Source organism: Stenomitos rutilans, from assembly GCF_059505485.1.
Map to the genome: position 1 here is coordinate 1 of NZ_JCACKR010000139.1, position 57,671 is coordinate 57,671.

Sequence of the window (57,671 nt, forward strand, 5' to 3'; positions counted from 1 at the left end):
GCGATCTGGTTTTTCATTCACCACTACAATGCATCCTTACCTCTTTAGCACTACCAAACGTTGAGGGAATTGACGCATCGCCCGATATGTTAGCAGCTTGTAAGCAAAATTGTGCAGCAAGAGGCTTGAATCCTATACTGTACGAAGGTTCTATAGAGAGCTTAGACGTTTCTGGAAAGTTCAGCGCAATTGTAGTAGCTTTAGGTTCATTCATGTTGCTGGGAAACCGAGCAGACGCGATCGCAGCCTTAAAAGCATTTGCCAAGCATTTGGAACCGAATGGACGAATTTTTGTAGATTTGGGACTGCCTATTGATGCTTTCAAAACAGAAAATATTGTGAAACACAGGGAACTGGTCAACTGCTTGGATGGTTCAGTAATCTTGATGCAAACGTCATCTCAAGTCGATTGGATAAAGCAAGTTGAAAATACTCTCATTCGATACGAGAAATGGAAACAAGGAAAGCTGATTGATACAGAACTACAGCATCTTCCCTTGCATTGGTTTGGGCGAGAGGAATTCATCATGTGTCTGCGAGAAAATGGTTACACAAACATCACGCTCTGCGCTAACCATATAGACGGATTGGAACCAAACTCTTATTCTGACCAATTGTGTTTCTCAGCAACGCTTGCATAAAACTGTGCGATAAATCGCTGAGTCGAAATGAAATTGTAAGCTCTTCGTCCGACTAACTTAATCGTTGTGCACGATCGCCCCTCTCCACAAACCAAATTTCTATCAGAAAAACCAGTGCTCAGTAGATTTCTCTGGTACAACCCAACCAGAACAGTGTTTATACTGGCTGGTATCACTGAGAGTTTAGAAATTCTGGTCTTTGCCAACGGTCAATGGGGCAGCATAACTCAACGTTCTGGTGTTTTCTTTAGTTGGTGCGATCGAACAAAGGCACCTATCTAATTGGCACTGAATCGTGACCAGTGGAAGGCTTCTAGTAATGGATCAGATCGTTGATGCAGGATGCGATCGACAATCAGGTGAGCCGTAACAGGTGCTAACAAAATGCCGTTGCGGTAATGCCCCGTTGCTAGAGTCAGGTTGTCATAAGGGCTGGCACCCAATATCGGCAACTCATCGGGTGTGGCAGGGCGAAATCCCCACCAACATTCTTGCATTGGGAACTGTCGTAAGGCTGGATAGAGGCGAAGCGATCGCGCCAACAGCGACTTTACGCTTTCGGGTGTATTGTCGGGCGCAAAGCCAACATCCTCGCTCGTCGCGCCGATGATAATGTACCCATTCTGTCTCGGCACGATGTAGATTTCGCTGCCAAACAACACGGTTTGTAACGGTAATCCTTGCTCCACAGGCACTCGTACTGAGAGCATTTGCCCCTTTCGTGGCATCACTGGAAGCGGCAGTACGTCCTGTGACCAGGCACCCGTTGCCAGCACATAATGTCCTGCTTGTAGGGTGCCACGTGATGTTTGTAGCTCGCTCACTTGCCCACTCTGGTGCAGAATGGCTTGAACGGCAACTCCTTCCTGCACATCAACACCTGCATCCCGAACGGCTACCCACAGGGCTTTGGTCAGCGATCGATTATCGACTTGAGCATCCTTGGGATACCACCAACCGCCGCTTACGTCTGCGCTAAGTCCCGATTGGCGTTGCTGAATAGCAGCACGATCGAGCCAGTGTACGGGAGTCGGGAGTCGGGAGTGGAAGTTTTGAGTTTTGAGTTCGGAAAGAACCTCTGCTTCCCCTGCCGCCCCTGCTTCCTCTGTTTCCCTGCTTCCTCTGTTTCCCTGCCGCCCTCTGCCTTCTGCCCCCTCCTCATACACAGGCGCTAAAATGCCACATGCCCAATAGCCTGTTGGCAGACCTGTCATTGCTTCTAGCTTTTGCGTCCAGTCTGGATAGAGCGATCGGCTGCTTAAGCAAAGCTCCAGCATGGCACCAGGAGGAAGTTGTTCAGCCTGGGGTGCTAGCATACCTGCCGCTGCATAGCTTGCGGCTTGAGCACCATTACGGCTCAGAATGGTCACCAATGCGCCTTGTAACCGCAACTCAAGGGCGATCGCCAAGCCGATCGCGCCTCCACCGATAACAACGACATCTGATGTTGCTGCCATGCTCTGCGCCTTACCAATTTGCAGGAACGGCTGGCTGTGTTTGAGGCGGTAGTGGAGACGTATCTGCGCTAACTCGACCTGGCGCGTTTGAGTTTTCTTGCGTGACGCCTCCGTTAGAAGCGGTTGTTGATTCCGCACTGAAGCCCGTGTTGCGGGTTGCTGGTGCAAGACTGTCATTCTGATTGGGAAAGCTAAGGCGAAACAGCGAAGAGTTGGCAGACTTCAGCCCGACAAGGACAGCAAATAAGATTAAGATGGCAATCACTAAGCGGCTCATAGCATCCTCTCTGGCGTTATGCGTTCCAGGTACACGCTGGTGTTGTCAATTCGATCGTTCGCCAAGTGCCCCACGCTGTAAATTGCAGGGTGGAGTCAGCAGAAGCCACTAGACAGGTTGTTCAGGTGCCCACAATATACGATCGTCCTGACCCCAAAAGCCATCGTACTTTGTCACCGTTACATCACCTAAAACTTCGACTTGGCAAGCCAAACGGCGGCCCTTTTCTAGAGAATGGGGCGGCAGCGAGAGCCGTGCCTTTTCACGCCACTCTGGCTCTGAAACGTTACCTTCAACCTGTACGGTACACGTCCCACACGTCCCAAGCCCGTGACAATTAATCAAGGATGCCGCACCGTTGTAAACGTCTACATTGTTGTACAGCAGAATCTGACGCAGATTGTCACCACTCGCACAGGTAAACGTTTTGCCTTCAGCTTTGACAGTTGGCATCGCAGTTTGCGCCCCTGTATGACGAACTGTTTCCATTGTGGCGCTTTTCTGCGCTAGCAAGCTCTTCCTTAAGCGTGAAGGCGCGATCGTCAGTCGATATTGCAAGCCGCTTTAAGCCATGTTGCTTCCTCTGGGCTAAGCGTTGGCGCTAGTTTGGCAACGATCGCCGCGTGATACTGCTGAAGCCATTCTCGTTGGCGATCGTCGAGGCGATCGCTATTAATCAGCCGTTTGTCAAAAGGGATGTAGGTTAAGGACTCAAATCCATACCAGGAAAGCTGATTGGGATTGGGGCTTTCGTCTGGTTGTAGTACCTTGTCTCCATCAAGCGCTTTGACAACATAGAGATTTTCGAGACGAATACCACCCCAGCCCGGCTTGTAAAAGCCCGGTTCGATGCTTGTCACCATCCCAGGCTCTAACGGTTCGCTGACCCGCTTGCTAATGCCGTTAGGCCCTTCGTGAACATTGAGGAACGCCCCAACGCCGTGTCCTGTACCGTGCCCATAGTCTAGTCCGGCAAACCAGAGGGTCGATCGCGTGATGCCATCCAGTTGCGCTCCGGTCGTACCTTTAGGAAACCGCTGCATGGCGCAGTTAATATGAGCTTTGAGCACTTCGGTATAACACTCTACTTGCTCTGGGGTGGGCGTGCTAACGACAAAGGTACGGGTATCGTCTGTGGTGCCCGATGCATATTGCGCACCAGAATCTAGCAGCAAAAAGTCACCCTCATGCAACACACGTTGAGGATTTGGGGTGCCGTAATGCACGATCGAACTATTTGCCCCTGCCCCTGCGATCGTATTGAAGCTCAGCCCCTGAAAACCAGCCTCTTCTGCATAGAAACGTTCTACCGTTGAGGCCACGTCTGCCTCTGAAAGAGAAGCGCCCCTGCTGAGCTGATCGTCAACCCACTTGAGCGTTCGAGTTTTGGCACGGCTTGCCTTCAGGTTTGCCTGCTGCATCTGCGCCACTTCGATCGCGTTCTTGCGGGCTTTCATGCCCTCGATTGGGGTGGTTGCATCAACCAGCCTGCAGGCGATCGCAGTAGCAGGATCAGTTAGTAGCGCCTGAGTTCCCATTGTGGTGTGGTTGGGGTCGATGAGCACTCGTTGATGGGGAGACTTTGCAACCAGTGCTTTCAGCGTTTCGGCATAGGTTTCATAGGGCAGTAGAGACACCTGCGTTTGCAAAACCGTTTGCAAGTCGGGCGCAATGCGATCGAGATTTGTAAACAGGTAAGCTTCCGTTGCCGTAACAATGGAGTACGCGATGAAAACAGGATTGTAGGGCACATCCCAGCCACGCAAGTTATAAAGCCACGCAATTTGATCCAGCTTCGTTATTGGCAGCAGATCTGCATTGGCTTTTTGCAGGTCTTCTCTGAGACGTGTCAGCTTTTGTGCGATCGTCTCGCCGGTCTGAGCATCGGGTAAGTCAAACAGCTTGGAATCCGCATACACAGGTAACGGTTCTGCACTGACCCACGGCTCTTGAAGACGCACGCGATCGACCAGATTGCCCGTCAGCGGCACCAGTGACACTCCCGACGGTGCCAACTGTTTCTCAAAGCTCCGAAACTGGCTGACGGTAATCGTAAACGGGTCAAAGCCTAGCCGAAAGGTGCTACCGCCTTTCGCAGCTTCTCGTCCCAACGTTTCTAAGGTTTCGTCAAGCGTTTTTTGCTTCTCTAGCCCTAATTTAGAGATCTGCATCAACGCAGAGTCAACCTCCAATTCAGCCTGCTCGTAATAGCGAGAATCGACAAACAACCATGCCCGCTCTTGCCCTACTAGTAAATCGCCCGCCGACCCAGAAAAACCGCTCAACCAGATGCGCCGCCGTTTGGCTTCTGGCAAATATTCATTCAAATGCTCGTCCGCCGCAGGCACAAGGTACCCATCTAGCTGGTGCGTGACCAGGAGCGATCGCAGCGCCACAAACTTTGCATGAGTCGTACTAGACAAAGTATGAGACGTGAGTACATCAGTAGGAGACATAGGCAAAGCATAAGCGTCTAGTTCGATTTATAGCACTTTTAGAATGGAAGCCTAAGGATAGGAAGGTGCAGATTGAATCTCGATCGAAAAGGATTAAACGTGATACTACGGCTACAAAGCCAGACGGCAGCACTCACCACGAACATACGGCCTTCCGCCCTCACCCCTCAGCCTTTATCCTTTATCCCTCATCTCCCCATGTCTCAACTCGGACTGCGAACTCGACTGTTTCTCTCCCATCTGATTGTCATGATTGTGGGGTTAAGTACATTACTCACCGTTGGCAAGCTATATTCCCCCCGGCTTTTTGTGCTGCACCTCGAAAAAATGGAGGAGGGGAGTGGGTCTAATTTGCTGATGTTATTTCGGCAAGAGCTGATGGAAGGCTTTGAATCAGCCTGGAGCCGAGGCGCGCTTTGGTCAATGGCGATCGGGGGTACTGCGGCTGGTGGTCTCAGTTATCTGGTCTCAAAGCGCATCATGCATCCCCTATTTCAGATGGAGCAGGTCACTCAAAAGCTAGCAGCGGGGCATTTAGAAGAACGATTGCCGACTAGCGATATTCCAGAGCTCAACCGCTTAGCGCTCAGTTTTAACCGGATGGCATCAAACCTTGAAGGCGTTGAGCAACGGCGACGTGAACTGGTGAGCGATTTAACCCACGAGCTACGAACACCATTGACGGTTGTAGAAGGGTACTTGGAGGGACTCGCAGATGGCACGATCGAGCCATCCGTGGATACCTACCAACGACTTGCCAGAGAAACGGCTCGCCTCCGTCATCTTGTCAACGACCTTCAGGAACTTTCGCAGGCAGAAGCAGGTTATTTGCCCATTCGGACGCAGACATTTGATGTGCGTCCCTTACTGACCTCACTGGTGCAAAAATTTTCTGACCAATTGCTGGAGGAAGGGCCTGTTTTGCATTTAGACTGCCCCGTTGACCTGCCGCCCGCCTTGGCAGATCCTACACGGGTGGAACAAGTGCTGATTAATCTGTTAGGCAACGCCCTGCGTTATACCTATCAGGGAACCATCACCGTGAGTGCCCGAACGCAGTACAATCACGTCTGGATTGCGGTGGCTGACACAGGTCAGGGCATTGCTGCGCAAGATCTTCCCCACGTGTTTGAGCGGTTTTGGCGATCGGATCGATCACGCGATCGCAACTCTGGTGGCACTGGCATTGGGCTAGCCATTTCTCGCCGCCTGGTCGAACTTCAGGGCGGCACCATCACTGTGCAGAGTCAGTACGGTGAGGGAAGCCGCTTTCAATTCTCGCTACCCCTGGCTTGAAGCTGCCCCTAAAAACTCCAGATACGTACTGCTTAATTCCTTCACCGCCAGTTCATAAAACTGCTTACCATGCTCAGGCGTCGCCAGTGCTGGGTTAGATCCCATCCGTCCATCCGGGTAACGACGGCGAAAGTCGACCGCTCCATAAATCGTGTGCCCTTTGGCGACCGACTCATTTAATGGCGCTTGCTTGATCGCTTCAGGATACACATATTGCGTTAGCGCCACTTCACTGGGCGTGGCATGAGAACCCTCCTGATCGCCATAAAGCTCCTTCGCTAGCCGATAGACCGCACCACACATGTACCAGTTACTTACTTGACACTGCACCTGTTCAGCCATTGGTACGTTCAAATCCACGAGCGTGGCATAGACCTCAGCAAAGGCCGCTTTAAGCGTCGCCACATTGCCCCCATGCCCGTTAATGAAAAAAAAGCGCGTAAAGCCCGCGCGCGCCAGGGAGGTTATGTAGTCTCGAATGAGCAAAATCAGCGTGCTGGGGCGAAGGCTCATACTGCCTGGAAACGCCGTATGGTGTAGCGCCATGCCCACATTGATGGTTGGTGCGACGAGCGCTTGAGTCACCTCGCCAACGCCCCGCGCGATCGCCTCTGCGCAAATAGCATCGGTGCCAATCAACCCGGTAGGGCCATGTTGCTCTGTCGAACCGATCGGTAAAATGATGCCTTTTGACCGTTCCAGATAATCTTCAACTTCAAGCCACGTACTTAAATGCAGCAGCATACGACTCTCCCTGTAGCGCTCAAGCTTTACTCTAGCGAAGTCACACCGCTGTGCGTCGATCGGCCCTATACCCCAAAAATAAATTTTCCTTGCGCGATCGCCCACAGATACAGCCTTTTGTATCGAATCAGTCATCAATCAGCCTCATCCTGCTTAACAATGGCTAGAATAGTTGGTACAATCCGATACTTAAGAGACCTAAAAGTTAGGAAGAGAAAGTTAGAAAGAGACCTAAAGTTAGACAAGCCCGTTGCACGTTTAGTTAGGGAGAATGTAGGCACGATGGCTGGATCTATAGACGTCGATGAATGGTCGATACCCGTCTGTCTACACTGTTTCAAACCCTATCCTCTTCTTCCGTGTGAGTGTCTGTGCTCACGTCCTCATCCGATGCAGACCTCCCCGAAGTTGTTAACGTTTCACTAAATAATGTCCCTATCAGCTATTTCTTTTCTTCAAAGGCAACTCGAAACCCTTTCTCACCACTTACATGAGGTTGATGCATTCTGTTTAGGCTGCAGAAATGGAGGCTGCAATCTAGCGTCAGTGAGCCACTGTTTGCTACCTCTTGGGGAGAAGTAGCGGTATCTCGATCGAATGTTCTTACACTACTTTGGGAGCGTTATGCATCACAGCCTCAACGATGGTCTTAGCAGCAATACCTACCATAGGAACCCTGCATAAAGCCTTTGATGAAACTTACTGCTCAGGAGAAGCAACATGTTACACCGCAAGATTTATCAACTGTGTTGCGACGGTCGCGAAGTCTGGATCTTCTTGCGGGACCAGCAACGGTGGATTGAGCGGGCACGCATCCTCGATATCGAAGGAGACTTAGTGACCCTGCGCTACGAAACTGAAGAAGAAGACGAAACCTGCTCTTGGGAAGAAATGGTTCGTTTGGAGAGCATCGGCGCGGTGACTCAGAAATTAGCGGCTGTGCCCAAAGGCAACGTTGAGCCTGCGGTTTCTGATGATTGTCCCGAAGCCGAGCAGATTCCAAACAATCGGCTTCCAGACGCCAACCCCGACTAAGGGCGGCTGTCGTCGGCATATACCGTTTCATCTGCTTGACGCCATGCAGGGTCAACAAGACAGATGAATACCAATGGTTCTGTGCCGCTATTGCGAATAAATTGCTTGGCACGGGGTGGAATGTAAATCGCATCTCCCGATTCCACCTTCTGATATTCGTCATCAATGTACATTTCTCCCTGCCCACTGAGAATGTAGTAAACCTCAGACGTGGTAAGCGAATGAGGGAACGACGTTTGCCCAACGGGAACAATGGCATGAGCCAGACTATACTGCACTGCGATCGACTGCTTGTCGGGATGCAGCAGTTCACGCAGCAGCGTTCCATCCCCCGCCACAAACTCTGGACAGGTGCTTAGCTTTTGAATCAACACCGCTCGAACCTCCTTCTGTCCCTGCTTGTTTCTATTAGACCCTTATCATTGCAAGGCATCTCGTTTACCATGCCATCCCTCGTTTACCTTGGGGAAACGCTGCCACGTTAATTCACGATCGCGTCCATAATCAGTTGTACGACACTTGAACGACCGTCGAGACCCGGCGGTTAAAGCACTCTGTGTTCTTTGCGCCTCTGCGGTTATTTCTTATGCAATTTAAGCCTTTTTCTAAAGGTCATCCGGGTCAGTCGTATGAGCGGTTAGAAGTATACGCATTCATCAACGGCGCATAGTCTGGACAGCTAATGGCCTCTTCAGTCAACGCTGCCGAAGGACGCACCGTACATTTAAGATGATAGTCACTGGTAAAGAACTGGCAGCCAGCGCACGGAATCCGATGCATTTGTTGACTCCGAGCGATCGTATCGCGCGTAGCGGCCCAGAGACTCCAGCCCAGAAGCCCAACAACCGCCCATGCAGAGAGAAAGCAAATTGGCACCAGTAATGGCTGCAAAGCGTGGACAAATGGCTGCAAAAGTTGAAACACGGCAAGTAGATTAAGAGTGTGAACGCATCGCTAGACTTCTAGTGTGTGATCTTGTTCGTGATCGTGCTCTTTTTTTAGCTTGAAAGTTTTGAAGAAGTGTTACGTTTTTGTTACATCAGGCAGAATTCGCTGAGCAAAAAGGCACCTTAAACAGAGCATCGATCACGCATCCATGCTGTTACCACTTGCACGTTTGCTTTGAGCAGAGGCATTACCCTCGATGAAAGTCTCCATCTCTTCCACGCCTGCCCAGTCTAGACAGATTAAGCAGCAGCTCGCCGCCCCCCAAGAATCGCTCTCTTACGAGCTAGGCAAAGCCGTACAAGAACTGCCTCCGCTTTACACGCGGCTACTGGCAGGCGGCATCAGTGCACTCGTCTTTGGCACCATCGCCTGGGCACATTTGAGTAAGATTGATGAGGTCGCGATCGCCCAGGGGCAACTGATTCCCTTCACTGAAGTGCGTCCCATTCGAGCAGGGGCCGTTGGTAATATTCAGCAAATCAACATCAAAGAAGGCGACCCCATTCGCAAAGGGCAAATCCTAATTAACATGGATGCCGCGCTGCCACAAGCTGAAGTCGATCGCCTAACGGAGTCGTCCAAATTAATTCGTGAAGACCTTGCGCGCCTACAGGCAGAACGAACTGGCAACGCTAGCACGGGCACCCAGGTGCAAGACCAACTGTTGAAAGCCCGTCTGAGTGAATTTGACCAAAAGAAAGCCGCTGCTATAGGCGAGGCACAGCGCCAACTGGCAATCCGTAGTGAAGCACTATCAACCCTATCGCGGTTGCAAGCTAACTTAGTGAACGCTAGAGATGGCCTTAAAAATGCCCAAACCCGTGAACAGGCACTAAGTTCATTGAAAGGCAGCGGTGCCGTTCCCCAACTTGACTACATTCGATCACTGGATGAAGTCACACAAGCCAAAGACAAGGTTGTGTCTCTTGAGAAAGAGCTAACAGCGCAGCAAGACCGCATTCGTCAGGCAGAAGAAGCGTATGCTTCTGCCCAAAATACCGCAACGGGGCTGAACTCACAGCGGCAAAACGATATTCTTACGCAGTTCACCAAACGTAAAGAAGAGCAAGCTTCGATCGACGGGCAACTAGCCCAAGCTCAAAAACAGCGGGAACGTGAAACCATCATGGCTCCGTTTGATGGCACGGTGTACAACGTTAAGGCAACGAAAGGCCCGGTACAGTCTGGTGAAGAACTCCTATCCATTCTTCCAAAAGATGAAAACGTGGTGTTAGAAGTCAAAATTCTCAACCGCGATATTGGCTTCATCCATGAACACATGCCAGTAAAAGTGAAGCTAGCGACCTTTCCCTACCAGGAATTTGGCATCGTCGAAGGCGAAGTGATTAAAGTCAGCCCTAATGCGATCGTCGAGAAAGATGTGGGTCTTGTCTTTCCTACGCGCATTCAATTAAACAAACGGGCGATCGAGGTTCGTGGACAGACCGTTGACTTCACACCCGGTATGGCAGCAACCGCCGAAATCGTCACCCGGAAGAAATCAATCCTGGACTTCCTGATTGAACCCATCACTCGCCGCTTCAGCGAAGCCTTTTCAGTACGCTAAACGCTGGTGTAATAAGTAATCGCTTGCAGTCCTCTTTAGAGACAGAGCGACTACTGGCATGTCAAAACAACCTTAAAGGGAGCGCTCGATTTGAGCGCCCCCTTTGCTTCTAGCGTTTGATCTGAATCCAGCTCACGGGCACCTAAACAGCATTATTTGGAGCACCCGTTACATCGATAAAGTCATAGTCGGTGTATTGACCAATGCTCCGACCATAATTCAGGTTGTTTTCCTTAGAGTAGCCCTCTGTCGCGGCATCAAAGAAGTCAACATACATACAGAGATAGTACCGTCCGTTCCCCTTCCAACCAGACCAAGTAGAATCAGGCACATAAATCGTGGTCGTTGTAAAATAGGCTGCGGGTAGCGTACCTCCAGTCAGTCCGACAGTGCTGTTGAACGAGACACTACTTTGTGCTGCAAGGGGTGCGATGCTGGCAGTCGCAATCACCGTGTCACTCCCATCCAACACGTCATCATTAGAGAAGTAGAACTTAACCAGTGCACGCGTCGAACCTGCCACCTTATTGCCAATATTTTTAATGCTGCCGGTGAATGTAATCGCTTGACCTGGAGTCGTTGAGGTCTGGTTGATGACTAAACCGCCGCCCAGCAAATCTGGTTGTAGAGTATCGCGGATCACGATGCCAGCACTTGCCGTATTGTTTGATTCATTTGATTCGCTGACCTGATTGCCCGAATCAATGATCATCCCAATGTAGTAAGTTTGGTCACCACCCCACCATGAATCACTTTGTGCCAGAAGACTTAGCGTTTGTTGCTGTGTATAGTTTTGACCCGGTGCCAAACTAGTGATGAAAACATCTTTATCGCTGTTTCCAGTATTTGGATCGATCGTGCCTAAAAGCAAGTCACTTGCGGTAATCGTGTTATCGCGTGATAAATAGAACGAGACCTTGAACACAGATGGCGTGATGACAGACGTGCTGTCATTGCGGATAGAGTAGTTGACCCTTACCGCAGAAAGGTAGTTGCTACTGGTACTATCCAAGCTTACCGTTGAAGGCAAGGCTTGCCCGTTCGTTTTTGTGATGGTAAACGTGCTGGACGGGTTTGGCAGCAGGTCAACTTTTTGGGCAGATGCTGCACTCAGACTCAGCGTATAAGCAGACTTTTGGGTAGAAGACGACAAGACACGAATAAAGTACGTGCCAGACGTTAACGAAAGGTTAGAAATCAATTCATCTGCATTGCTCAGATTTGCTGAAGATGCAATGATTTCTGACTGGCTACTAAGCACACCGTTGCCATCTTTGTCTTGGATTACCTGCAAATCTGCATTTGTGTTGCTTCCCAACCCTGTGAGTGAGAGGTTCAGGACACTGGAAGTTGTGAGGTTAAATTTATAGTAACCATTTGGAAGCGCCGCTCCACCAATGCTATCGTCGTAGCTTCCAGTGTTGTTAAGAGTGCCGATATTAAAGGCTGCTCCCATACTGCTGCCAGCTAAAACGTTAGGTGCCTGCCCTGTGATGATCGCGCCAACTCGCCAATTTGCATCACTGATTGCTAGCAACGACAGCCCTGTCGAATAGGTCGTACCATTCATCACCCAAGCTACATTGTCACCCCCTCCATAGTTGCGCCAGAAAATGTCTTGCTTACCATCACCATTCGCATCGCCAACGCCAACAATATTCCAGTTAAGATCCCCAATGGATAAGAATGAAGCGGCTGAAGAGAGAGAGAGACCGTCCATCAGCCAAATCGTGTTCTGACCAGTTCTATAGTTACGCCAGACTAGATCTGGCTTCCCATCGCCATTGAAATCGCCAACGCCATTTATCCGCGAGTTTAAGTCAGTGACGGTAGGGAAAAAAGCCGAGCTTTTGAGGGTTGTACCGTTCATATACCAGGCAGCATTCGCACCCGTCGTATAGTTGCGCCAGACCAAATCAGTTTGGCCATCACCATCAAAGTCACCAGTACCGGCGATTTTCCAGTTGGAGTCACCGACTCCGGTGGTAAAAGCGCCAGAGCGCAATGTGTTATCCGCGTTCATCAGCCAGATAGCATTTTCCCCAGTAGCACTGTTACGCCAGATGTAATCAGAGATGTCATCACCGTTGAAGTCACCTGAGCCTTGAAGTTTCCAGTTGGGGTCACCTACGGAATTGACATTAAAGGTACCCACCAGACTATTGCCATTCATGAGCCAGCCAGCATTTTGACCACTGCTAGCATTACGCCAGAGCAAGTCTGCACGGGCAGCAGGCGTAGATTTCACCTTCAGCGTATAGTTTGTGCTGGTGCTAGAGTCGGCCAGAGACACGCGGATGTAGTAATCACCCGCATTGAGCGAATCTGTTGTAAATGCGTCTGCTAAAGTCCCACCGTTGCTGGACTGCTGTAACGTGCCACCCGCATCAAGAATTGCAATATCGGCGTTGGCGTTTTGAGAGGTCAGCGTCAGGACAACACTGCTACGTTGACTAAGGCGAAGGCGAAAGAAATCTTGTGTGTCAAGTGAGTCAAGTGAGTAGCTTGTATCTGATTGACTATTAGAAAACGTTTGCGCGCTAGTTGTAGCGGTGATTAATCGCTGTGTTGATGTACTGTTATCAAAAATACTAGAATTGTCTGACATTGCTTTACCTTCCACGCTCGCACTATTAGCGTTCCCGGTATTAAATCTTGAATAAACATAGCACTAGTAAATTCATAGAAACTTTGTCCTAGTGCGGTTTTTACTGAGGTTTCCGCACTTCTACTGACTCAATAAATCTCTAACAACCGTTGTTAGAGTTAGTAGAAGAAATGAATTCAGTCCTGCTTTTTCCTGTGACGTTTTTCTAAAATAGAGTCACTGGAAACTGCGATTGATGACCCTTTGTGGCGACGGACAGGCAAGCCTGTAAACCCCTTTCTCATTAGCTATCTCCGTATAGCGACGAAAAACACTTAAAGCCGATCGTTATTTTTAGCAATTAACCGTGAACGATTAGCTAACAGTATGATTCGCTGCATTACGTTCATTTACTGAGGTGAACTGTTTCAGTTGCGCGATGTGATGAGCAGTGGGAGCTAGCAACTTGTCACGATCGCTCTAAAGCGTTTGCGGCTTCTGGATTGCGATCGACGTGCGGTTTAACTGAATATATGGCCTAAGCTGACACAGGCTCAATCCGTAGCCCAAAGTAAGTGAGAATAAGTTCAGTGGTGCCAGTGTTATGAATCTCATGCAGCTCTTCGGCTTCAACGGCAATGCAGACACCGCTTTGCAATTGATAAGGAACCGTATTAATCCAGATGGTGCCTTCACCCGCTTCGACAAAAAACACCTCGCACATATTGGTATGGCTGTGGGCACTGGCAATCTGCCCTGGAGCAAAACGTGCCTGGGAAAAGTTCGTCAAATGCGGTAAGTCGCCCGGACGCAGCATTACCTTTTTTTTGATAGCGAGATTATGAGTAACGGCTTCTTCCGGCAGGGTAGAAAGGGAGGTCATTTTCATCGGTGATGCGATCGCACAAAACTACCCTCTACCCTAGCGTCATACTTACTAACCGCAAGGCTGCTCTTGCAATTCCCTATCCATGACTCAATGACTAAACACCGTTCTCAGCTTAAACTTCTCCTACTGCAAATTCGAGATGATGCGGTAACGTGCCAGGAAGAACTTGATGAATTCGTTCGCTATAGTGAGCTTGAGCCGCATCAGGTTGAGGTGCTCAATACCTTCGAGACACCGATCTTTGAAGCCACTTGCATCGTGGGGTACGATGCCTTACTGGTAGGCGGCTCCAGTGATGCCTCGGTGACACAGCCAGAAAAGTATCCATTTGTAGACCATGCCAAGCGGTTACTGCTCTACTGTTTGGACAAAAGTATTCCCGTTTTTGCTTCCTGCTTTGGCTTTCAAGTGGCTGTTGAAGCACTGGGAGGGCGAGTGATTGTCGATGCGGCAAGCATGGAAATAGGTACTTATCAGCTGCAACTCACTGAAGCCGCTGCGACAGATGTTCTTTTTCATGATGTTCCTGACCGCTTCTGGGTTGTCTCAGGGCATAAAGAACGAGCGCTTTCCCTGCCAGAGGGAGCGGTGTTGCTGGCATCTTCTGAGCTTTGCCCGTATCAAGCTTTTCGGGTAGAAGGTAAGCCTTTTTATGGCTTTCAGTTCCACCCCGAAGTCAATATAGCTGATCTGACCACTCGGATTACACGGTATCAAACTCGCTATTTGGAGAGTGCTGAAGCACTGACACAAGTGCTTCAAGGGCTGCACGAAACGCCGATTGCCAATCAGTTGATTAGGAAGTTTGTCGATCGTATTTTGCTGACGTGAAAAGCGGGAGAGGGTGCAAGAGGTAGAAGAAGCAAGGGAAGCCGAAGGCAGTGGGGTGGGGGAGGTGAGAAGCTAAGACGGCGATCGCTCGGCCCACGGGGTTGCCAGATTGAACAGTAGCTTAAACGCAAAATCCGTGAGTAGCCCAATGAAGCCAATAATGGCGATCGTAAATAGGACTTTGTCCGTTTGCAGATAGCGCTGCGACTGCACTACTCGAAAGCCTAAGCCATTCTCAGACGCGATTAGTTCTGAGATCACGAGATAATTCCATGCACCAGCGACGTTGACGCGTAAGGTATCGATGATGCTGGGCACGATCGCTGGGATAATGACCCTGACCAAAACATCAAAACGATTTGCCCCCAAGGTGTACGCTACGCTTAACAACTCATTGGGGATAAACTTCACAGCATCGGCCACCATAATGGCGTTGAAGAACACAATCCCCAGAAAAATGATCGTCACGCGAGTCGGCTCATCCAATCCCAACCAGAGGATAATGAGCGGTACAAACGCGGCAACAGGCATATAGCGAACTGTCCCCACGATGGGGCTGAAGAGGCTCTCCATGCTGTAGAAGGTGCCCATTGCAATGCCGATCGGGACGCCGAGTGCCGCGGCGGCTAGAAACCCTAGAAAAACACGATAGGAACTCGCAAGCACATCTACCAGCAAGTTCTCTTCAACGAACATGTGAATGCCAGATTGCAATACCGCTGTTGGCGTAGGAAGAAAGATGGGTGTGACCCAGCCTCCATAGCTCAAAACGGCCCAAACAGTCAGCGGTATCACTAACGCTGTGATTGAGATGAGCGTTCCGAGCCAGCGTGGGAAGCCCTGACGAATACTCCAAAACACGGATGGTGTGAGGTATCGTTTACCAGACGCAGGAAGAGATTTGAACACGGCGGTAGTTTGAGTGGGTAATGGAACAACGTAGACTTGAATTGTCGAAGGCGGCTGGTAGACCAACCGTAGCGATCGCCACAATTCTAGACCCAGCACCTTCGTTTAATAGAGAGGGAAAACACCCTTGGCGTGACGTTTCTGCTAGTGCTTGAATGGACTAGCATGCTAAAAATTCCTTTTTTGCGATCGTCCCCTTCACCACAAGACTTGAATACTAATGTGACTCTTACTAGCACATCGCCTACACTCGTCCAATCAGCCCAAACTCCTAAGCTTCAAGTGGAGGGCCTATCCAAAAGCTTTCCACAGAAAGGCAAAGCGGTGATGGCATTGCAGAACGTTAATCTTTACCTGCAACCGCGAGAACTGGTTTGTATTGTTGGAGCATCAGGGTGTGGCAAGTCTACTCTGCTCAACATCATTGCGGGCTTAGTGCTTCCATGCTCCGGCAAAGTTTTGGTGGATGGTGAGGTGGTACCGGGACCGGGAGCCGATCGGGGCATGGTCTTTCAAAGCTACACGTTGTATCCCTGGTTGACCGTCGCCGATAATATTGCCTTTGGGCTAGAGCTCCGTCGCTTACGCAGAGCCGAAATTAAGCAGCGGGTATCTTATTACCTGGATGTGGTGGGTCTGACCAAGTTTGCGAAAGCCTATCCGAAGCAATTGTCGGGCGGGATGAAGCAGCGAGTGGCGATCGCCCGTGCTTTGGCAAACGAACCAGAAGTGCTGTTAATGGACGAACCCTTTGGGGCATTGGATGCTCAGACGAAAGAGCAGATGCAGAAATTTTTGCTAGAGCTATGGGAGCAAACCCACACGACTATCTTGATGATTACCCATGATTTGGAAGAGGCTGTTTTCTTGTCGCAGCGCATCTATGTCATGAGCGCTCATCCGGGACAAATCAAGCAGGACTTTCAAGTACCGTTGCCCGAACATCGTGATCTTGATATGAAGCTTAGTCCTGAATTTATTCAGATCAAACGCACGATTATTCAGACGTTGCATAACGAGCATTAGTCCATTTCTAATACCCTTGCTTTGGAAGAAAACTAGATGGGGCAAGCGAATCCAACATTGCCAGCACTCTTGATAGCAGTAGTACATGACGCTACTTTTGAGATTGGTTGCTATGGCAGACTGACAGATTGTCTTTGCCGCGTGACATGTCTAACAACGCGACAGGACACCGTTAATGATGCATACTACCCTCCTGTAGAATTGGGTTTTTTCTGGTTGCGTGAACATAGAGGTTTATGGCTTGCCTCTGGCATGGTTAACAAAGCGATTTTTCGGGATGCTGAGACGATCGATCGTGTTTTGTATCAGATTATGGAAGAAGCACTTCATCTTGATGAGCAACTAGCAACGTGTGTTGAGTTGGTTGAGACAAGCCAGACGAGTGTTTCCAATGGTGAATATGTCCAATTCTGGTGAAGTAGAGCAGTCTTTTCAGAAAACTAAAAAACAGGGGTTCAAAACCGTCATGACTACCGGAGCGATCGATTCAACTACCAGCCGTTACTTGCATCAAAAAAAGCCATTGTGGAATACTCTTTCCATTCTCTATACGCTGGTTAGTTATGTAGGTGGCATCGCGCTCTTACTGCTGCCAGATGGCTGGCTCAACGCGCTGGGTGTAGTCTTTTTAACGCATAGCCTGCTTTGCTCGGCGTATCTGGCACACGACTTTATGCACAGTGCGCTCTTTGAAAGCAAAGTGTGGAATGTAGCCTTTGGGAACCTGATGCTGTGGTTGAATGGGGGTTGTTATGCCCGGTTTGAGGATTTAGCGCGACTGCATATAGCCCACCACATTAATCGCGTTGATTTTTGCCGCTTTGATTTGGTGACGTTTCTGAACGCCATGCCTGCACCTGTACGATCGCTCCTTTTGGCGCTGGAATGGCTCTACTTTCCCTCACTGGCGTTTTTGCTAAGGATTCGCTCCATCTTTGCGCCCTTTTGGGAACTCGATCGTAGAGATGAACGCTTGCGGAACGTACTGATTTTAATGATCCGAGGTGGGTTGTTTGCGCTGTTAGGCATGGTGTCGCCCAAGGCGCTTCTGCTCTACTTTATGGCTTATATCGGCATGTTGACGGTGCTTCGGTTCGTGGATGCCTTTCATCATACCTACGAGGTGTTTCCGGTGGGAGATACCCTCCCAAAGCGCGATCGTGCTTACGAGCAGGCAAACACATTCTCAAATGTGGTGTCTTTGCACCATTGGTGGCTGAACCTACTGTTGCTGAACTTTGGGTATCACAATGCCCACCATGAATTGATGAAATGCCCCTGGTACAACCTTCATGAACTCGATCGCGAGTTGTTTACAGGGAAAGAGGTGCACTATATGACGCTGCCAGAACTGTTAGGAAATTACCATCGTTACAGAGTTTCGCGGTTCTACTCTGGTCAGGGGCGTGGCGTTGACGAGCAAGGCAATCGCAGCCTGGAAACCTTCTATGGTGCGATCGAGGTATCCTTTCTGGTGTTGCCTGCTTAGAGGTGTGTGTGACCCAACCAAGCTTTCGGCCTGCGTTGCCTGGTGTTGCTTTTGGCATCGCTACGGCGCTTTTGTTTGGTGCCACAACGCCTTTAGCCAAACTGTTCCTCAATGATGTGCAACCGTGGATGCTGGCGGGCTTGCTCTTTCTGGGGGGTGGTTTAGGACTGCTGCCGATCTACCTGATCCGCAACCGCATCCATCCAACAACCGATCGCTTGTATAAGAAGGATTGGCAGTGGTTAGGGGCATCGATTTTGGTGGGTGGGGTGATTGCCCCAGTTCTTCTCACCCTCGGTTTAGTCCACACAACAGCGGCAGCAGCATCCTTGCTGTTGAATTTTGAATGCGTGTTTACAGCGCTGTTAGCCTGGACAGTTTTTGGAGAACGGTGGCGCTGGCAGGTCTTTGTTGGCATGGTCGCGATCGTGGCTGGCGGTGTGGTGCTAGCTCATGCAGAAAATACGGGGATTGGTTTAACCTGGGGGGCGCTGCTCATTCTGGGTACCTGCTTTCACTGGGCACTGGACAACAATTTCACCACCAAAGTTGCGGCCAAAGATCCCTTGCAGGTAGCGCTCCTTAAAAGTGGAGGGGCTGGGGCAATCAATGTGGCAATCGCCCTGCTTGTGGGGCAGTCCTTACCCGCCTTACCAACTCTCTGTAGTGTCTTGGGGGTTGGCTTTCTGACCAATGGGCTGACACTGTTCTGTTTTGTCATGACTTTGCGCTATCTGGGCGCATCACGAGCAGGGACTTATTTTGCGCTTGCACCATTTGCGGGTGCGGCCGTTTCAGCCCTGCTGCTCAGTGAAGGGATTAGCGAAACGCTGGCGATCGCAGCGGTGTTAATGGCAGCGGGCGCTGGGTTATGCGCCAGAATCACAGAGTAGCCGGTATTACTTTTAGCCGTAACGATACTCATTCACGGTGGGCGGTTTGTCGATGAGCCGCTAAAATAGTGAGAGGTTCAACTGCGGCGTTGGTGACTGCCAATAACGTTTTTTGACTATGCTCTGTTCAAACGGGAATCGATCGCCAGACGGCAGTAGACCGGGCTTGTACCCGGAAACTTTAAGTCATGGCATGAGGTACCCACCTGGTTTTTACCAGGTCAAAAACTGAGGTAAGACGGCGTTGCGGGGAGCCTTGATTTTTTAGTAGAAGGGGATGCACATGCATCCCCTTTTATTCATGGAAGCTGATGTTTATGGAAGCTGGTGGAGCCAGCCGTTAACATCGACTGCTAGCTTTTGTCCCAGTTGAAGCAGCGATCGCAGGTCTGCCAACTGCATCGTTGAAGCGCGATCAACTTCAAACTGTCCTGCGTGACTTAACCACTGGCGGCATTCTGGAATCAGCCAAGTTTGCAGCCGTTGGAAGTAAAGCTCCTGCGCCTGCGCCAACGATAGATCTAGCTTCATCTGGTTGCCCAGCGCTAGAAGCCGTTCGAGACGGTGCAGTTCCGCTGGACTGATGGCTGGGTCAAAGTGATACAGCAATTGCCAGAGCGATCGCAGCACCAATCTTTCTAGCGCTTGTCTGGCTTCTGGCTGATTCAGTTGGCAATGAAGATGGTCTGCTTCGGTTGCGATCGTCTCCAGTTCTAACAGCCGATTGGTACCTGCGGATGACGCATCGGCAGTTGGCTCACTCATTTCCTGCTCCAAAGCTCGCAACGAAAGGGACACGCGATGGTCCAGGGCAACGGCTGCTGCCACCTGAAGCTCTTGCGGTACCGCCAACTCATCGCGATGAAACGCCATCAAGACCCCGTAGTTATCTCGATAGACTTGCGTATAAAGCTGATCTAACCGCGTTAGGGTTTCGTGGGTCAGCAGGCGCATGATGCGATGCCGCTCCTCTGCAAAGAGACTTTGGAGACTATACGTTTTGGGAGTGTGAGCTTGATAGTTAAACAGTGCGTTCATTGCCATGATCGTTTGCGCAGCGCTTGCTTGCTTGATCGATTCAAACAACTGGTCTTTTAGCTCTGCATAGTCACGCCGCCCCGAAAAAGGTTGAATGCAGCAGTGAAAATCCCAACCGCCGAGATGGACAACCGCAAAAAGTAAATGAGTGCTTTCACGGGTAATGTCTGAAACAAGTTGAAGTTGACCGACTGCTAAGGTAAGCGATCCCATCCGCTGTAGCTGGTAGTCAAGCTGGTTTGCGGTGTAGCAGTAGACTTGATGCTCTTTAGAGTAGGTGGTAAACAAAGAACTGATTGCGTAGTGAGCCGCCACCTGTTCTATGCTGATTTGGGCCGTTTTCACCAATTGACGATAGACATCAGCCCCATCCTGGAAGCAGTCAACATTGCTAGGTGCCAGCGCCAATCGGCGCACAAACGCTTTTTCTAGCTGAATCCCTGTCACTTCGCCTGCCAGTTCCAAAGCTCTAGCCGCATAACGGAGAATCTGTACACCTTCAGGTCGAGACAGCTCATCAAAGAACCAGCCGCAACTGGTGTACATTAGCAGGGCGTGACGCTGCATTTCTAGCAAATGTAAGGCATCTACTCGCTCCGAAACCGTTAGTTTATGCGTCTGGTGCTGGGTAAAAAAGCGGGTGAGATTGGCAAGGCTACGATCGCGCACGACCTGAATGTACTCATCGCGCGCCAACCAGGGATCGCAAAAGAGCTTTCTGCCAGCCTCTTCATACACCTTCGCTAACTGATCTCGCAGCCAGTCCAGCGCGTCTCGCAAGGGGCGTCGCCACTGTTGGTTCCACAACCCACCGCCACCACAACCACAGTCATGCTGCCAGCGATCAACTCCATGACTGCAACTCCAAGCGGTTACATGCTTTAGCTCTACTTCCCAAGTGGGGGACTGTAGAGAGAGATAGTGAGCAAAGTTAGTCGCCGTCCAGCCGCGATCGACAAACTCATGCCTAAACGCATAGGCAAGACATTTCTCCGTGCCGCCCTTGTGGTGCCCAAAGGTTTCGCCATCGGTTGCGACCGAAATAAGCTGTGAGGGGCGTTGATCCCCACGCACCGCCTGCCCCAACCGTCCAACCAGATTGTAAGAACTGCTCAACGCGCTATCGAAGCCCATGTCGCGGGAAATCGGACCGTCGTAGAAGAAGATATCTATGAAAGGAGTGGGGAGTGGGGAATGGGGAGTGGTGGGGGCTTCCTGATCCTTCAAGAAGCATCGGTACGGACGTGTGGGATCGATTTGTCCACCGCCAACTTCTAGCCACTGGAAGATTGGCTGATCGTTCGTTGGCATGGGACGACAGCGCTGTGCTTGGGAGGGAGCCAGGACGATGAATTTGATGCCCTCAGACACAAGGGCTTCTAGGGTGGCGTAATCAACGGCGGTTTCTGCCAGCCACATGCCTTCGGGATCACGCCCAAAGCGAGAGTGAAAGTCAGCTTTACCCCAGCGGATCTGGGTTAGCTTGTCCCGATCGTTCGCCAGCGGCAGGATGATGTGATTGTAAGCTTGAGCGATCGCATTCCCATGTCCATTCAAGCGAGCGCAACTTTTGCGATCGGCCTCCAGTATCCGCTGATACGTCTCAATATCGTGTCGCTCCAGCCAGTTCATGAGCGTGGGGCCAATGTTAAAGCTGAGAAACTCGTAGTTGTTGACGATCTCAATGACATCACCCTGCTCATTAAGAATGCGGGCAAACGCATTCGGTCGGTAGCACTCGTGGTGAATCCGTTCATTCCAATTGTGAAAGGGAGCAGCACTGGGCTGACGCTCGATCGCGTCCAGATAAGGATTTTCGCGCGGCGGCTGATAAAAATGTCCGTGTACCGTCACGTAAACGCCCTGAGCGGTCTTGAGGAGATCACTGTGGGGTCGATCAATGGCTGCTGTAATGCCAGTCCGGTCATCGCTCCGATGGTCGTCTTGAGTTGAATGATTGCCGTGATGCTCGCTTTGCTCATCAGCGATCGCTCTAGTAGCAGATGCAGCGAAGCGGGGATCGAAGTTTGAAGTCATGTGAGAAAATCCCAAGAGGTTAGGAGTCGCGGCCTAAACGTGCATCATCAACGGGAAACCGTTAGTAAAAGATGCTAACGAATGCCGCAACATGGTTCAGCCTAAAAGACGTTTTTAAGGTTCTTAAGAATGCTTTGCTTGCTAGAACAGTTTGGGGATCACGTCTGGGTAGCGCTGGGTTGAACAGACGCGCAACTCCACTGACGTACAACCGAGCACTAAGAGAAAGGCGATCGACGGTGTGAAGATTGTTCTGAAGGCTGCATACACGCGTACCACCGACAGGATAGAAAACTCTAGCGACGCTAACCTTAGCAAGTGAAGACAAAAAATCTATCTAACCAAAAGAGTAGAAAACCGGGGATCAATTCTATCCCACACTGGACCAGCTTCATCAAATCTATGCTAGGGATTGGGAGGCCTTGTTTGGTACGGGGCAGGCTATGACAAGCAACACAATTTGTCTGGTCAAACCTGATGCTACCTCAGCGCTGTCTAGCCTAGTGTCAAAATTAAGTGCAACTTAGAATTCCTCTTTTCCCAAGTAGTAAAAAAGCTTTTGCACCATAATCGATTCAACCGCAAGTCAGCGTCAGGCTTAACAGTAACTTAAGCTTTCATTACAAGAGTTTGCGGTTCGGATGGCAAAGTACAAACACTGTTACGTGATGTACGCAGTTCTCTTTCCAATCAGCCACGGTCTGATTGGAGATGGTGTGGAGTTTAGGGTTTAGGGCGTGGTGAATCCAAATGAAACTGGCTGTAAGTTCCGCAATTGCGCTTCGTGCTTCAATGTTGAGTCTAAACTAGGGCTGTCATCAATGACTCATACGCATGACTTGCAGCAACGGCTCCAGCTTCTAGCCTCGTTTGTGAGGACGGTCGCGGCAATGCTGTCACCTCAAGATTATCGAGCTTAATTGATGACGCGCCCTAGTGTTTCATTTACCTGTCACCGTTCTGGCTGCATGATCATGTCGTTTAAAAACGTTGTCTTTGTTGGGTTATTGGGTTTTGTGCCCATCTCGATCGCGGCTCAGTTTTTCCATTGGGGATCGCTGGTTGTTTTTATCACCGCAGGGCTAGCCATTGTTCCGCTGGCTGCCTGGATGGGCACAGCAACGGAAGAAATTGCGATCGTGGTCGGTGCCTCACTAGGAGGGTTGCTCAATGCGACTTTTGGTAATGCAACTGAACTCATCATTGCGCTAGTAGCGTTGAGATCAGGGTTGGTCAGCGTGGTCAAAGCCAGCATCACGGGTTCCATCATTAGCAATCTGCTGTTGGTCATGGGCCTATCAATGCTGTTGGGCGGCTTGAAGTACAAAGAGCAAACCTTTCAATCTGTGATCGCAAGAGTTAACGCGTCTTCCATGAATTTGGCAGTCATCGCCATTCTGTTGCCAACGGCTCTGCACATTTCGTCTAAAAGTATTGATGAGCCAACGCTTCAGAGGCTTTCAGTTGCGGTGGCTATCGTTCTGATGGTCGTGTATGGTTTAACGTTACTTTTTTCCATGCGCACGCATACATACCTCTACGATGCGGGGATCGCTCAACAAGAAGCTGATGCAGCCAGCGAACCTACACCGTCAGAGCATCCTCGCAATACAGTCAACACCCGCTTCTGGGTTGTCGTGCTGCTTGCCTGTACCCTCTTGGTTGCCCTTGAGTCAGAGTTACTGGTGCATACGTTGGAAGCGGCCACAGAACGACTGGGACTGACAGCGCTGTTTACAGGAGTCATTTTGCTACCGATCGTCGGTAATGCCGCCGAACACGCGACTGCTGTTACGGTTGCTATGAAAAACAAAATGGATCTGTCTGTGTCAGTTGCAGTGGGATCAAGTATGCAGATTGCGCTATTCGTCGCGCCTATTCTTGTGATTGCAGGTTGGCTAATGGGGCAACCGATGGATCTCGACTTCAACCCCTTTGAACTCGTGGCCGTCGTGGTAGCAGTGCTAATTGCCAATTCTATTAGTTCAGACGGGCGATCGAACTGGCTGGAAGGAACGCTCTTACTGGCAGCCTACGCCGTTTTAGCGCTGGCGTTTTATTTCTATCCAGTGAGTGAAAGCATGCACTAACCAGGCGAAGTTGGCGTTTGGCGGTCAGCGGAGAAGTCTTAAGTTTTGAGTGATAACACAGCTATCAGCGGTCAGCCGTCAGCTTTTAAGCAGACCCTTCGGGAAGCAAGCTAAATCCTTTAGCCTTCCTTCTGCCCTCTTCACGCCTTCCGCAGCGTCCAAAAGGGAACTTTCTGCGTTACTTCTAAGCTGGCTCCTTGAATCCATTTTTGAACAAATAAATAGTCTTTGTTTTGCCAGAGGGGAATAAAAGGCACATCTTGAGCTAGCAGATCTTGTAGTGCCATAAAGAGTTGCTTTCGTGTTTCAGGATTCTGGGTTTTGCGGCTTTGATCGATGAGTTGATTGGCTCGATCGCTGTAGTAAAACGAGCCTTGCAAAAAGCTCGAACCATCGGTACACCCTTCGGCGGCTGACCCTTTAGCACATTCTAAAAACGGTTGAATGTAGTTATCTGCGTCCAGAAAATCGGGAGTCCAATCGAGCAAAAACATCGGATAAATGCCCTTGTCAAGATTCTTATAGGCGCTGGTAGATTCGATGCTTTTAAGGTCAATTTGCATAAGACCGCCTAACCGTTTTTTAGCGGCAGCTTTAAGCGTAATGGCAGCCAGTTGATCATTCGTGAGGTTCGATCGATACCAGAACTCGACCTTCAGTGGCTTTGCTGAAGAGTAGCCAGCCTTAGTCAGAAAGGCAGTGGCTTTGCTCACATTGCTGTCACCGTACTGCGCTTTGAAAACAGGCGTTTGCTCTTCTAATGTGGTGGGGATCAGGCTGTAGAGGGGATCAATCTGTCCCTGAAAAATACGATCTTGCAGGAGAGGCCGATCCATCATGGCCGCGATCGCCTGTCTCACTTCCAGTTGATCGAGCGGTGGCGATTTGAGATTGAGCGTCAGGTAATCAATACCGCTACCTGCTTTCTCAATGATTTGCCAACCATTGGGCGCTGCGCCCTGTTGCAGGTTACGGATGTGATCGATCGCCAAATTCTGATACGCCACATCCACTGCACCCGTGCGAAAGGCGTTGTATAAATTTGATGGGCTGGAGAAAAACTGAATATCTAGTCCCTTATTGGCAGGCGTTGCGCCCCAATATTGCTCAAACGCATCTAGGCGAATGAGGTCGGTGCCGTACTTCACCAATTTGTAAGGCCCTGTGCCAACTAACGTTGCCGGGTTGAACGCTCCCGCTTTAATTTCATACGCCTTGGGAGACACGGCACAGGCACCCGAAAACGCCAGCAGGGACGGAAAAGCGGCAAAGGGCTTTTTTAATTTAATGGTCAACTCATACTCAGCCGCTGGCTCAACCGCTGCGACTAAATCTGATAGCAGAAAAGACGGTGATCCCCCATTTTGAATGAAGCGCTGGAGAGAAAACGCCATTGCTTTGGCATTAAACGGAGTGCCATCATGAAACACAACGCCTTTTCGCAGAGGCACCGTGTAGAGTAACCCATTGGCACTGGCTGTTGGTAAAGCCGACGCCAACTGTGGCTCTAAGTCAGTTGTGCCAAGCTTGTAGGTGTAAAGGCGATCGCTCAGGTTGTACAGCAAACTCCCCGGAAACGTGCCATAAGCATCGGCTGGATCAAGCGTGTTGATCGTTGAGGTGGTGCCGAGCGTAATGCGCCCGCTCCCTGCCGTTGGCGATCGCAACTCAGGCGTAGCGCGCTGACAACTCACTGCCAACAGCCAGCAAAGGCAAAACATGAGGCAACGCTTGAGGAAGGGCGATCGACGTACAGCCATAGGTGGAGTGAATGCATCCCGTTCTACAGGAGTCAGCACCCTATTCTACGGCAGTCTCAAAGCGCTTATGACGTTTTGAATAGTCAGCGATCAGGGTAGAAGTTCTGAGTTCTGAGTTTTGAGTTAAATTTCCGCCTTCCCCTGCTTCCCTAGCTCCCCCACTCCCAACTCCCTCTCTCCTGCCTTCTACCTTTTGCCCTCTGCCTTTTACCTGCTCCCTCTATCATTTGCCACCTTCTGCTACAACGGCTCTACGCTTTGCCTCATAAAAGCGACAGGCAACATTGCCCAGAGCGTATAGAATCGCTGCGTTCCCCACACTACCAACGGCGGCACCCACAACAGGTACCAACTCAACGACGCTAAGCCCAACTTTGACCGCTTCCGAGCTGCCAGTGGACACACCCCAGAGTGTGAGTACCTCACCACGTCGGGTTGGGTCGGTGGGCGAAAAGCCATAAATTGCCGCAACGCGATAGATCATCTCTGCCTGAAGCGCCGCGATCGCCCCAAAGTCAACCGCAAATAGCATCAGCGCCAGTGGAGGAATAAAATTGGTCGCTAAGCCGATGCCTGCTGCTTTCCAGGCAGTATCAGCAATGACTCGCTGAGCTAACGCCGCATCATCATCCAGCGGATAGTCGCGTCTTAAAACCGCGACATCACGTTGAACCGCATCAACATCTACCTGCCCTAGCGCTGCCATGAGCCAGCTTACACCAGGAACTTTGGTCGCAAATTTGATGAATGGGTTTGAGACAATGGGTGTCACGACTTTGCCAACCGTTTCAGTGCCTTGCGCCAAAAAGTCGTGGAGTGAGGTGCCAAAGACTTCTCCCGCAGCCGTTGTCGCTTTATTTAACGTATCTACAAGCGCTTGAGAAGTCCGCTCTGCCCGTTTTGCGAAGGCATCAGCCCCGTTGTTGTCTTGAGTTGCCATAGCCAAACCGTTCCTCAACCATAAAGGCACATTTTCACTGTAGATAGCACATGCCAGGGTTGCGTCTGTCCTGCGGTAGTGAGAACCGACTGCTAAAAGTAGGAATCTTACGGCTTGAAGCGGCGCTTTTAAAGGGATGCCTTAGAAGGTTAGGGCTTATGCAAACCTTGGAGGCTTGAACCAGGCATCATCACCGTTCTGGTGCTAGACCAAGTTCTGCATCGGAATTTCAATGCAGAACTCGGTGCCCTCTCCCTGGGCTGAGAAGCAGGTGAGCGTACCGCCATGTTTTTCCACCACAATTTGATAACTGATCGACAGCCCCAGTCCTGTTCCCTTACCCACAGGCTTCGTGGTGAAAAAGGGATCAAACAGTCGTTGCTGTTGTACCTGAGTCATGCCACAACCGTTGTCAGAAATTTTGATCGCGATCGACTGTCTATCGGCCTGTTCGGTTTGAATGCGGATGCTTGGTTGACGATCGCCCGTAACGGATTCTTCTACAGCGTCGATCGCGTTCGAGAGAATGTTCATAAACACCTGATTGAGTTGCCCAGGGTAACACTCGATCTGGGGCAGTGGCCCGTAACGTTTGATAACCTCGATATCAGTGTGTCCAGCTTTGCCTTTCAGTCGGCTCTGCAAAATCATCAAAGTGCTGTCGATCCCTTCGTGGATATCGACCTGCTTGACCTCGGCTTCGTCCATACGGGAGAAGTTGCGGAGTGCCAGCACAATTTTTTGAATGCGATCGGCTCCCATTTTCATAGAAGCCAATAACTTTGGCAGATCTTCGAGTAAAAAATCCAGGTCGATCGCGTCAGCGGCAGTTTGAATCTCATGCAAAGGCGCTGGATAGTGCTGCTGATACAGTCGGATAAGGTGCAGCAAATCCTGAGTATAAACAGTGGCGTGATTGAGGTTGCCGTAGATAAAGTTGACAGGATTGTTGATTTCGTGAGCAACACCTGCCACGAGCTGACCCAGGCTGGACATCTTTTCACTTTGCACCATCTGGGTTTGGGTTGCTTGCAACTCCCGCAATGCCTGCTCCAGTTCTTGCGCCTTGCTGCGGCTTTGGGTATACAGTTCTGCTTGCGTAAGGGCGATCGCCAATTGCGCGATCACGGCCTCAATCAGTTCGATATCGCTATCTGACCAGCATTGTGCTGTAGCACTGTTGCAGCAAAAGATAGTGCCTAGCAACCCAGATTGCATCCGCACAGGAATCGCCAGCATTGCTTTGTAGCCAAACCGCTGCATAAAGCGCAGCAAGCTTGACTCCGGTAACGTATCGATATTGTCAACCCGCAGGATTTGCAGGTCTAGAAGCTGCACGAGAAGTGGAGATGTGGGGGAAACAGGATAGCGATCGACCAAACTCGGCAAATGCGCGTAGCGAGTTTCTTTAACGACTTCCCAGTAGCTCTCTTCACGGTTGGGGTCGTACCAGGAAAACTGACAGCGATCGGCTTCCGTAAAGTTCTGCACTTCTTGCAAGGTTGTTTCGAGAATCGTGTCAAAGTTTAGAGAATCCCGAATGCGGCCAACCAGACGATTCAGCAGACGTTCGCGATGGGCTTGCTCCCGCATCTGGTGCTCTGATTCACGCAGAGCCGCTTCGGCTTGTTTGCGATCAGTAATATTCCGCACAAACGCGCAGTTGAACTCCTTGCCATTTAACTCAAGGTAGTTAACCGTTACTTCAACCGGATAGATCGTGCCGTCTTTTCGCTGGTTAAGCGTTTCCAGCTTAAATGAACCTTGCTGTTTCAAATGTTGCCAGTGCTCAGCCCATGCTTCAGGTGGAAAAGCTGGATTAAAGTCAAAAACTCGTTTACCTACGATCACTTCACGGGGGTAGTCCAAATCTTTGCAAGCGGCATCATTTACATAAAAGACCACACCACTCGGTTCCACCCACCAGACCGGATCAGCCGCTCGATCGACGGCAAATTGAGTTAAGCGCAGAGCGTCTTCTGACCGTTTACGATCGGTAATGTTGCGCACCAACGCACAGTTGAGTTCTTTACCGTTTAGCTCAATGTAGTTAACAGTGACCTCGACTGGATAGATTGTGCCGTCTCTGCGCTGATTACGCGTTTCAAACGTGAATGATCCGCGTTCTTTTAGCTCGTGCCAGTGCGATGCCCACGCTTCTGGCGGCAGGTCTACAGCAAAGTCGCAAACCCGCTTGCCCAAAATGTCCTCACGAGGATAGCCCAGATCCCGACAGGCCGTATCGTTAACATAACAAATGCTGCCATCAGCTTCTACCCACCAAATCGTATCAGCCGCATGATCGACCGCGAATTGAGTTAGTTTCAAAGAGGCTTCGGCTTGCTTACGATCGGTGATGTCGCGCACCATCGCCATCACTTCGTCTGTTTGGCATGGCACAATGCGAACTTCTTCATACTTCACAACATCATCAATCACCAGCTCTTGCTCATAGATTTGCAGTTCACCCGTGTTAAGCGCTTTCTGGACGTAGTGCATCCTTTGCTGGGCAAGGGCGGGGGGTAGCGAGTTGCTAATCTTTGCCCCAACCGTCAATTGATCGGGATTAAGCACTTTAAAGCTTTCGCTGCTCTGCACATCCAGGTAGGTTTCGTCCCGTCCAATCCGAAACAGCAAATCGGGAACGGCATTAATCAAAGCACGATTGGTCGCTTCACTCTGACGCAGCGTTTCTTCGGCCTGCTGACGATCGGTGGCTTCTTCAATGACAGCCAGCATGCCTGTACAGGTGCCGTGTTCATCACAGAGTGAGATCCGACTCACATCCAGCCAAATGGGTGGTTCTGCATGGGGTAACACCTCCAAACGGTGATACTCCGCCTGCTTTTGCTCCATGAGGGGATGATCGCGATCGTGCAAAAACGAGGCAGGATGGTTTTGCCACTGCATATTGCTGGCAGTTCTGCCCACAATTTCGAGGGGGTGATTGAGTCCTACAGCCTGTGCAAATGCCTGATTGCAGCCTCGAAAAACAGCGTCTTTGTCTTTCCAGGCAATGGCTTGTGGTAAGTGATTGACCACCTGCTGAAGCATAGTGAGGGATGTTCTCAGCGTTGCCTCGCTCAGAGAAGCGGTTGCAGCCTGTGCTTCTGCATCGTGTGATGGTTTCGCAGTCGAAGAGTACATACCTTCAGAGAATGGGGTGGGCTAGGCACGCTCAAGGCGGCGATCGGGTAATCTCACGCTTAGAGACGCACTTAATATGCCCCATTGCGCTAGAGGACTCGCTGTTGTAGCAAGAAAGGCGCCTGATAAGGGGAGGAGGGAAAGAAAGGGGAAAAGAGAGGGCAAGGGAAGTAGGGGGAGCAGGGGAAGCAAGGGGAGAAGAGGGGCAAAAGGCAGAAAGCAGTTGATCAAGCCAATTCTGGCTCCTGACTCCTGAATCAATTCATTAGGATTTACGCAGTCGCCCCCTAATTCCCCAATTCGGGAGGGCTTTGAGTTCTTGCTCTCCCTTTCTTGTATGCCCGCTAGGGCTATAAATTGTGGGCTGGGGGCTAGTTTTGCGAGAATTTGCTTAAGTCCTGTTCATCCTTTATCCCTCATCCCTCACTTCTCCGTCATCATCCACGAGCCATCCCAATCGTCTGCTGGCGGGTTTTTAAGCCAGTATTGGCAGCGGTCTAAATGCAGGTTTGCAGATTTGTCATTTTTATCAATCTCTAGCACCATGCCGAATGAACCCATTGCGAGGGGAAATTTTCGATCGCGGTAGTGTTTCAGTCCAGCGCTGTAATACTCGATAATCTGCTTTGTTGTATCGGGGATTGGCTCTGTCTGAAGGCCAACGAGTTCATAAACGGCAACGGGGCGATTCTTGCCTTTCACTTTGATGTAATCAAGTTCGCGCGTCCAGATGCGATCGGCGCAGGGTTTGAAAGTATTTTCACTGATTACAATATCGGTGCCATACTGCTTGCTGGCGCTTTCTAGCCGCGATCCCAGGTTGACTCCATCCCCGATCGCGGTGAACTCCATGCGCTTGCTAGAACCAATGTTGCCGCTGATGACGCTATCGGAGTTGATGCCAATGCCGATCCTAATCGGTGGTTGATGGTTGGCTGTGCGATCGGCGTTGAAGATGGTCAGGCGGCGACGCATTTCGATCGCGGTTTGCACTGCCATCCAGGCGTGGTCATCCAGCGGTAAGGGAGAGCCAAAGACCGCCATGATGGCATCGCCAATGTACTTGTCAAGGGTGCCTTTATGCTGAAAGACCGCATCGACCATTGATTCAAAGTACTTGTTGAGCATTTCCACGACTGCTTCGGCTTCCAGGCTTTCGGTCAAGGTGGTGTAGCTGCGAATGTCGGAGAAGAGCACCGTGACATCTTTGCGATCGCCGCCCATCTTAGCAGCATCGGGATTCTCTAAAAGCTGTTCCGCTAGCTCCTGAGTCATATAGCGGTACATCGTGCTCTTGAGCCGTTTTTCATCGCTGATGTCTTCCATCACGACCAGCGCTCCAGAAACCTGGGTGCTATCTTTCGCATCGGCGATCGTGTTGATGGACAAATTAACGCTGTGCTGCTCTATGCCTTGATAGGGCTGCAATAGCTGGTCAGGATAATACTGCTGACGGCTTTTTTCGTCTTTAGCCGCTAACCCCAGGTCAAACCATTTGGTGAAATCGCCCTTCTCAATCTTGATCAAATCGCTGACCGTTTTGCCTTCCAGCGTTTCGTCATCATCCAGACCCAAGAGTTTTCTGGCACTTTCATTCGCCGCAATAATGGTGCCGTTTTTATCAGTCGAGATGACTCCATTGCTGAGCGATCGCAGAATATCTCGCTGCATCTGCTCTTGCTGCTTGACCGTCTCGAACAACTTGGCATTTTGCAGCGCGACACCCGCCTGAATGTTAAATGCCTGCATGAACTCCTGGTCGTTGCGGTTAAAGCTTGCCCGCCAACAGTCTGGCGCTTCCGGGTAATGGGCAGGATCGTAGGGAGGATAATCGCCCTGCTTCTTCTTATTGATGAGTTGCGTCACGCCAATGAGTTCGTTATCCGCATTAAAGACAGGCATACAAAGGATGCTGCATGTCCGGTAGCCCGTTCTCTTGTCCGTATCTTTTGAGGTTTGCGAATTGGGATCGTCGTAAAGGTCAAAGGGAATGATTACGGGTTCGCCTGTGGTGGCAACCTGCCCCGCAAAGCCTGCCCCCATTGGAATGCGAAGCTCTTGCAGCACACCGTTAATAGGAATCTGTGTCCAAAGCTGGTTGCGATCGCGGTCTACAAGCCACAGCGTACTGCGATCGGCCTGCATCAATTCCTGAGCCTCGTCCATCACCTTTTTCAGCGTTTCTTGCAGGTCAAGGCTACTCTGACTGAGGGATTTGGTTGCCTTCATCAAGGCTGAGGCGGCGCGCTGCTGCTGAGTGGCCCGATAGAACGATCGCGACGATTCAATAATCAACCGAATGGAGGGCGCAAATTCTTCAAAGACTTCCTCGTCTTTGTGTGTGAAGCCGCTGCGATCGATCTTCTCTTCAAGTAGTGCGTAGGGATCAAGATCTTGCTTGAGCTTGTTAATCAACTGCACAACAGCCACTAGCTTGCCAGACTCATCCAAGAGCGGCATTGCCAGCATGGTGTAGGTGCGATAATGATTTTTCTCGTCAAACTTTCGCGCCGCTTCAGAGCGATGATCGTCGTAAAAGTCGTAGGGAATATTCACGACTTCAAGCTTGGTCGCCACTTCGCCTGCGATTCCCACTGTGGCGGGTAAACGTAACTCTAGGTTGTGCCCCCGTTCGTCTTTGGCGACAATCGCCCACAGTTCGTTTTTATCTTCATCCAAAAGATAAATGGTGGCGCGATCGGCGTTGAGCAACTCGCTCGTCTTAAGCGTGATAGAGCGCAGCATCTCTTCTAAGATGGCGTCAAACCCCTGGGCATCCAGCAAGTTGTCCAACATGGACAGAGTTTGATGCACGACCTGGAGCTTTTGCTCCACATCGGTGACGACTTCCTTAAACTTGTCCTTTGTCAAAGGGGCCAGAAACGCGCCAAAGCTGCCCTTGCTTGTAACCAACGCGCCGCCTGTGGGAGGGTGGTGCCCTGGCTCTAAAAGCTCCAGTGAATGATTGCCACGATGCGCGGAATCTTCTGTCTGTGCTGGCTCCAAGGCACTCGCGCGATCGTGACTCGACGGCTGATCAATCACAACCTCGCTCATGACGACTTCTGACGAAGTTGCGACGATCTCAACTTCTTGATGAGCCACAACATCAATGGTATTGCCATGATTGGGATCGGGCAGATGCGGCGATGTAGCTTTCATAAATACCAACTAAGGATTAGAAATGAAGCCAGTAACTCAGTGGTAATGCGGATCGTATGCGGGCATTTGTGGTTAACGCTTCTAAGGCATCATGCAGCCATGATTAAAGCTGCCAACGTTTGCCGTTGCCAACGTCATCTACACCTAAATCTAGGACGATTCTGGCACTATGATCTGAGAATGTGTGTACACATGCTTACCTTTACGACCTCTGCCCAATGGCTCTCTATTGCCAGAATGCCCACGATTAGTCTACGCTACTCGTCAAATTAAAAAGACTGTACCTATTCTCTATTTTGGCAGCAATCGAAGCAAGCGTTCTTGTGGGAGTGAGAAGTGGGGGATGGGGGATAGGGGATGGGGCTAGCATTGCCTTTTGCCCTCTGCTTCCTTCGGTAATCCTGCCAATGAGGGTAGTGTTCTCATCAGCGAGAGAAGATTCCGATCGCTGTATAGTGGCAATGTAAGCAAACACCCCTCAACGGGAGACAGTTAAAATGCAAGGTCCCGAAGTATTTGATACTGATAAACGTAAGCTGCTATCGGCTCTGAGCCACGGGTCAATCTTTTTTAGTGGTTTAATTGTGTCCGTTGCGATTCCAATTGCCGTCTCACTGATCTCCGACGACCCCGTTGTGAAAGACAATGCCAAAGAAGCCATTAACTTTCACTTCAACGTATGGCTTTATGGCATTATCCTTATCCCACTATCGTTTATTACGCTTGGTTTGGCAGGTGGTATTTGGTGGCTAGTCCATTGGGGTTTAACCATTTGGGCAGTTTCACACAGCCTAAACAAGCCTGACCAGCCCTTTCGTTACCCCTTCATCTTCCGTCTTCTTTGAGTACAGGCATACGTGGTTTGATGCTTGAAGCGCGGTGAGGCGCTTGAAAATAAATAGGCAACTAAGCAGACCCTCATAAATAAATTGCCCCTCAGGTGAAGTACTGAGGGGCAGTGGAGACAGTTAAACGCTTACTGACAGTTTTAAGGGTATGTAAAGCAACTGGACGCTGGCATGTGACGGTTTTTGCAGTGTCCTTCGTTTGAAAGGTATCAAATCGAGACGTATCAGAAACGGTAACCGCCGCCTCGTTAAGACTGGGCACCTTTAAGCTACACGTATCCTCATGCATTTACTCAAGCAGCTCGATCGGGCTGCTTTTTGTTTTTGGCACCAATGGCGCTGACGGCTATATCGACAGCCGCATGCCCCAGCCGATGCCCAGACCGACGAGAGAAAGCAGGACTAAAATCCAAAAAGCCTGTAGCTTACTCAGCCCCAGTGTTTGTAGGTCAATTCTTGCCAAGGCTTCACTAGCCAAAATCGTGGAGATGTGGAGAAACAGTTGAAGCCAGAACAGAATACATACAATTAGCCCAGCAATCACACACACGGCTAGAAAGGCCACGGTATCTGATTGAAACCAGCGGGTAATGAAGCGGTTGAAACTGGTGAGCGGCGAGATAAAGAGGCAAGATGCCACAACAACCCAGGCGATCGCCAGGGTTGCACCCACCAAATTCTCGCGAATAATGACGCGACAGATCGCCAACGGCTCGATCGCTAACGGCAGCAGATGATGCAAAGCGCTAAATGTGCCCTGACATGTTGGCGAAAGCCAGGTAGGATTCGTGAGCGTAGGGCTTGCAACCAACCAACCAAAGCAACCATAGGCAATGAGCAGCAGCGCACAAGAAACCCACGGAACCCTTTTTACCGATTCAGCGTTCATTGGACTGATGCTCCCATCGAGCAAAACTGGCAATCATATTATCAGCTACCAGCGTTAGATTTCAGCCTTGAGGCGATCGTTCCACTAACTTCTCAGGCATCATCGCGTCTTTTGCGCCTAAAAAATTAATCTTGTTATGCACGGCCAAAATTGGAGCGATCGTTAATTTTTCTTTAGAGCGAAAGCTAATGGCTAAGCTATTTAGCTTCTCTAACTAGATACAGAAACTCTAAGCGCTTAGGAATTTGCTACCTAATAACATTCCACTCGTAGGATGTGTATAGCCTTCGGCATAGCTACGCTAAAAGCGCTAGCCGTAACGCATCAAAGGGATTTTTTTCACACAAGCCTCTTAAGGTTGTAAAAGCACTTTTTCTGCAACAAACCTGGTAATACTTGAAGCAGGACAACGATAAAAACTTGTTTAAAACGTTAGTGATGCCGCTATCATACATCATTTATAAATGGCATTTTCATCAGAGTTTTCCATTTTTAGAGCAGGTGTAGTTTTAAAAAATTTAAGATATTTTTTGTTCTAAACACCCCTCGTGATGAACGTTAAAACTTCCATGACACTTCTGCGACGACAGCTTTTTTTTCACCAAGCGAGATTGCTGTTTCTAACCTAAGTAATCAAATAAATACTTTTTAAGGAAAAATCAAAAGCGTCTACCTATGCTGGGCAACTCACTACCCATCTACAACTGAGCTTATCACAAGAAGCAAGGGGAAAAGAGTACCCAACCTGGGTACTGCACGATCGCTGATCTGTTGCGATGATGAATTCAGTTGACAAGCCAAGCATAAAAGCGCTGAAGACTAAACGTTTGAAAGCGACTTTAGCTAAAGGCCGACAACTGAATTCAAGAACTTGCAACACACGAGGATACTAGTATTATGGCTAACGAAATGGATGCAATGGTAAGAACGGCCCAATTTATTGCGGGTAGTGTTCCTGATGGTCAAACGGCTGAGGTTACTGCAAGCGAAACTCGCTCTCGCACGATCGTCGGCCCTGTTGAATTCAAACTGCAAAACCTACGAGTCCGTGGTCTTGGTACTAAGCCTGCGGATCCGAGCAATTCGCCATTCATCATTGCTGAAGATGAGCAGTATGAAGTCGCTGTTGATGTTTTGTTTAACAGAACACCTTTGACCGAACTTCTGATGTGCCTGGGCACTCGAATCATCATTGATTTTGGGCTTGAAGGCTATGGCAAGAATGCACCTGAAGTGGATGTTCAAGCAACCCTAGTCACCGTCAAAGATCAGTACAGCTATCAACTGATTCACAGAGGGATTGCACAACGGGATGGCCTGAAGCCTGGGCTTTATGAAATTGGTGCTGTGGCTACCGTTGGGCCTGTTGAGAACAAGTGCACGACCAAGATTTGGGGACATGGCTATATCAAAGAAGTCTTGCTGGAAGTGTATGCCTCCGGTCAAGAGTAAGGAGTAGTCCCTCTAAGTTCGGTGTAGTGCTGGACGTAACGATCTCCTGACATCGGTTGGGAGTTACCTTACCTGGTAGGACCTTGTGCCTACCAGGTTCCTATTCACATGAGGAACCTGGATGATGGGATCACCACCACATAAAACCAGCGACAACCATAAGCATTGCCGCGATTTAACGCAAATTCGAGGGATTGGCGTGGTCAGAAAGCGTTGGCTTCAGTCGCTGGGTATCGACACGATCGCCGATCTGGCTCAAGCGTCAGCCGATGCTATCGAGGCTCAAGCGAAGCGTGATGGGCGAACCCTCTCTCGTGATGAGCTAGAAGACTGGATTGCTCAAGCACAAAGCCATTCGGTTGAGGTGCCGTTAGAGCAAGCAGAGCCGTCTAATGTCGTCGAAACCATCGTACCTGTGGCTGTCTCCAAACGCCTGGATCAGGAGCGAACAAAGGCAAAGGGCGACGATGCCTTGATGGAGTGGGACACTATTGCCTCGTTTAAAGTGGCGTATCAGGCCCGGCAGAGACACGGAAAAACGGAGCAGCGGCTCATGGTGCATCATCTTGAAGCAGATGCCGTTGAGAGTTGGAGCGATTGGGACACAGAGCAGATGCAACCGTGGATGCGCGATCGCGCCGAAACATCACAACCGCACTCACAGATAGACAGCCCGATCATAGCCAACCCAGTTGAGGCAGAAATCACACAGCTACGGGTGATGCAGCCTTATTACATGAGCCGCCCGATGGTTGCGGATCGAACCAGTCCCATCTTCTCAGACACCATTCAAACAGCAGCACCCTTTGCACTGGAAGTGTCTGTGCACGTTACGGGGCTAACAGACACTGAGCTAGCAGACACTGGGCTAACAGGCGCAAAGCCGGGAAACCAGGTTACGTATCGGGTGCAATGTCTGTCCCGCCATCTAGTGACAGGTGAAACTGGCTGCCTAGCTGATGTAACGGTACAGGTTCCCCTTTCAAACGACTCTAGCTATCAAGTGTTACTGCCGTCGCTACTACTGCAACAACCGGGCACCTATCGTCTGAAAGTCTTAGTCACGCTGCAACACGCTCTACGGCAACACGCTCCGTCAGCCTTAGGACAGTTCAAAGTGCCAATGCTGCAAGTGGTGTAATACCAGTTTTGAGTTTTGAGTTTTAAGTAGCGCTAGCTCCGAAGGAGCCACTTCGTGAATGCGCCGACAAGCTAGAGAGTTTTGAGTAACCGAACCTGCGTAGCATCGCTGTCAAACCCAGGTTCTTGTTCGATCGCCCATCCCTGAAGGAGCGTCCTATGCACCTATGTCATCATTCCCTTTGTTGCTTCGTGCCACCCTACATGGCTGAAAGCCTGCAAGACTCTGAAGATCCGGCTGTGCGTCAGATTGCACTGGCCTCACTGGGCAACGAATATCGTACGGCTCGGCGGTTGTTGAGCACCCAACCACTGTCTGTTTCTTTGATGGGACAGATCGCTGGCAAAGAGCGCTATGTGTACGACATGAGTGGAGCCAGCGATCCCTTACCTGGCAAGTTGCTGCGGCGAGAAGGCGATCGCCCAGCAGACGATGAGGCTGCCAACGAGGCGTATGATTACTCCGGTGATGTCTATGATTTCTACAAAGACGTGTTCGATCGAGACTCGCTGGATGATGCTGGCTTGCCGTTGCGATCGAGTATCCATGCAGGCGATACCTTTGGTGGGCCGATGTCCAACGCATTTTTTAACGGTCAGCAGATGGCCTATGGCGACGGTGACGGAAGTTTATTTACTCGGTTTACCCAGGCGCTCGACGTGGTGGGGCATGAACTCACTCATGGGGTCGTGAGCTTTACCAGCAATCTTGACTACTTTGGTGAGTCGGGCGCACTCAATGAAAGCTTTGCCGATGTCATGGGCAGTTTAATTCTCCAGTGGAAGTATAGCCAGACCGTTGAACAAGCCGACTGGTACATTGGCAAAGATGTGCTTGGCCCCGGTGCAAGCATTCAAGGGGTTCGTACACTCACGGGTGAGAAGGCGTATATCAACGACCCACACTTTGGGACAGACCCTCAACCCAAACACTACCAGGATCGCTATACTGGGTCGCGTGATCGCGGCGGCGTTCACATCAACTCTGGCATCCCGAACCATGCGTTTTATCTGGCGGCAATGACAATCGGTGGCTACGCCTGGGAAAAAACAGGCAAGATTTGGTATATCACATTAAAGAGTGGGCTGAGCGCCACGGCAACTTTCGAGGAAGCGGCCACTGCTACGATCGCGATCGCCGAACAGGTCTATGGAAACGAAAGTGAAGAGCAGAACGCTGTCCGCAGTGCCTGGCAGCAGGTGGGAGTCATCTAAATGCACATTACCTTAGAGCGCAGTGGTGGCTTCACGGGAATGCCACTCACCATCACCGTCGATACCGCTACTCTAGCGCCCGACCAAATAGCCCAACTGCGCCACCTCATCGAAGCGGCAGACTTTTTTCACGTCTCGGCTTCCTCAATGCAGGCGCAACCAGACCGCTTTGAGTACGAAATCACTGTACAGGACGGCGATCGCACCCACACGATCGCTTTTGGAGAAGCGGCGATACCAGAACCGCTTAAGCCCCTGGTGCACTGGTTAATGGATGCTCGACGCAGTAAGGAATCAAATTAAATTGGCTCGGAAGTTACTACCGCTAAGGCGCAAAGAACGCGAAGAGCAGAATGTGACTTTGGTGAGGTGAACTGACTTCAGAAACATGGGTATACTGCAAGACATCGTTACGCAGCATACATTGTCATGGAATTAGCTAATCGTCACCGTCCGCATCGAGCGGTCGTTCGCTGCAAGGCCAAAATGCTCTTGTTAGAAACGATCGATGAACAGTTTGATTGGGATTGTCCCTTTGATGACACGCTGCTTAAAGAGCTAGCAACAGGTCTCTTCCAGTCGCGTCAGTATCAACTATGTTTTGAAAAATGCCTTTCTAAGCAAGAAGCCCAGAGTGTAGAAGACCAGCTTGCAAACGCGTTAGCAGATACCTATCGGAATCTCTTGCAGCGTCATCAAGATCCGATCGTTCAACGTCTCAATGCTCTGCTGTAAGCCGTGATCATGTGAGCCGTGATCGCAGACCTGCTGTCCTTAAAAATGCACTAACGACCCAATGCAAGTGGTGCTAAAATTCGACTTGCATGAGAGCCGTTGAGCGTTAGCTGAGATCTTTGACGGATCTTTGCTCAGAACGCCATTACTTTTTCGCGTTGCCAGACTTACGCGAGGGCTTCTCAGTGCTGCGGGGGATGGCACGATCGTCTCGCGACGCGCGATCGCGGCGGCGGCGATCGCGCCACTCTGCCAGGGTAAGATAGCCGACCCCCCCACTGATGATCACCATCAGCCCAAAGGCAACTAAAACAAGAACGTTAAAAACAGGAGCTTCCACAAGACCAACCTAAAACCCGTTGCGGCCCCAAACGACCATCGAAATCGAGAACGTAAATACCACCAGCAGCGAAACCCAACCCAGCGTCACAATATCCATGAGTGTGTAAAATCAGCGTCGTGAAATGTTTTCTTTGTTGATCATAGTTCAAAGTTGCACGGGGATAAAGGCTGTAAAAGATTTGAGCATAATGGATGATGAGAGCACAAGTCCATCTACAATCGAAAAGCTGCAATCGCAACGCGTAGCTATGTCGATGAACCATCATGAGCAACCTGAGCCTGCGATCGCACTGATCGATCTGGCTGAGCGCATTGAATCGGTCAAAGCGGGTCTTCTGGGCGCAGCCACGAGTGGCCTGGTGTTTGGTGCCCTCACGCTGGTAGAAAGCTGGTTACGAACACCCCACTCTGTATTCTTAACTCCGTCTCTCATCCGTGCAGATGGCTTCGAGATTATCATCAGTGACGCGATCGCAGCGTTCTCTGGGTTCCTTTTTGGCGTGACCTACCGCTATATCATCCGGCAAGACCGCAATCCCCACCTTCGCTCTGGGGCCGTGTTCGCGTTTGGGCTGGTGCGAGGGTTAGCGCTGGTAGAAGGACGGTTGGACGAACCAATGGTGCTCCAGACGTTAGTGAGCTTGGGCCTTGAAAGCCTGTTGCTGTTTGCAAGCGTTCGTTTTGTGCTGGATGGGGCACTCGTCGCTGGCTGGTTGAAACCGTTTGGTTCGTCGTTGCCTGTGACTGCCACAGCACCATTGGTTGAACTGCAACCATCCAGCCTTTACAGCTCAAAGTCTTCAAACTCTAACTGACCAAACAGCAGGGTACGATCGACCGCTGACAGGATTTTGTTCTTGGCGCGATCGGAGGTAAGGCTACGAATCACCAGATCGGCTACATCCGCACGATGAATCGAGCCAGCCACATTAGGATTTTCGGTTAAAACCGCCGTACCTCTGGGTGGCTCTGACTTCAACCCACCGGGACGAATAATCGTATATGTCAAGCCGCTGGCAACGAGATGATTTTCGGCCTGTTCTTTTTCTGCCAGGACAGCACCCAGCGTTTCAAGCGCCTGTGGTGGCAAGGCAGCCGCACTTTCACCCGTGCCGATCGACGACACTAAAAGAAACCGCTTCACACCAGCCTTCACAGCCGCATCAATCAAGTTCTGGTTGCCTTTAAAGTCAGCCCGTTCGCCGTCCGTTGGTTTACCGCCGATCGTGCTAATGACGGTATCAAGGGGTTGTTTAGCAACGAGTGCCGCAAGCGCTTCGGCATCCAGGGCATCGCCAAACACCACCGTTGCGCCCATTGCTTCTAGCTCTGGACGAGCGGTGTTCGATCGCAGCAGGACAACAACCTCGTGCCCCTGGGTGGTCAAGCTTTTCGCAATCTCTCGCCCCACGCCACGACTTGCTCCCGCCAAAAATATTCCTGTCATGAGTGGCTTTTGTCCTTTAGAACCCTACCTTCCCAAAAGTCTACTCCATCCACAAGATCTGAGGGTCTTGAAACCATCAGACAACACACGTCCTGGAAGAGCGATCGATATCGCTCTATCGCAGTAGAACTCGGCTTTTGGGACCGATCGCGTCTGGTGCTTGTGCCGCATCCAGCACCGCGCGCTGAACCTCAAAGGAGCTTCCAGCACTAAAAATCGAGAGTACAGGATCGGTATTGTTACCCGCGCCGCCGGTACTGCCCGTGCTGCCGGTACTGCCCGTGCCGCCGATCGTCGTGCCGCTTCCAGTTGTGCCCGACCCGATCGGCTGCAAACCTGCGGGCACCGTGATGGTCAATTTCACGGGCATAGCATTCACCGGGTAGGAGAACACGGTTGGCTTAGGGGCAATGGAGGGATTTGCCTGAAAGTTGTACTGCGATCGAAAATCAAACACGGTAGGGCTTGAACCGCCATTAGAGTCGCTATAGCGCGGCCCCTGCCCTCGGATGGCAAAGGTTCCTTGATATTGCTGCCCGGTCGCCGGATCAGTCACCGTACCAACATAATTGCCTTGTACGACAAATTCATCCTGAATGTTGCCCCAAAAATTGACTGGCGTATCATTATTAAACCGCTGCGTCGGTTGTAATTGCCCCGATAAGATTGCAGAATCCAGGGTGCCATTGGTTGAAACAACAGGAATGCCCCGAAAATCGACAAAGAAGCTGCCATTAGCACCCATTCTCACCAAATTGGGGTTAATCGCGCTCGCATCAAAGACCAACACCCCATTACGAAAATAGCGTCCCTGGCTGTCCGTATCCACTCGCGTCGTGCCCTGGTTGAAATTCGGATTTTTGTTGGGCGGTGTGATGGTGCCAGAGATAACCCCCGTGCTGTTAATCTGCACTTGAGCGATCGCGCTAGCAGCCCACAACGGCACGATCGCAGCACTACCTACAAGAAGCTGAAACAGTTGGAAGCAAGGCAATTGGAAGCAAGAACGCAATGACATAAGCTTGAACCCAAGAAGAGAGTAAGATTCCAAAAAGGTAAATAACCAAAAAGTTGAATAACCAAAAAGTTGAATAACGCCGACTGCACCCCGCTAAAACTGAAACGTTGTCCTTAACGTGCCAATCAACAACGTATCGTTAGCAGCATTGTGATTGGGATTGAAGACCACTAGCAAGCCTGGGGTAATGGCAATGTTGTCAGTCAGGCGTGCTCGATAAAACAGTTCCAGGTGAATGGCCGTGTCGGTTTGACCACCCGCCCCGCCGCCAGTCGCAAACTTCGGGAAGTTAAAGCCCGTTGGTAGCGAACTGGCCGTAATTTTAGGCGGTTGCCCGACCAAAATGCCACCCAGATTTCCGGCTCCAAAAAGGTCGGGGAAAGCCGAAAACACCATCCAGTTGGTGGTTTGTACCGAGCCAGAAAGGCTGTTGTCGATCGGGGTCGATGTTGTCCAGCCGCCCCAGGTACCCAGTGTCCAACGGGGAGTGACCCGCCACGCCAGCGTTGCACCGATCGCATGGGTCGTTAGAGGCACATCACCCAGCGTAAAAGGAGATACCAACTGCGTATCGCCAATACCTGTGCCAAGTGAGCTATCAAGCGATCGAGAAAAAAGATAATCTAAGCCCACATCAATCGTATTGGTGGGAGCGAGTGAAAGCTGTACCCCTGCAACATAGCGGCCACCGAAAAGCCCTCCCGCATCGCTATCGGTTGCAACAGCAGGCAATTCGGCACTATAGATCCCTTGCAAGCTGACTCTGGGCGCAATTTGCCAATCAAAACCAATGCCACCCGTACCATTGCCGATCGCCAGGATGGGATTGCGCTGCCCAAACAGCGACAGTGCCCCAAACCCGGTGCCCTCAAGGGGATTGATGCCTCGAAACGTGTTGCTAGGGTTCACACCCGCTGTTCCAATAATGACCCCAAAGTTAGGAGTAACCGAAAACCGATACGACAAATCACTCAACACCAATTGATTTTCTTGCCCTGATTCGTAGGCAAGCCGACCCATGTTGGTAAAGAGATCGGGAGCGCTCGATCGCAAGTTGCCCGTCTGCAAACCCGTCAACAGTAAATCACCAGGACGAAACGATGTGACAAACGACAGTTCCACCTGATCAGCAAACGTCGTGTTGAGCTGGCCCGATCGCTCTGGTTGACCATCGCGAGGAAACAAATCAATATTTGTGCGATTGCTGCCTTGAAGGCTAAAAATGGCTTGTCCAAATAAGCGCGTCGTCGTTGAAAATTGCTGCTTTTCCAGCGTTGCCGTCCGTGCTTCCAGCGTTTCTACCCGACCACGCAGGGTTGCCAGCTCTGCCGCGTATTCTTCTTGCAGTTTTTGCAACGTGATGAGATCGTCTTGTTTGACTAAATCTGTGGTGGCTGAGGCGAGCAGTTCATTGACGCGATCGAAACAGGCGTTCAAACCGGCTGCAAACTCATAGCGAGTCAGCGAACGATTCCCTTGAAAGATTTTATCGGGGTATCCCACAAGACAGGCATAGCGTTCAACTAACGACTGCAACGCTTGAAAGGCCCAATCAGTCGGTTCTACATCCGTCAACTGTGAAACCGCTGTCACCTGCGACATGGCGGCATTCCTACCCTCATCCACATCCTCTCTTGGAGCCGTTGCCAAATCCAGACCTGTTTCATTAGGTGCAGCAACTGGGGGTGCAGCAACTGGAGGTGCGGCGACTGGAGGTATAGCAACTGGGGCAAGCGCTGTCAGCAGCGATCGCTGGGGTGGTGAGGCTGCTGCCAGAGGAGCGACGGTTGAGGCCGTTGAAACCTGAGACGAGCGACTGAATTCTGGTAAGCGTGCAGTCGTTTCAGGGGCCTGCTGCAGTTGAGGTAAAGGCTTTGTGCTAACGATAACAGAGTCTACAGGGGATGATGCCTTAAAGGTTGACAAATGTAGAGTGTCAGGAGCGGCAAGGGCGATCGCCTCATCATGTGCTACGGCGATCGTCTCACTGGCCTCTAGTGCCCGGCCTGATACTCTCTGCAATGGCGTGGCTATCGGGGTTTCCGAGAGTACTGCTGGAGGGACTGTTTGCAACAAACTCATTGCAAGAAGACCTAAACCTGTCATTTTTACAACCGCAATAATGAACCAGAAAACCTGAGCATTGTTATTCCTTTAAGCCCGTTTAATGTATCTCAATCCGGATTATTTGCCACACGTTTTTGTCCGTAGAAACCCTGAAATTTACTGTTTTAAGCGACTTTTACGCCCTCTTTAAGCAACGCTTTCTTAACAATTTAGTTAGCCTGAAGTAGGCTATATAGTGGTTACGGTGCCTGATCCTGGTTGAAACCTCCGAGGTTTGTGTAAGTCCTAATCATTAAGCCTTTGGCCTTTCCTCTATGTCTTTGGCTTCCTGGCGATCGCCACTTGCCCGCGCCCTTCACCGCAATCGTGCGTTGGTGTATACTCGTTATTTACAGCTTGCGACCGTTCGAGCCGATCAGCGTCCTGCCAATCGGACGATCGTGTTTCGGGGGTTTCTTGATGGCAGTAACCAGCTACAGTTTGTGACGGATGCTCGCAGTGCCAAGACTGAACAGATCGATCGCTGCGCCTGGGGGGAAGCCTGCTGGTACTTTCCTAAAACGCGCGAACAGTTTCGTCTTGCGGGTGAGTTACTTTTAGTGAAAGCTGATTACCCCGATTCGACGCTGCAAAAAGCTCGACAGGCGATGTGGCAGGCGTTATCTGATGCTGCCCGTACACAGTTTGCCTGGGCATATCCCGGCAAGCCTCAAACAGATAAGGATGGATTTGATGTCGCTGTACCGGACGCAACGACTCCTCTACCCCATTTCTGCTTGTTGCTGCTTGATCCACAGGCGGTAGACCATTTGGAGTTGCGCGGCGATCCCCAAAACCGTTGGTTGCATCGATACGATGGTTCCGGCTGGTCTGCACAGGCGATCAATCCTTAAAATCTGGTTCCTTTTCTCCTCAATTTGAGAGAAGGGGCTGGGTGATGAGGGCTAGGATTGGCAGAAGTAATACCATTTCCATTTAATTGGGCTGCAGATCAAGAAGTGATGGAACAGAGCTTCTTAACTCAAAACTGAGAACTGGTATAACTCTAATGTGCAAGAGGTCTAATGGATTGAACGCATCAAACGCGCTGACCAACCCATCATTTCTTAAAGGCTGCGATCGTGAATGAACGCCTGATGATCTTTACACGCTACCCAGAGCCAGGAAAAGCGAAAACCCGTCTGATGCCAGCGTTGAGTGCAGAAGCCGCCGCAGACCTCCATCGGCAGATGACTGAATACACACTGGCTCAGGTCAAACCATTGCAGCAAAACTGTGAGTTGACGGTGGAAGTTTGGTTTGCGGGGGGCGATCGCACGCAGATGGAATTATGGCTGAGTGCGGACTTACGGTATCAGCCTCAGCCAGAAGGCAACCTGGGCGATCGTATGCGGCAAGCATTTCAAGCCGCGTTTGATCGTGATGTGGATGCGGCTATCATCATTGGTACCGACTGCCCAGAATTAACGGAAGCACTGCTAGTAAAGGCTTTTCAAGCCCTACAGCAAACTGATGTGGTGTTGGGTCCCGCAACCGATGGTGGTTATTATTTAATCGGCCTACGACAGGCGATTCCAGAACTGTTTCAAGCCATCACCTGGAGTACCGATCGCGTCTTGCAACAGACTGTGACGATCGTCGAGAAACTCAATCTTTCATTCACGTTGCTCCCAATGCTGACGGATGTCGATCGCCCCGAAGATTTGCCCATTTGGGAGCGCATGAAGGACACGCGATCGACAGATGGAAAAAGCATTAGATAGATGGAATCTCGATGCCTTCTACCTTTTGATCGGTCTACTGCATCCCCCACACCTCACACCCACCATTGATACCTACTCAAAAGGCACACGATCGAGATCATCCAAGATCGTGTGAAGGCCACGATATACGGACGTTAACTCTTCATCGGTGATACAGTAGGGCGGCATGAGATACAGAACGTTCCCCAGCGGTCGCAAAAGTAAGCCTTGAGCAATCGCCCGTTTGCGAATGTTCAGAGCTATTTGATTAAGGTAGCCTGGTTGATCCGTGACCAAATCCATCGCGGCGATCGTGCCTGTAACACGCACATTGGTCAACCGAGGATGATTTTCTAAAGCTGCAAGATGCTCTCTATGCTTGGTTTCCATCTGCTTAAAGGCAGATTCGTGCTCAACCATCAACTCCAGTGACGCTAACCCTGCCGCGCACCCTAATGGATTGGCGGCGTAACTGTGCCCGTGATACAGCGTTTTCAAAGCATCATCACTATAGAACGCATCATAGATGGTTTCTGAACAAACGGTGGCAGCCAGCGGCAGAAAACCGCCTGTGATGCCTTTCGATAAACAAATGATGTCAGGCTGCACGTTGGCTTTGAGGCAGGCAAACCAATCACCCGTGCGTCCAAAGCCCGTCATCACTTCATCGAAAATCAGCAGCGTATTGTGCTTGTGAGCAAGCTGCTGGAGCTGCTGGAGAAATGCCGATCGCCCCATGCGCATTCCGTAAGCACCTTGCACTAGCGGCTCGATAATAATGCCTGCGTAGCGATCGCCTGCTTCCACCAGGTACTTCTCAATGGTGTCGAGAATGGTTTGCTCGGTTGCGGCTGCGATCGCCTTATCGGGATGGGTGATCGGATAGGGCACAAACGCAACCTCAAAGAGCAGCGGCGCAAAGGCATGGGAAAAGAGCGATCGTGCCCCCACGGCCATCGCTCCAAAGGTATCGCCATGATAGGCGCCCTCGAAGGCAAGGAAGGTCGATCGAGGCTGCCCTTGATTCGCCCAATACTGATACGCCATCTTCAGCGCCACTTCCACCGCCGTCGAACCATTGTCGGAATAAAACACGCGAGTGAGGTTCGCGGGCAAACGGCGCACTAAGCCCTCTGCCAACTGCTCGGCTGGATCGTGCGTAAAGCCAGCAAAAATGACGTGCTCTAGCTGGGATGCTTGCCGATAGAGTGCTTCTGCAATCTTGGGGTGACTGTGACCATGCAAATTTACCCACCAGCTTGAAATGCAATCGAGAATGCGTTCACCTGTTTCTAGCTCTAACCAAACGCCATGAGCGGCTTTCACTTTCAGCGGTTCGGGTGCGGTTTTTGCCTGTGTGTAGGGATACCAAAGGTTGGGGTGCATGGTGGAAGGAGCGATCGACGAATTTTAGTGTAGTGCGATGACGTAGCCAGTGCCAAATTTAGCTAACACCGTAAAACGCATTGATGGCGATTGCGATTGCGCCTGGTGCCCAACATCTCACCCGAAGCAGGTATAAAGGTCACTGGACAAGTCCTTTTGTAAGGTAATAGAATCATCCTCATCTCAGTGTGAGGGTTAAAGCCATGTCACAATTGCAACGTCTAGTTTGGCAGCGTCTCGGTTCGTTAGCAACGGCGTTGCTTATGGTGCCTGGTGCAGTATGGATGCCGATCGCGGCTCAGGCGTTATCACCCAATCAGAAGCAGACAGCTTGTCCTGGTACAGAATTATTTCAGCCGAATGACCCGGATGTGCAGTCTTTACGATCGCTTATCGAGAAATACAAGGTTGTGGACTACAGCGGCATTGGCAATCAACCTGTTACGGGTGATGAAATTGCCGTCGCCTTGAACCTCGTCTTATCTCAAGCAAGGCAGAATTTGTTGAGTGAAGAAAATGCTCCTTCTAAGAGCGATATCGTAACTCTCTACAGCCTGAGGCAGCGCTTTGAAGCAACGTGGGCAAGAACGAGAAGTCGTTATGGTTCTGGTCTGGATAGCTTTCAGGCGCTGCAATGGATGACACAGCAGAGTGTGGGTGCTAGTGATGTTCAGGCACTGCGATCGCTGATTCAACACAACGAGCTTAAAGCCCCGATCGCCCTGACGGATCAAAGAGCGTTAACCCGCTACGACTTTGTGCTTGCTCTAAACTCAGTGTTAGGAAAGCTCTCAGAAAAATTGTCAGATACGAGGGACACTCTATCTAAGCAGGACTTCAATACAATTGACGCTCTGATGCAAGGTTTCGCGTCTGACCTGGTAGCAATTGGGGGTACGTATAACTTTTCCAGGCAGCAATATGTTTCTTCCATTGACATCCTGGTATTTAGGGCTTTGAGCAACCGATACGGTCTGAGCGTTGGGCTATCGACTGTGTCTCCGGTTCGTTCGATGACTCGCTACGAATTTGCGGCTGGGTTGAATGCACTGTTGGATCGCGTTAATGAACTCATTGCTTCTGGAAATGCCTCACTCGTCTCTAAAGCAGACTTAGCAATATTGCAGCAGTTGCAACAGACTTATGCTCCTGAACTTGCAACGCTGCGTGGTCGGGTGGATGCACTAGAGGCACGCACAAGTACGCTCGAAAAGCAGCAATTTTCTACCACGACTAGGCTTTCAGGAGAAACCATTCTCAACGCTGCTCCTTCTCAACCTGCATCTGCTGCCGCACCTGCGCTGCCAGTAAGGGCAATGCCTTCAACTGTTGTGAACAATAGTACAAATAGTGCGATCGCCCCAACAAAACCATCGCCTGTTCAAGCCAGTAGCCCAGTTCCCGTTTTCACTGATCAAAGCCGTATCAATCAACCAGGAACGGGCAACACTGAGGGCTACAACGCGATTACTGAAAATGCGTTTCTACGTCCCAGCACAAATCCTCTCTCAACCTTTTCGATCGATGTCGATACAGCTTCTTACAGCAACGTGCGGCGTTTCATTACAGCGGGACAACTGCCGCCTAAAGATGCGGTGCGGATTGAAGAACTGATCAATTATTTCCCTTACGATTATCCGCAACCAGAAGGCGGTAAGCCCTTTTCCGTCACGACGGACGTTGCTGCTGCACCCTGGAATCCGAAGCACAAGCTGGTGCAGATTGGTTTGAAAGGCAAGCAGTTGCAAACTTTACAACCCAGCAACCTCGTGTTTTTAGTGGATGTCTCCGGTTCGATGGACGAACCGAATAAATTGCCCCTGGTGAAACAGTCGCTCTGCTTATTGGTGAATGAACTGACTGCCCAAGATCGCGTCACCCTCGTTGTCTACGCGGGGAATGCGGGTCTGGTGTTGCCACCGACACCGGGAAATCAAAAGCAAACGATTCTAGATGCCATCGATCGGCTAGAAGCAGGCGGTTCGACCGCAGGCGGAGCAGGCATTGAGCTAGCGTACAAACTGGCGCAGCAAAGCTTTCTCAAGAACGGCAATAATCGCGTCATTCTCTCGACTGATGGCGATTTTAACGTGGGGGTTTCTAGCGATGCTGAACTGGTGCGGTTAATTGAGCAGAAACGCGATCGCGGTATTTTTCTGACCGTTTTGGGCTTTGGCACAGGCAATACTAAAGACTCCAAAATGGAGCAACTGGCAGATAAGGGCAATGGCAATTATGCTTATATCGACACCTTGTCAGAAGCGAAAAAAGTCCTGGTCAATGACTTGCGTAGCACCTTATTTACGATCGCTAAAGACGTAAAAATTCAGGTGGAGTTCAACCCCGCGAAAGTACAAGCATATCGGTTGATCGGCTACGAAAATCGCCTGCTGCAAGACCAGGACTTTAACGACGACAAGAAAGATGCAGGTGAAATTGGTGCCGGACGTACCATAACGGCGCTCTACGAAATTATTCCTGCTGGCAGTGAGAGTGATGTTAAATGGCCTTCTGTTGATCCACTGAAGTATCAGCAGCCGAAGGCGATCGTGTCTGCTTCCAACGATGAACTCATGCAGGTAAAACTGCGCTACAAAAACCCAAAAGACTCAACCAGTCAACTCATTTCCCATCCCATTTTTGACCAAAACACTCCCTTAGAAGCTACGTCAAATAACTTAAAATTCTCTGCGGCTGTTGCCATGTTTGGGATGGTCTTGCGCGAGTCTGAGTTTAAAGGACAGGCAAATTTTAATACTGTTCTGCGGTTAGCAAAGCAGGCAAAAGGCAATGATCCAAACAGCTATCGCGCTGAGTTTATTCAGTTGGTCGATCGTTGCAAGGTGCTGCTAGCCAAAACGCAAGAGATCGATCGACGAGCCAGTAGAGATATTCCCTAGAGCGATCGTCGCTCGCCTTGGTTTCAGTATGATCATCCCTCACCTCGATTAAGTTAAGTCTTGTCAAACCTTTATCTCTTTACCATCGATTAACTCACAACCCAATAGGAAATCATTGGACGATCGCTACACTAGAGTTATCGTCCATCAGGGGATAGGAGTATCGCAAATAACCGCTTCAGAACGATCGCTACACTGGAGTTATCGTCTATCCAATCGAACCCATGACTAAATCAAAGACGATCGGAGCCGTGCAATATGTGACAAATCAGCAAGGAGAGCGCGTTGGTGTCTTACTAGACCTGGAAACCTATCAGCGTCTTGCTAAGGTTGCTGCTGCTGACGAAGAGTTGTTGATTGGTTTAAGCCTGGAAGAACTACAGGCGCTAGCGACCACTCAGCTTGCCGCTGCTGAACAGATTCAGCTTAATGAACTACTCGCTCAACATGCTGAGGGGCAATTAGCGGCTGAAGCAAGGGCAAAACTTGATCAACTCCTCACACAAGTGGATTACCTGAACATCCTCAAGACCAGAGCAAGGTATACCCTGCAACAGCTTCACGGAGCCTCAAGGTAACGTGAGCGTTTACATTTCCGTTGAACTGCAACGCCAAATACGCGGTCATTTCGTCAATTGTTGTGCTTACTGCCGAACGGCTGAATCTCTTACCGCAACAACATTTGAGTTTGAACACATCCTTACCACTTTCAAAGGGTGGCACGACAAGCTTTGAGAATCTTTGCTTAGCCTGTCCATCCTGCAACCGCTATAAAGCGGCTCGTCAAATGGCGACTGACCCAGCAACACAAGCAGAGGTGCCGTTATTTCATCCCCAACAGCAAGCATGGACTGAGCACTTCAAGTGGAATGAGGCAGCAACAGAAATTGGCGGGTTGTCTTCTATTGGTAGAGCGACTCTCATCGCGCTAAAGATGAATCGCCCTCAATTACTTCGTGTTCGGCGAATGTGGGTGAAAATGGGCGAACATCCCCCAACCGTTTGACATACTGCCGCTAGATGGTTGAAAGCTGTGGATCGGGGATGGTGGCTGACTGGGTGGAAGCCGATCGCACCGCTTCGATCGCCCACAAAGTCGCCTCCGGAGTTGCAGGAGCAGCAAGATGGACGACATCGGCTGAACCAAACGCGGCGACGGCTTCTCGGATGGCTTCTCGCACAGACATTGCCAGCATGAAGGGTGGTTCGCCCACCGCTTTGCTGCCGTAGATCACACCGTCTTGGGCGGCTCGTGTGAGTAAATGAACGCTGAAGTGTTTAGGGATTTCGCTAATGGTGGGAATTTTGTAGGTGCTGGGTGCATCGCTGCGGAGTCGTCCCTGTTCATCCCAGACCAGTTCTTCCATCGTGAGCCAGCCCATGCCCTGCACAAACGCGCCTTCAATTTGGCCGCGATCGACCAGGGGATTCAGCGATTCGCCGACATCATGCACCACATCTACTTGGCGCAGCTTGAAGGTGCCAGTGAAGCCATCGACCTCAACTTCGCTCACGGCGGCACCATAGGCGAAATAGTAGAACGGTCTGCCTTTGCACGTCACCTCATCCCAGTAGATGTGTGGTGTGCGGTAATAGCCTGTAGCAGAAAGGCTAATGCGATCGTCATACGCCTGCCGCACCACGTTGAGAAAGGGAACGCGATCTTTGGGATAGGTCTTGCAAAAAATCCAGTCATCTTCAAACACCAGATCTTCGGGTGCGTCGAGGTTCAGCATTCTTGCGGCGACCGGGGAGAGGCGCGCTTTGATCGTTTCACACGCATCTTTGACTGCCTGCCCGTTCAAGTCTGACCCACTGGAGGCAGCCGTTGCAGAGGTGTTAGGCACTTTATCGGTGCTGGTGGGCATCAGGCGAAAGCGATCCAAACTCACGCCCAAAGCGCTGGCTGCCACTTGCAACATTTTGGTGTGGAGTCCCTGTCCCATCTCCGTGCCACCGTGATTGAGTTGAATGCTGCCGTCGGTGTAGATGAGCAGCAGCGCGCCTGCCTGGTTGTAGTGGGTTTTGTTGAACGAGATGCCGAACTTGACGGGCGTGATAGCTAACCCGCGCTTGGTGTAGGGATGAGTGCGGTTGAAAGCGGCGATCGCCCCCTGTCGCTCTGCAAACTTGGCATTGGTCTTGGCTTCCTGCCAGACGCGATCGAGACGGTTGTCGTAGAGTTCCTGTCCGTAATGAGTTGTGTTAGTGTCACCTGTGCCGTGATAGAAATTGCGTTCGCGCACGACATCGGGTGGCAGGTTGAGGGCACGAGCGATGCGATCGACCACTTCTTCAATGACAATCATACCTTGCGGTCCACCAAACCCTCGAAACGCGGTATTCGACACCTTGTTGGTTTTGGCGATGAGTCCCGTTACCTTGATATGGGGGATGTAGTAGGCGTTATCGACATGGAGCATAGCGCGGAGCAGCACCGGAGGCGATAGGTCGAGACTCCAGCCCCCATCGGCATAGAGCGACACATCCAGTGCCGTAATCTTGCCTTCGTTTGTAAAGCCGACCTTGTACTGTCCCAAAAAGCCATGACGCTTGCCTGTCAGGGTCATATCGTGGCTGCGCTTGAGCTTCACACGGACGGGACGACCTGTTTTATGGGCGGCGATCGCCGCTACTGATGCATAGGGGTTCGCTTGGGATTCCTTTCCACCAAAGCCGCCACCCATCCGCAAACACGTCACCACAACCTGACTGCTGGAAACGCCCAGCACCCGCGCAACAATGACCTGCGTTTCTGCCGGATGCTGGGTCGAAGCGTAGACCTGATAATGTCCTTCTCCATCGGGAATCACCCAACTCGCCTGGGTTTCCAGGTAAAAGTGATCCTGCCCGTTCATTTCAATCTCGCCTTCAAGACAGCGATCGGCATCACTCATCGCCACCATCACGTCACCCTGACGCATCACTTGCGGTTGATTGTGAAAGCTATCGGCGGCGATCGCGGCTTTGATGCTCAGCAACGGTTCCAGTGGTTCATAAGTCACGACGACCTTTTCGGCTCCCAGTCGAGCGGCTTCTTCCGTTTCACCGACGACCCACACGATCGCCTGTCCGTAGTAGCTCACTTCTTCAGTGGGAAACAGCACCTCATCGCGCGCAATCACACCCGTATCGTTTGTGCCGGGAACATCGTCAGCCGTCAGCACAGTCACAACCCCTTCTACAGTCGCTGCGCCAGAGACATCAATCCTTGTAATTCGCGCTTTGGCATAAGGTGCCACGACCGGATAGACCGACAGCATCCCTACAGGCTGGCGCTGATCGTCGGTATAGACTGCTCTGCCGCTAACGTGATAGACCGCGCTTTCATGCTTCGAGGGTTTGCCCACTGCGTTCATCGTGTCACCTCTACTTGTTAGTCTGTACTCTACGAATGTCTTTAGTCAGGCTAATCCAACCAAAATTTTATGCCTTATCTATCTCAATTTACCATCCACTCGCATAAAGCTTTTTTGCTGTTCCTGGGTTGTATTTAAGTCGAATTTCTCCAAATGCAACCTCATCGACGACATCAACAAACCCGTTATCTCCAACTGCATAGATACCAGTTTCATAGCACTCAACCAATGCCAGCATCATATTTGTCAGACTATTGAAGGCAAGAGCAATATCACCTGTTTCATCAATGAAAAATATAGGAGCAGAACTTCTCTCTTCCTCCGCTCCTGAAACCGCAAAATACTCACCTTCAAATTCACAGAAAGGAAATAAGTACATCGGTAAATCTTTCTGTTCTCTGTAAGTGCTTTGGGTTTCCTCATTGATATACTCTTCGGCTTGCTGCAAGGCGTAGTCTATATCTATAAAAGAATGGTAAACAAAAACACCACAATCCCAAGAGTCATCATTTGTACCGTTATGCCATTGGTAAAGGGTGTAAATTTCTCTCGGTAATCGGGATGGAAATTGACTCAGTTTTTCTTGAATTTCCGCTAACGACAATCCTGGCTTAAAGCGATCACAATCAGTAGGCTTATGTTCTCGTCGCCAAGCAAGAATTCGTTCTAGAGCATCCGTTAGCTCAGTCATAAAAGGACAGACAGTATTAATCTAATAATTCACTACAACAGAGTAAGATGTATCAGTTCATTACGGCTTCTTAATCGACGCTTTGACTTCCTCCCACGTAAAGGTATTGTCTGAATTAATGCCATAGTCTTCAATGCGGGTATCCATTTCCCTTTTTTGCGCTTCCGTTAATTCGATATTCCAAGCGCTCTCTACTTCATAATTGGATTCCTCATCGAGAGAATAAATCAAGAAGTAAGCAAGTTCCGCACGCTCCTCCATCGAGAGTTGAGCTAGCTCAAGCTTCAGTTTTTCTGCTGTTTCAGTCATTTTTGTACCTCCTGGCAATTAGCCCAATCGGATTGATCCATTTTCTTTACATCAACACCACGCCTGCCACCGTCTCTTCTGGCGACTGACATTCTACAAAAAACTTTTCAAAGAGATTGGCAATCAGCAGTTTGCGGTAGTCGGCGCTGCCTCGCAGGTCGGTGAGCGGTGTGAAGGCGGCTTTCAGCGTCGGCTTGATGTTCTGGATGGTTGCGAGAGTCCAGGGTTGCCCCATGAGCATGGTTTCGACCGCGATCGCCCGTACTGGAGTTGCCGCCACGCCACCATAGGCCAGCCGCGCATGAACAATGCGATCGTTCGCATCCAGGTCGATCGTAAAGGCTGCTGCCACAATGCTGATATCATCGGTTCCGCGTTTGCCGATTTTGTACGACTGGCTGAGACGACGCACGGCACCAAGCGCGATCGCTTTGGGAATCGTCACCGAGACAATCACCTCTCCCGGTTTGAGATCAGTTTGACGATAGCCTTTAAAGAAGTCAGCTAGTGGCAGGATGCGAGTTCCAGTGATGCTGGCGATCGTGATCTCCGCGTCTAGAGCCAGAAGCACGGGAGGCAGATCGCCGATCGGAGAAGCGGTGCCTAGATTGCCGCCGATCGTGGCTCGATTGCGTACCTGTCGCGCGGCAAACCAGTGCAGCATCTCATCCAAGCTGGGAAAGATGCCGTGCAGGTTGGTTTCGATGTGGCTCAGCGGCACTGCTGCGCCGATCGTCACTGCGTCTAGGGTTTGCTCAACCTGCTTGAGTTCTGCCACTGCTTCGAGCGAAATCATCACAGGGAAGTGTTGGCGACGATGGGTGAGTTCCAGTCCCAAATCGGTAGCACCTGCAACTAATGTGGCATCGGGATGCTGCTGGAGTAACGTCAGAACGCCGCTTAAATGGGTAGGTCGGTAGAAGTATTGGTCGTTGCCACTGTAGTCCAACGGTACCAACTCAGCCGACGCTTGGTTCAGATGCGTTGCAAAGGTGTCATCGGGTGCAGTCTCATTCACCAACTCAGCCGCACGGCGAATGGAGAGGTAGCCTGTACAGCGACACAGATTGCCTTCTAGCGAAAAATCGTCAACGGCCCGATCGTAATACGCGGTAAACAAACTCATAATGAATCCGGGTGTGCAGTAGCCACACTGGGAACCCATCGTTTCGACCATTGCTGCCTGTACGGGATGCAGTGCGCCGTTCGCCACCCCTTCAACGGTGATAATGTCTTGTCCCGCTACAGATGCTAAGGGAATCAAGCAACTGTTCATCGCCTGGTACTGCGGCTTGCCATCTGCACCTTCGGCGACGATCGCTACTGTACAAGCACCGCAATCGCCATCACCACAGCCTTCTTTGGTGCCTACTCGGCCACTGTCGCGTAGGTATTCCAGCAGTGTCATCGTAGGGGACACATTTTTAAGCGGGACGAGGGCACCGTTAATGGTCAATGTTAACGTCACATCTGACATGAGTGTTCTACATCTGAGGTTGATTTCAATTGTCTCTCGTTCACTACTCTGTCAGGTGTTGATGTACGTGATTGTTAACTGAGAGACCTTTAAACGTAAGGATTAAAGAGCGTTGAAAATTAACCGCAGAGGCGCAGAGAACGCAAAGAGTAGATTCTGTTACCTCTGGGTCTCGACGGTGAATTAAGAACAGGCAATTTTGTAATGGGCGATCCTTCAGTGCGGGATCAGTCCTGTAACCTCTACCACTCATCCTCTTCAAAGCTGATTATGCTGGAAGAGATGGGAAAGGGGATACGCATGACTGAACCGCTACACGATCGAAACTTATCAACGAAGAACTCACTCATACAAACGATCGCGCCTTCAACGACTGCGATCACCATTGCCGTGATTGGCGATGTCCACAACTGTTGGGATGCTGATGATGCGATCGCGCTGAGACATCTCGGTGTGGATCTGGTGCTGCTGGTCGGCGATTTTGGCAATGAATCTGTAGAGGTCGTGCGATCGATCGCGGCACTCGATATTCCGAAAGCAGCCGTTTTGGGCAACCACGATGCCTGGTATAGCGCCACCGAATGGGGCATCAAGAAGTGTCCCTACGATCGCACCCAGGAAGACCGGGTACAGCAACAGCTTGATTTACTGGGAGACGCTCACGTTGGCTACGGCAAGCTGGATTTTCCAGCATTAAATTTAACAGTGGTGGGTGCGCGTCCCTTTAGCTGGGGCGGCTCAGAGTGGAAGAACACCAATGCGTTTTACCAATCGCGCTACGGTATCACGAGCTTTGCTGAATCCACGGAACGGATTGTGCAAGCCGCCAGCAGCAGCGCTCTCGATACCGTCATCTTCTTGGGGCACTGTGGGCCGAAAGGTTTAGGCGATCGACCTGAAGATACCTGTGGGAGAGATTGGAGTCCTCCCGGTGGTGATCATGGCGATCTGGACTTTGCAGAGGCGATCGAAGCCGCTCGTAAATTGGGCAAAACGATTCCCCTGGTTGCTTTTGGTCACATGCACCACCAGTTGCGCCACACCAAACAGCACCAGCGCGTCCCCCTCGTCGATCAGAACGGCACCATATACCTGAACGCTGCCAGCGTGCCCCGCATTGTCAAAACAGAGAGCAACTGTCTACGCAACTTCTCCTTAGTGACGCTTCAGGCTGGCTCTGTCGCTCAAGCCTCCCTGATTTGGCTTGATCAAAAGATGACGCTAGTTTCAGAAACGGTGCTTTATCGCAATGAAACGTTTTCTAATCAGCCTCATCAGAGTCGTGAGGCGATCGTATAGTTTATTAGCTTGGCAAATTCAGTGCTGCGTCATGGACACGGATACTCACCCACAGTACAAAGCTCTATGAACGATAGAACGCAATATTTGCTGGAATTAGCAAAACGCAACGTCAAAGTATATATTGCTAACCCGA

The 57,671-nt window shown here is 50.6% G+C and carries 50 protein-coding genes and 1 other RNA gene (1 of these 51 running past the window's edge); 25 read left to right on the top strand and 26 right to left on the bottom strand.

Going from position 1 to position 57,671, the window contains the following annotated elements:
* A partial coding sequence (locus tag AC5JLP_RS28555) for a class I SAM-dependent methyltransferase (protein ID WP_496071238.1) occupies positions 1 to 641 on the top strand: 641 nt, incomplete at its 5' end.
* A gap of 278 nt (positions 642 to 919) precedes the next feature.
* Here AC5JLP_RS28555 and thiO read toward each other — a convergent pair.
* The 4 genes from thiO to AC5JLP_RS28575 form a co-directional block, all read right to left on the bottom strand.
* Positions 920 to 2,098: a glycine oxidase ThiO gene (gene thiO / locus AC5JLP_RS28560; RefSeq protein ID WP_496071239.1), complete on the bottom strand. Its 1,179-nt coding sequence runs from the start codon at positions 2,096 to 2,098 to the stop codon at positions 920 to 922.
* Between the two features lie 10 nt (positions 2,099 to 2,108).
* The gene (locus AC5JLP_RS28565; protein ID WP_496071240.1) at positions 2,109 to 2,375 is read right to left on the bottom strand and encodes a hypothetical protein; all 267 of its coding nucleotides are present in this window, start codon (positions 2,373 to 2,375) and stop codon (positions 2,109 to 2,111) included.
* 108 nt (positions 2,376 to 2,483) lie between these two features.
* Positions 2,484 to 2,933, bottom strand: coding sequence for a 2Fe-2S iron-sulfur cluster-binding protein (locus AC5JLP_RS28570; RefSeq protein ID WP_496071241.1), 450 nt, complete (start codon positions 2,931 to 2,933; stop codon positions 2,484 to 2,486).
* Positions 2,918 to 4,831: an aminopeptidase P family protein gene (locus tag AC5JLP_RS28575; RefSeq protein ID WP_496071242.1), complete on the bottom strand. Its 1,914-nt coding sequence runs from the start codon at positions 4,829 to 4,831 to the stop codon at positions 2,918 to 2,920. The genes AC5JLP_RS28570 and AC5JLP_RS28575 overlap by 16 nt, the downstream gene beginning before the upstream one ends.
* 198 nt (positions 4,832 to 5,029) lie before the next feature.
* Here AC5JLP_RS28575 and AC5JLP_RS28580 point away from each other — a divergent pair, with 198 nt between their 5' ends.
* Positions 5,030 to 6,127 (top strand): sensor histidine kinase, encoded by a 1,098-nt coding sequence (locus AC5JLP_RS28580; protein ID WP_496071243.1) that lies wholly within the window; start codon positions 5,030 to 5,032, stop codon positions 6,125 to 6,127.
* Here the strand turns inward: AC5JLP_RS28580 and AC5JLP_RS28585 are convergent.
* Positions 6,113 to 7,006, bottom strand: a complete 894-nt coding sequence (locus AC5JLP_RS28585) for a creatininase family protein (RefSeq protein WP_496071244.1) — start codon at positions 7,004 to 7,006, stop codon at positions 6,113 to 6,115. The two genes, AC5JLP_RS28580 and AC5JLP_RS28585, sit on opposite strands and share 15 nt — an antisense overlap.
* Positions 7,007 to 7,591: 585 nt before the next feature.
* On the opposite strand from AC5JLP_RS28585, the gene AC5JLP_RS28590 reads away from it, so the two are divergent.
* Positions 7,592 to 7,906, top strand: coding sequence for a DUF6679 family protein (locus AC5JLP_RS28590; protein WP_496071245.1), 315 nt, complete (start codon positions 7,592 to 7,594; stop codon positions 7,904 to 7,906).
* Here AC5JLP_RS28590 and AC5JLP_RS28595 read toward each other — a convergent pair.
* Together AC5JLP_RS28595 and AC5JLP_RS28600 are read right to left on the bottom strand one after the other, a co-directional pair.
* Complete coding sequence (locus AC5JLP_RS28595) at positions 7,903 to 8,280, bottom strand: cupin domain-containing protein (RefSeq protein WP_496071246.1); 378 nt, start codon at positions 8,278 to 8,280, stop codon at positions 7,903 to 7,905. The genes AC5JLP_RS28590 and AC5JLP_RS28595 overlap by 4 nt on opposite strands.
* Before the next feature lie 247 nt (positions 8,281 to 8,527).
* Positions 8,528 to 8,830, bottom strand: a complete 303-nt coding sequence (locus AC5JLP_RS28600; RefSeq protein ID WP_496071247.1) for a hypothetical protein — start codon at positions 8,828 to 8,830, stop codon at positions 8,528 to 8,530.
* Between the two features lie 220 nt (positions 8,831 to 9,050).
* Between AC5JLP_RS28600 and AC5JLP_RS28605 the strand changes: the two genes are divergently transcribed.
* Positions 9,051 to 10,421, top strand: a complete 1,371-nt coding sequence (locus AC5JLP_RS28605) for an HlyD family type I secretion periplasmic adaptor subunit (RefSeq protein WP_496071248.1) — start codon at positions 9,051 to 9,053, stop codon at positions 10,419 to 10,421.
* Positions 10,422 to 10,563: 142 nt separating this feature from the next.
* Here AC5JLP_RS28605 and AC5JLP_RS28610 read toward each other — a convergent pair whose 3' ends face one another.
* Positions 10,564 to 13,029, bottom strand: a complete 2,466-nt coding sequence (locus tag AC5JLP_RS28610; protein WP_496071249.1) for an FG-GAP-like repeat-containing protein — start codon at positions 13,027 to 13,029, stop codon at positions 10,564 to 10,566.
* 517 nt (positions 13,030 to 13,546) lie between these two features.
* Positions 13,547 to 13,891 (bottom strand): cupin domain-containing protein, encoded by a 345-nt coding sequence (locus tag AC5JLP_RS28615; protein WP_496071250.1) that lies wholly within the window; start codon positions 13,889 to 13,891, stop codon positions 13,547 to 13,549.
* Positions 13,892 to 13,987: 96 nt separating this feature from the next.
* Between AC5JLP_RS28615 and AC5JLP_RS28620 the strand changes: the two genes are divergently transcribed.
* Positions 13,988 to 14,728 carry a type 1 glutamine amidotransferase gene (locus AC5JLP_RS28620; protein ID WP_496071251.1) on the top strand — a complete coding sequence of 247 codons (741 nt, stop codon included), beginning with the start codon at positions 13,988 to 13,990 and terminating at the stop codon, positions 14,726 to 14,728.
* 72 nt (positions 14,729 to 14,800) lie between these two features.
* Here AC5JLP_RS28620 and AC5JLP_RS28625 read toward each other — a convergent pair whose 3' ends face one another.
* Positions 14,801 to 15,736 carry an ABC transporter permease gene (locus AC5JLP_RS28625; RefSeq protein WP_496071252.1) on the bottom strand — a complete coding sequence of 312 codons (936 nt, stop codon included), beginning with the start codon at positions 15,734 to 15,736 and terminating at the stop codon, positions 14,801 to 14,803.
* A 66-nt stretch (positions 15,737 to 15,802) separates the two neighbouring features.
* On the opposite strand from AC5JLP_RS28625, the gene AC5JLP_RS28630 reads away from it, so the two are divergent.
* The 5 genes from AC5JLP_RS28630 (at position 15,803) to ssrS (ending at position 19,302) form a co-directional block, all read left to right on the top strand.
* Positions 15,803 to 16,663, top strand: a complete 861-nt coding sequence (locus AC5JLP_RS28630; protein WP_496071253.1) for an ABC transporter ATP-binding protein — start codon at positions 15,803 to 15,805, stop codon at positions 16,661 to 16,663.
* A gap of 252 nt (positions 16,664 to 16,915) precedes the next feature.
* On the top strand, positions 16,916 to 17,080 hold the full coding sequence (locus tag AC5JLP_RS28635) for a hypothetical protein (protein ID WP_496071254.1): 165 nt from the start codon (positions 16,916 to 16,918) through the stop codon (positions 17,078 to 17,080).
* Positions 17,064 to 18,152 carry a fatty acid desaturase family protein gene (locus tag AC5JLP_RS28640; RefSeq protein ID WP_496071255.1) on the top strand — a complete coding sequence of 363 codons (1,089 nt, stop codon included), beginning with the start codon at positions 17,064 to 17,066 and terminating at the stop codon, positions 18,150 to 18,152. Before AC5JLP_RS28635 ends, AC5JLP_RS28640 begins: the two co-directional genes overlap by 17 nt.
* An 8-nt stretch (positions 18,153 to 18,160) precedes the next feature.
* The gene (locus AC5JLP_RS28645; RefSeq protein WP_496071256.1) at positions 18,161 to 19,045 is read left to right on the top strand and encodes a DMT family transporter; all 885 of its coding nucleotides are present in this window, start codon (positions 18,161 to 18,163) and stop codon (positions 19,043 to 19,045) included.
* A 75-nt stretch (positions 19,046 to 19,120) separates the two neighbouring features.
* Positions 19,121 to 19,302, top strand: a non-coding RNA gene (gene ssrS, locus AC5JLP_RS28650) — 6S RNA.
* 58 nt (positions 19,303 to 19,360) lie between these two features.
* Here ssrS and AC5JLP_RS28655 read toward each other — a convergent pair.
* Complete coding sequence (locus AC5JLP_RS28655) at positions 19,361 to 22,120, bottom strand: DUF3536 domain-containing protein (protein ID WP_496071257.1); 2,760 nt, start codon at positions 22,118 to 22,120, stop codon at positions 19,361 to 19,363.
* Positions 22,121 to 23,094: 974 nt separating this feature from the next.
* Between AC5JLP_RS28655 and cax the strand changes: the two genes are divergently transcribed.
* Positions 23,095 to 24,210 (top strand): calcium/proton exchanger, encoded by a 1,116-nt coding sequence (cax, locus tag AC5JLP_RS28660; protein ID WP_496071258.1) that lies wholly within the window; start codon positions 23,095 to 23,097, stop codon positions 24,208 to 24,210.
* 140 nt (positions 24,211 to 24,350) lie between these two features.
* On the opposite strand, the gene AC5JLP_RS28665 is transcribed toward cax, so the two are convergent.
* The 4 genes from AC5JLP_RS28665 to AC5JLP_RS28680 all read right to left on the bottom strand — a co-directional run bounded on the left by AC5JLP_RS28665 (position 24,351) and on the right by AC5JLP_RS28680 (position 33,219).
* Positions 24,351 to 25,970, bottom strand: a complete 1,620-nt coding sequence (locus AC5JLP_RS28665) for an ABC transporter substrate-binding protein (protein WP_496071259.1) — start codon at positions 25,968 to 25,970, stop codon at positions 24,351 to 24,353.
* Positions 25,971 to 26,193: 223 nt separating this feature from the next.
* Positions 26,194 to 26,910, bottom strand: a complete 717-nt coding sequence (locus AC5JLP_RS28670; protein ID WP_496071260.1) for a hypothetical protein — start codon at positions 26,908 to 26,910, stop codon at positions 26,194 to 26,196.
* A gap of 204 nt (positions 26,911 to 27,114) precedes the next feature.
* Positions 27,115 to 30,057, bottom strand: a complete 2,943-nt coding sequence (locus tag AC5JLP_RS28675) for a PAS domain S-box protein (protein WP_496071261.1) — start codon at positions 30,055 to 30,057, stop codon at positions 27,115 to 27,117.
* 423 nt (positions 30,058 to 30,480) lie between these two features.
* A complete protein-coding gene (locus tag AC5JLP_RS28680; protein WP_496071262.1) occupies positions 30,481 to 33,219 on the bottom strand; it encodes a GAF domain-containing protein in 2,739 nt (912 codons plus the stop codon).
* A 497-nt stretch (positions 33,220 to 33,716) separates the two neighbouring features.
* Here AC5JLP_RS28680 and AC5JLP_RS28685 point away from each other — a divergent pair, with 497 nt between their 5' ends.
* Entirely contained in the window at positions 33,717 to 34,064 is a 348-nt protein-coding gene (locus AC5JLP_RS28685; protein WP_496071263.1) for a DUF4870 domain-containing protein, read from the top strand.
* 349 nt (positions 34,065 to 34,413) lie between these two features.
* On the opposite strand, the gene AC5JLP_RS28690 is transcribed toward AC5JLP_RS28685, so the two are convergent.
* Positions 34,414 to 34,956 (bottom strand): hypothetical protein, encoded by a 543-nt coding sequence (locus AC5JLP_RS28690; RefSeq protein ID WP_496071264.1) that lies wholly within the window; start codon positions 34,954 to 34,956, stop codon positions 34,414 to 34,416.
* An 897-nt stretch (positions 34,957 to 35,853) separates the two neighbouring features.
* On the opposite strand from AC5JLP_RS28690, the gene AC5JLP_RS28695 reads away from it, so the two are divergent.
* From AC5JLP_RS28695 to AC5JLP_RS28715, 5 genes are all read left to right on the top strand, one after another.
* Positions 35,854 to 36,408, top strand: coding sequence for a hypothetical protein (locus tag AC5JLP_RS28695; protein ID WP_496071265.1), 555 nt, complete (start codon positions 35,854 to 35,856; stop codon positions 36,406 to 36,408).
* A 121-nt stretch (positions 36,409 to 36,529) separates the two neighbouring features.
* On the top strand, positions 36,530 to 37,549 hold the full coding sequence (locus AC5JLP_RS28700; protein WP_496071266.1) for a helix-hairpin-helix domain-containing protein: 1,020 nt from the start codon (positions 36,530 to 36,532) through the stop codon (positions 37,547 to 37,549).
* 203 nt (positions 37,550 to 37,752) lie between these two features.
* The gene (locus tag AC5JLP_RS28705) at positions 37,753 to 38,763 is read left to right on the top strand and encodes a M4 family metallopeptidase (protein ID WP_496071267.1); all 1,011 of its coding nucleotides are present in this window, start codon (positions 37,753 to 37,755) and stop codon (positions 38,761 to 38,763) included.
* Positions 38,764 to 39,066: a protealysin inhibitor emfourin gene (locus tag AC5JLP_RS28710; RefSeq protein WP_496071268.1), complete on the top strand. Its 303-nt coding sequence runs from the start codon at positions 38,764 to 38,766 to the stop codon at positions 39,064 to 39,066.
* Positions 39,067 to 39,192: 126 nt separating this feature from the next.
* A complete protein-coding gene (locus AC5JLP_RS28715; RefSeq protein ID WP_496071269.1) occupies positions 39,193 to 39,498 on the top strand; it encodes a hypothetical protein in 306 nt (101 codons plus the stop codon).
* Positions 39,499 to 39,643: 145 nt separating this feature from the next.
* On the opposite strand, the gene AC5JLP_RS28720 is transcribed toward AC5JLP_RS28715, so the two are convergent.
* Together AC5JLP_RS28720 and petN are read right to left on the bottom strand one after the other, a co-directional pair.
* Positions 39,644 to 39,838, bottom strand: a complete 195-nt coding sequence (locus tag AC5JLP_RS28720) for a hypothetical protein (protein ID WP_496071270.1) — start codon at positions 39,836 to 39,838, stop codon at positions 39,644 to 39,646.
* A 9-nt stretch (positions 39,839 to 39,847) separates the two neighbouring features.
* The gene (petN, locus tag AC5JLP_RS28725; protein ID WP_496071271.1) at positions 39,848 to 39,937 is read right to left on the bottom strand and encodes a cytochrome b6-f complex subunit PetN; all 90 of its coding nucleotides are present in this window, start codon (positions 39,935 to 39,937) and stop codon (positions 39,848 to 39,850) included.
* A gap of 157 nt (positions 39,938 to 40,094) precedes the next feature.
* On the opposite strand from petN, the gene AC5JLP_RS28730 reads away from it, so the two are divergent.
* Positions 40,095 to 40,655 carry a hypothetical protein gene (locus AC5JLP_RS28730; protein WP_496071272.1) on the top strand — a complete coding sequence of 187 codons (561 nt, stop codon included), beginning with the start codon at positions 40,095 to 40,097 and terminating at the stop codon, positions 40,653 to 40,655.
* On the opposite strand, the gene AC5JLP_RS28735 is transcribed toward AC5JLP_RS28730, so the two are convergent.
* The 3 genes from AC5JLP_RS28735 to AC5JLP_RS28745 form a co-directional block, all read right to left on the bottom strand.
* Positions 40,625 to 41,287 (bottom strand): SDR family oxidoreductase, encoded by a 663-nt coding sequence (locus AC5JLP_RS28735; protein WP_496071273.1) that lies wholly within the window; start codon positions 41,285 to 41,287, stop codon positions 40,625 to 40,627. The genes AC5JLP_RS28730 and AC5JLP_RS28735 overlap by 31 nt on opposite strands.
* 115 nt (positions 41,288 to 41,402) lie before the next feature.
* Positions 41,403 to 42,305 (bottom strand): hypothetical protein, encoded by a 903-nt coding sequence (locus AC5JLP_RS28740; RefSeq protein WP_496071274.1) that lies wholly within the window; start codon positions 42,303 to 42,305, stop codon positions 41,403 to 41,405.
* A gap of 93 nt (positions 42,306 to 42,398) precedes the next feature.
* Entirely contained in the window at positions 42,399 to 44,387 is a 1,989-nt protein-coding gene (locus AC5JLP_RS28745) for an iron uptake porin (RefSeq protein WP_496071275.1), read from the bottom strand.
* Between the two features lie 299 nt (positions 44,388 to 44,686).
* On the opposite strand from AC5JLP_RS28745, the gene AC5JLP_RS28750 reads away from it, so the two are divergent.
* Positions 44,687 to 45,265 (top strand): Npun_F5749 family FMN-dependent PPOX-type flavoprotein, encoded by a 579-nt coding sequence (locus tag AC5JLP_RS28750; protein WP_496071276.1) that lies wholly within the window; start codon positions 44,687 to 44,689, stop codon positions 45,263 to 45,265.
* Between the two features lie 228 nt (positions 45,266 to 45,493).
* Entirely contained in the window at positions 45,494 to 46,135 is a 642-nt protein-coding gene (locus tag AC5JLP_RS28755) for a TIGR04282 family arsenosugar biosynthesis glycosyltransferase (RefSeq protein ID WP_496071277.1), read from the top strand.
* Between the two features lie 72 nt (positions 46,136 to 46,207).
* Here the strand turns inward: AC5JLP_RS28755 and bioA are convergent, their stop codons facing one another.
* Positions 46,208 to 47,500: an adenosylmethionine--8-amino-7-oxononanoate transaminase gene (bioA, locus tag AC5JLP_RS28760; protein ID WP_496071278.1), complete on the bottom strand. Its 1,293-nt coding sequence runs from the start codon at positions 47,498 to 47,500 to the stop codon at positions 46,208 to 46,210.
* A 203-nt stretch (positions 47,501 to 47,703) separates the two neighbouring features.
* Here bioA and AC5JLP_RS28765 point away from each other — a divergent pair, with 203 nt between their 5' ends.
* The 3 genes from AC5JLP_RS28765 (at position 47,704) to AC5JLP_RS28775 (ending at position 51,406) form a co-directional block, all read left to right on the top strand.
* A complete protein-coding gene (locus AC5JLP_RS28765) occupies positions 47,704 to 50,400 on the top strand; it encodes a vWA domain-containing protein (RefSeq protein WP_496071279.1) in 2,697 nt (898 codons plus the stop codon).
* Between the two features lie 224 nt (positions 50,401 to 50,624).
* Positions 50,625 to 50,978: a hypothetical protein gene (locus AC5JLP_RS28770; RefSeq protein WP_496071280.1), complete on the top strand. Its 354-nt coding sequence runs from the start codon at positions 50,625 to 50,627 to the stop codon at positions 50,976 to 50,978.
* Between the two features lie 62 nt (positions 50,979 to 51,040).
* Positions 51,041 to 51,406: an HNH endonuclease gene (locus AC5JLP_RS28775; RefSeq protein ID WP_496071281.1), complete on the top strand. Its 366-nt coding sequence runs from the start codon at positions 51,041 to 51,043 to the stop codon at positions 51,404 to 51,406.
* 10 nt (positions 51,407 to 51,416) lie between these two features.
* On the opposite strand, the gene xdhB is transcribed toward AC5JLP_RS28775, so the two are convergent.
* The 4 genes from xdhB to xdhA form a co-directional block, all read right to left on the bottom strand.
* Positions 51,417 to 53,759: a xanthine dehydrogenase molybdopterin binding subunit gene (gene xdhB, locus AC5JLP_RS28780; RefSeq protein WP_496071282.1), complete on the bottom strand. Its 2,343-nt coding sequence runs from the start codon at positions 53,757 to 53,759 to the stop codon at positions 51,417 to 51,419.
* An 88-nt stretch (positions 53,760 to 53,847) separates the two neighbouring features.
* The gene (locus tag AC5JLP_RS28785; RefSeq protein WP_496071283.1) at positions 53,848 to 54,450 is read right to left on the bottom strand and encodes an SMI1/KNR4 family protein; all 603 of its coding nucleotides are present in this window, start codon (positions 54,448 to 54,450) and stop codon (positions 53,848 to 53,850) included.
* A 60-nt stretch (positions 54,451 to 54,510) separates the two neighbouring features.
* The gene (locus AC5JLP_RS28790; protein ID WP_496071284.1) at positions 54,511 to 54,759 is read right to left on the bottom strand and encodes an addiction module protein; all 249 of its coding nucleotides are present in this window, start codon (positions 54,757 to 54,759) and stop codon (positions 54,511 to 54,513) included.
* A 46-nt stretch (positions 54,760 to 54,805) separates the two neighbouring features.
* Entirely contained in the window at positions 54,806 to 56,236 is a 1,431-nt protein-coding gene (gene xdhA, locus AC5JLP_RS28795) for a xanthine dehydrogenase small subunit (RefSeq protein WP_496071285.1), read from the bottom strand.
* Positions 56,237 to 56,536: 300 nt separating this feature from the next.
* Here xdhA and AC5JLP_RS28800 point away from each other — a divergent pair, with 300 nt between their 5' ends.
* Complete coding sequence (locus tag AC5JLP_RS28800) at positions 56,537 to 57,535, top strand: TIGR04168 family protein (RefSeq protein WP_496071286.1); 999 nt, start codon at positions 56,537 to 56,539, stop codon at positions 57,533 to 57,535.
* 66 nt (positions 57,536 to 57,601) lie between these two features.
* Positions 57,602 to 57,671 carry the 5' portion of a nucleotidyltransferase domain-containing protein gene (locus AC5JLP_RS28805; protein ID WP_496071287.1) on the top strand. Its footprint extends 779 nt past the window's final position, so 70 of the gene's 849 nt are visible here — the first part of the coding sequence; the start codon lies at positions 57,602 to 57,604; its stop codon lies beyond the right edge, outside the window.

Coding starts and splice junctions, on each gene's coding strand:
- cax (WP_496071258.1), top strand. CDS start 23,095: ATGTCGTTTAAAAACGTTGTCTTTGTTGGGTTATTGGGTTTTGTGCCC.
- AC5JLP_RS28790 (WP_496071284.1), bottom strand. CDS start 54,759: ATGACTGAAACAGCAGAAAAACTGAAGCTTGAGCTAGCTCAACTCTCG.
- AC5JLP_RS28730 (WP_496071272.1), top strand. CDS start 40,095: ATGAACCATCATGAGCAACCTGAGCCTGCGATCGCACTGATCGATCTG.
- AC5JLP_RS28695 (WP_496071265.1), top strand. CDS start 35,854: ATGGCTAACGAAATGGATGCAATGGTAAGAACGGCCCAATTTATTGCG.
- AC5JLP_RS28745 (WP_496071275.1), bottom strand. CDS start 44,387: ATGAGTTTGTTGCAAACAGTCCCTCCAGCAGTACTCTCGGAAACCCCG.
- xdhA (WP_496071285.1), bottom strand. CDS start 56,236: ATGTCAGATGTGACGTTAACATTGACCATTAACGGTGCCCTCGTCCCG.
- AC5JLP_RS28690 (WP_496071264.1), bottom strand. CDS start 34,956: ATGAACGCTGAATCGGTAAAAAGGGTTCCGTGGGTTTCTTGTGCGCTG.
- AC5JLP_RS28675 (WP_496071261.1), bottom strand. CDS start 30,057: ATGTACTCTTCGACTGCGAAACCATCACACGATGCAGAAGCACAGGCT.
- AC5JLP_RS28770 (WP_496071280.1), top strand. CDS start 50,625: ATGACTAAATCAAAGACGATCGGAGCCGTGCAATATGTGACAAATCAG.
- petN (WP_496071271.1), bottom strand. CDS start 39,937: ATGGATATTGTGACGCTGGGTTGGGTTTCGCTGCTGGTGGTATTTACG.
- xdhB (WP_496071282.1), bottom strand. CDS start 53,759: ATGAACGCAGTGGGCAAACCCTCGAAGCATGAAAGCGCGGTCTATCAC.
- AC5JLP_RS28800 (WP_496071286.1), top strand. CDS start 56,537: ATGACTGAACCGCTACACGATCGAAACTTATCAACGAAGAACTCACTC.
- AC5JLP_RS28635 (WP_496071254.1), top strand. CDS start 16,916: ATGGTTAACAAAGCGATTTTTCGGGATGCTGAGACGATCGATCGTGTT.
- AC5JLP_RS28610 (WP_496071249.1), bottom strand. CDS start 13,029: ATGTCAGACAATTCTAGTATTTTTGATAACAGTACATCAACACAGCGA.
- AC5JLP_RS28710 (WP_496071268.1), top strand. CDS start 38,764: ATGCACATTACCTTAGAGCGCAGTGGTGGCTTCACGGGAATGCCACTC.
- AC5JLP_RS28680 (WP_496071262.1), bottom strand. CDS start 33,219: ATGAAAGCTACATCGCCGCATCTGCCCGATCCCAATCATGGCAATACC.
- bioA (WP_496071278.1), bottom strand. CDS start 47,500: ATGCACCCCAACCTTTGGTATCCCTACACACAGGCAAAAACCGCACCC.
- AC5JLP_RS28715 (WP_496071269.1), top strand. CDS start 39,193: ATGGAATTAGCTAATCGTCACCGTCCGCATCGAGCGGTCGTTCGCTGC.
- AC5JLP_RS28655 (WP_496071257.1), bottom strand. CDS start 22,120: ATGACTTCAAACTTCGATCCCCGCTTCGCTGCATCTGCTACTAGAGCG.
- AC5JLP_RS28765 (WP_496071279.1), top strand. CDS start 47,704: ATGTCACAATTGCAACGTCTAGTTTGGCAGCGTCTCGGTTCGTTAGCA.
- AC5JLP_RS28575 (WP_496071242.1), bottom strand. CDS start 4,831: ATGTCTCCTACTGATGTACTCACGTCTCATACTTTGTCTAGTACGACT.
- AC5JLP_RS28585 (WP_496071244.1), bottom strand. CDS start 7,006: ATGACTGATTCGATACAAAAGGCTGTATCTGTGGGCGATCGCGCAAGG.
- AC5JLP_RS28630 (WP_496071253.1), top strand. CDS start 15,803: ATGCTAAAAATTCCTTTTTTGCGATCGTCCCCTTCACCACAAGACTTG.
- AC5JLP_RS28665 (WP_496071259.1), bottom strand. CDS start 25,970: ATGGCTGTACGTCGATCGCCCTTCCTCAAGCGTTGCCTCATGTTTTGC.
- AC5JLP_RS28740 (WP_496071274.1), bottom strand. CDS start 42,305: ATGTCATTGCGTTCTTGCTTCCAATTGCCTTGCTTCCAACTGTTTCAG.
- AC5JLP_RS28565 (WP_496071240.1), bottom strand. CDS start 2,375: ATGAGCCGCTTAGTGATTGCCATCTTAATCTTATTTGCTGTCCTTGTC.
- AC5JLP_RS28640 (WP_496071255.1), top strand. CDS start 17,064: ATGTCCAATTCTGGTGAAGTAGAGCAGTCTTTTCAGAAAACTAAAAAA.
- AC5JLP_RS28670 (WP_496071260.1), bottom strand. CDS start 26,910: ATGGCAACTCAAGACAACAACGGGGCTGATGCCTTCGCAAAACGGGCA.
- AC5JLP_RS28700 (WP_496071266.1), top strand. CDS start 36,530: ATGATGGGATCACCACCACATAAAACCAGCGACAACCATAAGCATTGC.
- AC5JLP_RS28615 (WP_496071250.1), bottom strand. CDS start 13,891: ATGACCTCCCTTTCTACCCTGCCGGAAGAAGCCGTTACTCATAATCTC.
- AC5JLP_RS28785 (WP_496071283.1), bottom strand. CDS start 54,450: ATGACTGAGCTAACGGATGCTCTAGAACGAATTCTTGCTTGGCGACGA.
- AC5JLP_RS28750 (WP_496071276.1), top strand. CDS start 44,687: ATGTCTTTGGCTTCCTGGCGATCGCCACTTGCCCGCGCCCTTCACCGC.
- AC5JLP_RS28735 (WP_496071273.1), bottom strand. CDS start 41,287: ATGACAGGAATATTTTTGGCGGGAGCAAGTCGTGGCGTGGGGCGAGAG.
- AC5JLP_RS28605 (WP_496071248.1), top strand. CDS start 9,051: ATGAAAGTCTCCATCTCTTCCACGCCTGCCCAGTCTAGACAGATTAAG.
- AC5JLP_RS28590 (WP_496071245.1), top strand. CDS start 7,592: ATGTTACACCGCAAGATTTATCAACTGTGTTGCGACGGTCGCGAAGTC.
- AC5JLP_RS28620 (WP_496071251.1), top strand. CDS start 13,988: ATGACTAAACACCGTTCTCAGCTTAAACTTCTCCTACTGCAAATTCGA.
- AC5JLP_RS28580 (WP_496071243.1), top strand. CDS start 5,030: ATGTCTCAACTCGGACTGCGAACTCGACTGTTTCTCTCCCATCTGATT.
- thiO (WP_496071239.1), bottom strand. CDS start 2,098: ATGGCAGCAACATCAGATGTCGTTGTTATCGGTGGAGGCGCGATCGGC.
- AC5JLP_RS28685 (WP_496071263.1), top strand. CDS start 33,717: ATGCAAGGTCCCGAAGTATTTGATACTGATAAACGTAAGCTGCTATCG.
- AC5JLP_RS28705 (WP_496071267.1), top strand. CDS start 37,753: ATGGCTGAAAGCCTGCAAGACTCTGAAGATCCGGCTGTGCGTCAGATT.